This window comes from Mesorhizobium sp. M0601 (assembly GCF_040320845.1).
Taxonomy (GTDB): Bacteria; Pseudomonadota; Alphaproteobacteria; order Rhizobiales; family Rhizobiaceae; genus Mesorhizobium.
In genome coordinates, this window is record NZ_JAMYQK010000011.1 from 1 (window position 1) to 54752 (window position 54752).

At 63.0% G+C, this 54752-nt stretch carries 57 protein-coding genes, 1 tRNA gene, 1 other RNA gene and 1 pseudogene (1 of these 60 running past the window's edge); 41 read left to right on the forward strand and 19 right to left on the reverse strand.

Features of this window, described 5'->3' with window-relative positions:
- Positions 1-95: 95 nt before the first annotated feature.
- Positions 96-185 (reverse strand) — tRNA-Ser (locus tag NKI41_RS12735).
- Between the two features lie 337 nt (positions 186-522).
- On the opposite strand from NKI41_RS12735, the gene NKI41_RS12740 reads away from it, so the two are divergent.
- From NKI41_RS12740 to NKI41_RS12750, 3 genes are all read left to right on the forward strand, one after another.
- Positions 523-1230 (forward strand): 50S ribosomal protein L21, encoded by a 708-nt coding sequence (locus NKI41_RS12740; RefSeq protein ID WP_352471261.1) that lies wholly within the window; start codon positions 523-525, stop codon positions 1228-1230.
- Between the two features lie 98 nt (positions 1231-1328).
- Positions 1329-1598: a 50S ribosomal protein L27 gene (rpmA, locus tag NKI41_RS12745; protein WP_023678077.1), complete on the forward strand. Its 270-nt coding sequence runs from the start codon at positions 1329-1331 to the stop codon at positions 1596-1598.
- Between the two features lie 119 nt (positions 1599-1717).
- On the forward strand, positions 1718-2305 hold the full coding sequence (locus NKI41_RS12750; RefSeq protein WP_352471260.1) for a GNAT family N-acetyltransferase: 588 nt from the start codon (positions 1718-1720) through the stop codon (positions 2303-2305).
- Positions 2306-2315: 10 nt separating this feature from the next.
- Here the strand turns inward: NKI41_RS12750 and NKI41_RS12755 are convergent, their stop codons facing one another.
- The gene (locus NKI41_RS12755) at positions 2316-3185 is read right to left on the reverse strand and encodes an endonuclease/exonuclease/phosphatase family protein (protein WP_352683292.1); all 870 of its coding nucleotides are present in this window, start codon (positions 3183-3185) and stop codon (positions 2316-2318) included.
- A 172-nt stretch (positions 3186-3357) separates the two neighbouring features.
- Here NKI41_RS12755 and obgE point away from each other — a divergent pair, with 172 nt between their 5' ends.
- From obgE to NKI41_RS12780, 5 genes are all read left to right on the forward strand, one after another.
- Positions 3358-4389, forward strand: coding sequence for a GTPase ObgE (obgE, locus tag NKI41_RS12760; protein WP_352683294.1), 1032 nt, complete (start codon positions 3358-3360; stop codon positions 4387-4389).
- Between the two features lie 2 nt (positions 4390-4391).
- A complete protein-coding gene (gene proB, locus NKI41_RS12765; RefSeq protein WP_352683296.1) occupies positions 4392-5546 on the forward strand; it encodes a glutamate 5-kinase in 1155 nt (384 codons plus the stop codon).
- Positions 5547-5559: 13 nt separating this feature from the next.
- Positions 5560-6846 carry a glutamate-5-semialdehyde dehydrogenase gene (locus tag NKI41_RS12770; protein WP_352683299.1) on the forward strand — a complete coding sequence of 429 codons (1287 nt, stop codon included), beginning with the start codon at positions 5560-5562 and terminating at the stop codon, positions 6844-6846.
- 163 nt (positions 6847-7009) lie between these two features.
- Positions 7010-7597, forward strand: coding sequence for a nicotinate-nucleotide adenylyltransferase (locus NKI41_RS12775; protein WP_352683301.1), 588 nt, complete (start codon positions 7010-7012; stop codon positions 7595-7597).
- Between the two features lie 74 nt (positions 7598-7671).
- Entirely contained in the window at positions 7672-8961 is a 1290-nt protein-coding gene (locus NKI41_RS12780; RefSeq protein ID WP_352683303.1) for an MFS transporter, read from the forward strand.
- 26 nt (positions 8962-8987) lie between these two features.
- Here the strand turns inward: NKI41_RS12780 and NKI41_RS12785 are convergent, their stop codons facing one another.
- Entirely contained in the window at positions 8988-9845 is an 858-nt protein-coding gene (locus NKI41_RS12785) for a mechanosensitive ion channel family protein (RefSeq protein WP_352683305.1), read from the reverse strand.
- Between the two features lie 240 nt (positions 9846-10085).
- On the opposite strand from NKI41_RS12785, the gene rsfS reads away from it, so the two are divergent.
- From rsfS to NKI41_RS12825, 8 genes and pseudogenes are all read left to right on the forward strand, one after another.
- On the forward strand, positions 10086-10463 hold the full coding sequence (gene rsfS / locus NKI41_RS12790; RefSeq protein ID WP_352683307.1) for a ribosome silencing factor: 378 nt from the start codon (positions 10086-10088) through the stop codon (positions 10461-10463).
- A gap of 61 nt (positions 10464-10524) precedes the next feature.
- Positions 10525-11007 (forward strand): 23S rRNA (pseudouridine(1915)-N(3))-methyltransferase RlmH, encoded by a 483-nt coding sequence (rlmH, locus tag NKI41_RS12795; RefSeq protein ID WP_023678067.1) that lies wholly within the window; start codon positions 10525-10527, stop codon positions 11005-11007.
- 151 nt (positions 11008-11158) lie between these two features.
- Entirely contained in the window at positions 11159-12502 is a 1344-nt protein-coding gene (locus NKI41_RS12800) for a murein hydrolase activator EnvC family protein (RefSeq protein ID WP_352683309.1), read from the forward strand.
- A complete protein-coding gene (locus NKI41_RS12805; RefSeq protein ID WP_023678065.1) occupies positions 12503-13828 on the forward strand; it encodes a S41 family peptidase in 1326 nt (441 codons plus the stop codon).
- Between the two features lie 203 nt (positions 13829-14031).
- Positions 14032-15228: a divergent polysaccharide deacetylase family protein gene (locus NKI41_RS12810; protein WP_352683310.1), complete on the forward strand. Its 1197-nt coding sequence runs from the start codon at positions 14032-14034 to the stop codon at positions 15226-15228.
- Position 15229: 1 nt separating this feature from the next.
- A complete protein-coding gene (locus NKI41_RS12815) occupies positions 15230-15751 on the forward strand; it encodes an RNA pyrophosphohydrolase (protein ID WP_352683312.1) in 522 nt (173 codons plus the stop codon).
- A gap of 29 nt (positions 15752-15780) precedes the next feature.
- Entirely contained in the window at positions 15781-16932 is a 1152-nt protein-coding gene (gene alr, locus NKI41_RS12820; RefSeq protein ID WP_352683314.1) for an alanine racemase, read from the forward strand.
- Positions 16933-17049: 117 nt separating this feature from the next.
- Positions 17050-18327: pseudogene (locus NKI41_RS12825) on the forward strand (D-amino acid dehydrogenase); the annotation flags it as partial.
- Positions 18328-18364: 37 nt separating this feature from the next.
- On the opposite strand, the gene NKI41_RS12830 reads toward NKI41_RS12825, so the two are convergent.
- On the reverse strand, positions 18365-19246 hold the full coding sequence (locus NKI41_RS12830; RefSeq protein WP_352683316.1) for a LysR family transcriptional regulator: 882 nt from the start codon (positions 19244-19246) through the stop codon (positions 18365-18367).
- 378 nt (positions 19247-19624) lie between these two features.
- Here NKI41_RS12830 and NKI41_RS12835 point away from each other — a divergent pair, with 378 nt between their 5' ends.
- From NKI41_RS12835 to NKI41_RS12845, 3 genes are all read left to right on the forward strand, one after another.
- On the forward strand, positions 19625-21121 hold the full coding sequence (locus NKI41_RS12835; protein ID WP_352471248.1) for a CoA-acylating methylmalonate-semialdehyde dehydrogenase: 1497 nt from the start codon (positions 19625-19627) through the stop codon (positions 21119-21121).
- A gap of 307 nt (positions 21122-21428) precedes the next feature.
- Positions 21429-21725, forward strand: a complete 297-nt coding sequence (locus NKI41_RS12840) for a hypothetical protein (RefSeq protein WP_352471247.1) — start codon at positions 21429-21431, stop codon at positions 21723-21725.
- Between the two features lie 303 nt (positions 21726-22028).
- Positions 22029-22343 (forward strand): hypothetical protein, encoded by a 315-nt coding sequence (locus NKI41_RS12845; protein WP_352471246.1) that lies wholly within the window; start codon positions 22029-22031, stop codon positions 22341-22343.
- 13 nt (positions 22344-22356) lie between these two features.
- On the opposite strand, the gene NKI41_RS12850 is transcribed toward NKI41_RS12845, so the two are convergent.
- Positions 22357-22947, reverse strand: a complete 591-nt coding sequence (locus NKI41_RS12850; RefSeq protein ID WP_502893709.1) for a GntR family transcriptional regulator — start codon at positions 22945-22947, stop codon at positions 22357-22359.
- 166 nt (positions 22948-23113) lie between these two features.
- Between NKI41_RS12850 and NKI41_RS12855 the strand changes: the two genes are divergently transcribed.
- The 13 genes from NKI41_RS12855 (at position 23114) to NKI41_RS12915 (ending at position 37681) form a co-directional block, all read left to right on the forward strand.
- Entirely contained in the window at positions 23114-24007 is an 894-nt protein-coding gene (locus NKI41_RS12855) for a dihydrodipicolinate synthase family protein (RefSeq protein WP_352683318.1), read from the forward strand.
- 48 nt (positions 24008-24055) lie between these two features.
- Complete coding sequence (locus NKI41_RS12860) at positions 24056-25306, forward strand: NAD(P)/FAD-dependent oxidoreductase (protein WP_352683320.1); 1251 nt, start codon at positions 24056-24058, stop codon at positions 25304-25306.
- Between the two features lie 28 nt (positions 25307-25334).
- On the forward strand, positions 25335-26336 hold the full coding sequence (locus NKI41_RS12865; protein WP_352683322.1) for a 4-hydroxyproline epimerase: 1002 nt from the start codon (positions 25335-25337) through the stop codon (positions 26334-26336).
- Between the two features lie 335 nt (positions 26337-26671).
- On the forward strand, positions 26672-27574 hold the full coding sequence (locus NKI41_RS12870) for a branched-chain amino acid ABC transporter permease (protein ID WP_352683324.1): 903 nt from the start codon (positions 26672-26674) through the stop codon (positions 27572-27574).
- 4 nt (positions 27575-27578) lie between these two features.
- A complete protein-coding gene (livM, locus tag NKI41_RS12875; protein ID WP_352613328.1) occupies positions 27579-29207 on the forward strand; it encodes a high-affinity branched-chain amino acid ABC transporter permease LivM in 1629 nt (542 codons plus the stop codon).
- Positions 29207-30373: an ABC transporter ATP-binding protein gene (locus NKI41_RS12880; RefSeq protein WP_352471240.1), complete on the forward strand. Its 1167-nt coding sequence runs from the start codon at positions 29207-29209 to the stop codon at positions 30371-30373. The genes livM and NKI41_RS12880 overlap by 1 nt, the downstream gene beginning before the upstream one ends.
- Positions 30373-31101: an ABC transporter ATP-binding protein gene (locus tag NKI41_RS12885; protein WP_352471239.1), complete on the forward strand. Its 729-nt coding sequence runs from the start codon at positions 30373-30375 to the stop codon at positions 31099-31101. Before NKI41_RS12880 ends, NKI41_RS12885 begins: the two co-directional genes overlap by 1 nt.
- A gap of 19 nt (positions 31102-31120) precedes the next feature.
- Entirely contained in the window at positions 31121-31468 is a 348-nt protein-coding gene (locus NKI41_RS12890) for a DUF6867 family protein (RefSeq protein WP_352471238.1), read from the forward strand.
- A gap of 138 nt (positions 31469-31606) precedes the next feature.
- Entirely contained in the window at positions 31607-32725 is a 1119-nt protein-coding gene (locus tag NKI41_RS12895; RefSeq protein ID WP_352471237.1) for a branched-chain amino acid ABC transporter substrate-binding protein, read from the forward strand.
- A 190-nt stretch (positions 32726-32915) separates the two neighbouring features.
- Positions 32916-36374 (forward strand): pyruvate carboxylase, encoded by a 3459-nt coding sequence (gene pyc, locus NKI41_RS12900; protein WP_352683326.1) that lies wholly within the window; start codon positions 32916-32918, stop codon positions 36372-36374.
- 160 nt (positions 36375-36534) lie between these two features.
- Positions 36535-36795, forward strand: coding sequence for a DUF2312 domain-containing protein (locus NKI41_RS12905; RefSeq protein WP_023719653.1), 261 nt, complete (start codon positions 36535-36537; stop codon positions 36793-36795).
- Between the two features lie 61 nt (positions 36796-36856).
- Positions 36857-37297: a hypothetical protein gene (locus NKI41_RS12910; protein ID WP_352683328.1), complete on the forward strand. Its 441-nt coding sequence runs from the start codon at positions 36857-36859 to the stop codon at positions 37295-37297.
- Positions 37298-37375: 78 nt separating this feature from the next.
- On the forward strand, positions 37376-37681 hold the full coding sequence (locus tag NKI41_RS12915; RefSeq protein ID WP_352613554.1) for a hypothetical protein: 306 nt from the start codon (positions 37376-37378) through the stop codon (positions 37679-37681).
- 3 nt (positions 37682-37684) lie between these two features.
- On the opposite strand, the gene msrB is transcribed toward NKI41_RS12915, so the two are convergent.
- The 7 genes from msrB to NKI41_RS12950 all read right to left on the reverse strand — a co-directional run bounded on the left by msrB (position 37685) and on the right by NKI41_RS12950 (position 42294).
- Entirely contained in the window at positions 37685-38089 is a 405-nt protein-coding gene (gene msrB, locus NKI41_RS12920) for a peptide-methionine (R)-S-oxide reductase MsrB (protein WP_027152870.1), read from the reverse strand.
- Positions 38090-38198: 109 nt separating this feature from the next.
- Positions 38199-39020 (reverse strand): MBL fold metallo-hydrolase, encoded by an 822-nt coding sequence (locus tag NKI41_RS12925; protein WP_352683330.1) that lies wholly within the window; start codon positions 39018-39020, stop codon positions 38199-38201.
- A complete protein-coding gene (locus NKI41_RS12930; protein ID WP_352471231.1) occupies positions 39021-40211 on the reverse strand; it encodes a vWA domain-containing protein in 1191 nt (396 codons plus the stop codon).
- Positions 40212-40220: 9 nt separating this feature from the next.
- Positions 40221-40625 carry a type II toxin-antitoxin system HicB family antitoxin gene (locus NKI41_RS12935; RefSeq protein WP_254816428.1) on the reverse strand — a complete coding sequence of 135 codons (405 nt, stop codon included), beginning with the start codon at positions 40623-40625 and terminating at the stop codon, positions 40221-40223.
- A 9-nt stretch (positions 40626-40634) separates the two neighbouring features.
- Entirely contained in the window at positions 40635-40829 is a 195-nt protein-coding gene (locus tag NKI41_RS12940; protein WP_126104508.1) for a type II toxin-antitoxin system HicA family toxin, read from the reverse strand.
- 61 nt (positions 40830-40890) lie between these two features.
- Positions 40891-41337: a GNAT family N-acetyltransferase gene (locus tag NKI41_RS12945; protein WP_352450857.1), complete on the reverse strand. Its 447-nt coding sequence runs from the start codon at positions 41335-41337 to the stop codon at positions 40891-40893.
- A gap of 117 nt (positions 41338-41454) precedes the next feature.
- Positions 41455-42294 carry an AAA family ATPase gene (locus NKI41_RS12950; RefSeq protein WP_352540325.1) on the reverse strand — a complete coding sequence of 280 codons (840 nt, stop codon included), beginning with the start codon at positions 42292-42294 and terminating at the stop codon, positions 41455-41457.
- Positions 42295-42470: 176 nt separating this feature from the next.
- On the opposite strand from NKI41_RS12950, the gene ssrS reads away from it, so the two are divergent.
- The 4 genes from ssrS (at position 42471) to NKI41_RS12970 (ending at position 45095) form a co-directional block, all read left to right on the forward strand.
- Positions 42471-42626, forward strand: a non-coding RNA gene (ssrS, locus tag NKI41_RS12955) — 6S RNA.
- 140 nt (positions 42627-42766) lie between these two features.
- Positions 42767-43354: a 5-formyltetrahydrofolate cyclo-ligase gene (locus NKI41_RS12960; RefSeq protein ID WP_352450855.1), complete on the forward strand. Its 588-nt coding sequence runs from the start codon at positions 42767-42769 to the stop codon at positions 43352-43354.
- 81 nt (positions 43355-43435) lie between these two features.
- Positions 43436-44260, forward strand: a complete 825-nt coding sequence (locus NKI41_RS12965; protein ID WP_023678036.1) for a TIGR00282 family metallophosphoesterase — start codon at positions 43436-43438, stop codon at positions 44258-44260.
- Positions 44261-44330: 70 nt separating this feature from the next.
- Positions 44331-45095: a TerC family protein gene (locus NKI41_RS12970; protein ID WP_352471227.1), complete on the forward strand. Its 765-nt coding sequence runs from the start codon at positions 44331-44333 to the stop codon at positions 45093-45095.
- A gap of 21 nt (positions 45096-45116) precedes the next feature.
- Here NKI41_RS12970 and NKI41_RS12975 read toward each other — a convergent pair whose 3' ends face one another.
- From NKI41_RS12975 to NKI41_RS12985, 3 genes are read right to left on the reverse strand one after another with little or no spacing between them, the layout of a single operon-like run.
- Positions 45117-45584, reverse strand: a complete 468-nt coding sequence (locus NKI41_RS12975; protein WP_352683333.1) for an SRPBCC family protein — start codon at positions 45582-45584, stop codon at positions 45117-45119.
- 30 nt (positions 45585-45614) lie between these two features.
- Positions 45615-45977: a VOC family protein gene (locus tag NKI41_RS12980; protein ID WP_352683335.1), complete on the reverse strand. Its 363-nt coding sequence runs from the start codon at positions 45975-45977 to the stop codon at positions 45615-45617.
- Between the two features lie 17 nt (positions 45978-45994).
- On the reverse strand, positions 45995-46477 hold the full coding sequence (locus tag NKI41_RS12985) for an SRPBCC domain-containing protein (RefSeq protein WP_352613345.1): 483 nt from the start codon (positions 46475-46477) through the stop codon (positions 45995-45997).
- Between the two features lie 51 nt (positions 46478-46528).
- On the opposite strand from NKI41_RS12985, the gene NKI41_RS12990 reads away from it, so the two are divergent.
- The 3 genes from NKI41_RS12990 to NKI41_RS13000 all read left to right on the forward strand — a co-directional run bounded on the left by NKI41_RS12990 (position 46529) and on the right by NKI41_RS13000 (position 48147).
- A complete protein-coding gene (locus tag NKI41_RS12990) occupies positions 46529-46852 on the forward strand; it encodes an ArsR/SmtB family transcription factor (protein ID WP_023678030.1) in 324 nt (107 codons plus the stop codon).
- Positions 46853-47089: 237 nt separating this feature from the next.
- Positions 47090-47839: a YebC/PmpR family DNA-binding transcriptional regulator gene (locus NKI41_RS12995; RefSeq protein WP_352540320.1), complete on the forward strand. Its 750-nt coding sequence runs from the start codon at positions 47090-47092 to the stop codon at positions 47837-47839.
- Positions 47836-48147: an Rdx family protein gene (locus NKI41_RS13000; RefSeq protein ID WP_352683337.1), complete on the forward strand. Its 312-nt coding sequence runs from the start codon at positions 47836-47838 to the stop codon at positions 48145-48147. Before NKI41_RS12995 ends, NKI41_RS13000 begins: the two co-directional genes overlap by 4 nt.
- Positions 48148-48174: 27 nt before the next feature.
- Here NKI41_RS13000 and NKI41_RS13005 read toward each other — a convergent pair whose 3' ends face one another.
- Positions 48175-48654, reverse strand: a complete 480-nt coding sequence (locus NKI41_RS13005) for an anthrone oxygenase family protein (RefSeq protein WP_352683339.1) — start codon at positions 48652-48654, stop codon at positions 48175-48177.
- 131 nt (positions 48655-48785) lie between these two features.
- Here NKI41_RS13005 and NKI41_RS13010 point away from each other — a divergent pair, with 131 nt between their 5' ends.
- Positions 48786-49427, forward strand: a complete 642-nt coding sequence (locus NKI41_RS13010; RefSeq protein WP_352683341.1) for a TetR family transcriptional regulator — start codon at positions 48786-48788, stop codon at positions 49425-49427.
- 69 nt (positions 49428-49496) lie between these two features.
- Here NKI41_RS13010 and rpmE read toward each other — a convergent pair whose 3' ends face one another.
- Positions 49497-49718 carry a 50S ribosomal protein L31 gene (gene rpmE, locus NKI41_RS13015; RefSeq protein ID WP_006327661.1) on the reverse strand — a complete coding sequence of 74 codons (222 nt, stop codon included), beginning with the start codon at positions 49716-49718 and terminating at the stop codon, positions 49497-49499.
- Positions 49719-49922: 204 nt separating this feature from the next.
- On the opposite strand from rpmE, the gene NKI41_RS13020 reads away from it, so the two are divergent.
- A complete protein-coding gene (locus NKI41_RS13020) occupies positions 49923-51725 on the forward strand; it encodes an ABC transporter transmembrane domain-containing protein (protein ID WP_352471217.1) in 1803 nt (600 codons plus the stop codon).
- A gap of 118 nt (positions 51726-51843) precedes the next feature.
- Here the strand turns inward: NKI41_RS13020 and NKI41_RS13025 are convergent, their stop codons facing one another.
- The gene (locus NKI41_RS13025; RefSeq protein ID WP_352683342.1) at positions 51844-53871 is read right to left on the reverse strand and encodes a DUF3857 domain-containing protein; all 2028 of its coding nucleotides are present in this window, start codon (positions 53869-53871) and stop codon (positions 51844-51846) included.
- A gap of 206 nt (positions 53872-54077) precedes the next feature.
- On the reverse strand, positions 54078-54752 hold the end of the coding sequence (locus NKI41_RS13030; protein ID WP_352683344.1) for a carboxypeptidase M32. The gene runs 810 nt beyond the window's last position; 675 of the gene's 1485 nt are visible here — the last part of the coding sequence; its start codon lies off the right edge, out of view — the gene reads right to left on this strand; the stop codon is at positions 54078-54080.

Consider the following 54752-nt stretch of genomic DNA (forward strand, 5'->3'; position numbering starts at 1 on the left):
TTGCAGACCATCGACAACCCGTTCGGCACGAGGTTGTCACCCATGTCTTAAGTACAATCTGTTACCCATGTCTCCGGGTTGGACACATTGCGAAGTGGCGGAGAGGGAGGGATTCGAACCCCCGATGGGCTTGCACCCATGCCGCATTTCGAGTGCGGTGCATTCGACCACTCTGCCACCTCTCCGCGGTCATGGTCCGCCGTTGCCGGCGCGGCGCACTAGATAACGGCTGGACAGGCAGGTTACAAGGGCCAATCTGCCCCGGCGCCGCAGCTTCTGTCCATGCTTCTTCGAGGCTCCGGTGGCCGTTGCTCGATATTTGCAAGGTCTGGGCTTAACCCATTCGCAGCTTGCCCGCGGCGCTTGCCTTGACTCAAGCCGAACCTTCGGTTAGGGACAGCGCGCAATCGGCGTGGAGGGGTCTTCCGCGCCGCTTGTTTTTTGAACCCGCAGACTGACAAAAAGACGGCCGAACCGCCTGAAGCGGTTCATCAAGGCCGACCGAACAGCGAAAGGCAAAAAATGTTCGCAGTCATCAAAACGGGCGGCAAGCAGTATCGCGTTGCCGCCAACGATCTCCTGAAGATCGAAAAACTCGAAGCCAATGTCGGCGACATCGTCGAGATCGGTAGTGTGCTCGCGCATGGCGAGGGCGAAAACGTCACGTTCGGCGCACCGTTCGTGGATGGTGCGATGGTCACCGCCGAAGTCGTCGAGCAGGGCAAGAACCGCACCGTCATCGCCTTCAAGAAGCGCCGCCGGCAGAATTCGCGCCGCAAGATCGGCCATCGCCAGCTTTTGACCACCGTCAGGATTGCTGAAATCCTGCTGGGTGGCGCCAAGCCGGCGAAGAAGGCCGCCGCCAAGACCGAAGCGAAGGCTGAAGTTGCAGCCAAGACCGAGGCGAAGGCTGAAGCCGCGCCGAAGGCAGCAGCGAAGGCAGAGGCTGCGCCGAAGAAGGAAGCCAAGGCCGAGACGACCGAGGACAAGGCTGCCGAAGCCGCCGCACCGTTGTTCAAGGCGCCGAAGGGCGAGCCGGACGACCTGACTGTGATCAAGGGCATCGGCCCGGTCGCCGCCGGCCAGCTCAACGAACAGGGCATCACCACCTTTGCCCAGATCGCCAAGCTGTCCGACAAGGACGTCGCCAAGATCGACGAGCACATGCCGTTCAGCGCCGACCAGATCAAGGACTGGCGTGAGCAGGCCAAGGAATTGGCGAAGAAGTAGAACGAACCGACGCAATCGTCGCCGGATCGGACTTGAAACGGAACGCGAACGCGTTCATAAGATCGTTTAGGCGCCTCGCGGCGCATCGGAGTAGTTAGATGGCACACAAGAAAGCTGGCGGATCGTCGCGCAATGGTCGCGACTCCCATTCCAAGCGGCTCGGCGTGAAGAAGTTCGGCGGCGAAGCCGTGATTCCGGGCAACATCATCATTCGTCAGCGTGGCACGACGTGGCATCCCGGCACCAATGTCGGCATTGGCACGGACCACACGCTGTTTGCGCTCGAAGCTGGCGCAGTCACCTTCAACAAAAAAGCCAATGGCCGAACCTACGTATCGGTGAACCCGATGACGAAGGCAGCGGAGTAGCCGGTTCCGCACGAGAACACCGGCACCCATCTCGGGACCGGTGTCTGGCCAAGCCAGGAAATGGATCAGGGGAGATGGGTTTCCATCTCCCCTTTTTCTTGTGCCTGGAGGACTTTGATATGGTTGCCGAAGCGGAAGCGACAGACGACGAAAGTTACACGATAGATTGCCCGGTGCTCGCGACCGAGCGGCTGGTCATGCGTGCCCCGCGTGAAAGCGACATCGAGCAATTGGTGGCGCTCGCCGACAACCGCCATGTCGCGGAAATGCTGGCTCGCATGCCGCATCCCTATGGCGAGGCGGAGGCACGCGCTTTCCTGGCCATGACGGCATCGCGCCGGGCCGGAATCGCCTATGCGTTGACGCTGGCCGGCACCGAGACCTTCGTCGGCTGTGCCGGGCTCAACACCACGGATCGCGGGCTGGAGCTTGGCTACTGGATCGGCGAGCCGTACTGGAAGCGCGGCTACGCGACGGAAGCAGCGCACGCACTGGTCGACCTTGCCTTCCAGAGAACCACGATCCAGGTGCTGCACGCCTCGACGCGGGTTATCAATCCGGCCTCGCGCCGGGTCATCCACAAATGCGGCTTCCAGTATGCCGGCCAGGGCATGCTGAACTCGATCGTTGCCGGTCAGGTGCCGGTCGAGCGCTACCGTCTCGATCGCAAGACCTGGACCAGCCTGCGGAACTGGGTGCATTTTTGATGGATGCGGCTCACGTCATCTCGAGCCAGACCGGCAAGTGATCCGAACCGGCCGCTTGCCGGTCGACCCACAGGCGCCTCAGCGATTTGGCAAGCGAGGCGCTGGTGAAGACGTAGTCGATGCGCTTATAGCGGCTGGTATCGCCCGGCCGCTTGGGGTCGACCCAGGTGACGAGATCGGCGCCGGCGGCGCCGAGGCGCGTGGCAGCATCGATGGCGAGGTCGGCGGTCACCGGCATGCCGAATTCATGGTCAGGCTGGCCGGCGAGTTCGACATGTTCCGGCGATCCAGCCAGCATGTTGAAGTCGCCCATGACGACGAAGGCGTCGGGACAAGGCAGGTCCGGCAAGCCGATCTCGGCGACGCCGGAGAGCCCGCCGCCCTCGAGCGGGTATTTCAACAGACGCTGGCGCAGAAAGCGGATCTGGCTCAGGCGTTCAACCGGGCTGCGGTGGTCGAGATGGGTGGAATAGAAGCGGATCGGACCAAGCGGCGTTTCGATCAGCGCCTCCAGCGCGCCGCGCTGGAAGTTCATCGCCTCGACACTGCGGCTGCGCGGCAAAAGGAGATTGCGCGACAGATGGATCGGCGTCCTCGACAGCACCATGTTGCCGAGCTGGAAGGTGGTCGTGATGGCGCGGCCGTTCTCCAGGCGCGAGCCAGCGTCGGCTTCGAAATTGCTGCCGTAGACGGCAAAATAGTCGGGCAGCGCCTCGCCGAGGTCGGCCACCATGTCGCGGCCGCCATTCTTCGGGTTAGCGCGGGTGACCTCCTGCAGCGCGATCACGTCGGCGCCGCGCACGGCATCGGCGATACGGCCGATATCATAGCGGGCGTCGAGGCCGACGCCGTAGTGGATATTGTAAGTTACCAGCTTCATTCCGACATCTCGCGCTTGGAAAGCCGAGGATCGATTTTTCGGCAAGGGTCAACCAAATGGTACGCGTCCAGAGCTACGCGCGACGTTACAGTAGCAAAAACGGCCCTCGCCCTTCGTCCCGCCTTGCTTTAGAGCAATCCCGCAAAGCCAATAACAGAAACCATACAATCCGATGAAATTTCTCGATCAAGCCAAGGTCTACATCCGCTCCGGCGACGGCGGCGCCGGTTCGGTGTCGTTCCGGCGCGAAAAGTTCATCGAGTTCGGCGGCCCCGACGGCGGCGACGGTGGCCGCGGCGGCGATGTCTGGGTCGAGGCGGTCGATGGGCTGAATACGCTGATCGACTATCGCTATCAGCAGCATTTCAAGGCCAAGACCGGCACGCACGGCATGGGCCGCAACATGACTGGCGCCAAGGGTGCCGACGTGACGCTGAAAGTGCCGGCCGGAACGCAGGTCTTTGCCGAGGACAATGAGACGCTGATCTGCGATCTCACGGTCGTCGGCCAGCGCTTTCTTTTGGCCAAGGGCGGCAATGGCGGCTTCGGCAACCAGCACTTCAAGACCTCGACCAACCAGGCGCCGCGCCGCGCCAATCCCGGACTGCCGGGCGAAGAGCTCAACATCTGGCTCAGGCTGAAGCTGATCGCCGATGCCGGCCTCGTCGGGCTGCCCAACGCCGGCAAGTCGACCTTCCTGGCGGCGGTCACCGCGGCCAAGCCGAAGATCGCCGACTATCCCTTCACCACGCTGCATCCCGGCCTTGGCGTGGCCCGCATCGACGGTCGCGAATTCGTCATTGCCGATATCCCGGGCCTGATCGAAGGCGCGCATGAAGGTGTCGGCATCGGCGACCGCTTCCTTGGCCATGTCGAGCGCACGCGTGTCCTTCTGCATCTTGTCTCGGCGCAGGAAGAAAATCCTGCCAATGCCTACAAGACCGTGCGTGCCGAGCTCGAAGCCTACGGCAATGGGCTGACCGACAAGGTCGAAATCATCGCGCTTTCCCAGGTCGACATACTCGATGCCGACGCGCGCAAGAAGAAGGCCGCCTCGCTGAAACGCGCGGCCGGCCGCGCGCCGATGCTGCTTTCGGCAGTCACCGGCGAAGGCGTCGAAGCGGTGTTGCGCGCGCTGATGGCTGTGGTGGCGGAGGCGCGCGAAGCTGTCGCCGCGCCGGTCGAGACGCGCTGGAACACATAGCCATGGCCGCGCAATCGCTGAAAAATTATCGGCGCATTGCCGTCAAGATCGGCTCGGCGCTGCTTGTCGACCGCACGACGGGCCTGAAGCGCGACTGGCTGGCCTCGCTTGCCGGCGACATCGCCGTGCTGGCCAATGGCGGCGCCGAAATTCTTGTCGTGTCTTCGGGTGCGATTGCACTCGGCCGCACCATCCTCGGCCTCGGCAAGCGCGCGCTGAAGCTCGAGGAGAGCCAGGCGGCGGCTGCCGTCGGGCAGATCGCCTTGGCCGGCGCCTGGTCGGATGCGCTCGGCAAGAATGGCTTGAAATCGGGCCAGATCCTGCTGACGCTCGGCGACACCGAAGAGCGCCGCCGCTATCTCAACGCGCGGGCGACGATTTCGACGCTGCTCAAGATGAAGGCGGTGCCGGTCATCAACGAGAACGACACGGTGGCCACCTCCGAAATCCGCTATGGCGACAACGACCGCCTGGCGGCGCGCGTCGCCACCATGATGGGCGCCGATCTTTTGGTGCTGCTTTCCGACATTGACGGGCTCTACACGGCGCCGCCGGCGCGCGACCCGCAAGCCCGGTTCATTCCGGTCGTCGACCGCATCACCCCTGACATCGAGGCGATGGCGGGTGCCGCTGCTTCGGAATTGTCGCGCGGCGGCATGCGCACCAAGCTCGACGCCGGCAAGATCGCGACCGCCGCCGGCACCGCCATGATCATCACATCAGGCACGCGGCTGTCGCCGTTGCTGGCAATCGAGCGCGGCGAGCGCGCCACCTTCTTCCGGCCGAGCGCCAATCCGGTCAAGGGCTACAAGACCTGGATCGCCGGGCAGCTCGAACCGGCGGGGCGGCTGACCGTCGATGCCGGCGCCATCGGCGCGCTGCTCTCGGGCAAGTCGCTGCTGCCGGCCGGGGTCAAGCTGGTCAGCGGCAATTTTGCGCGTGGCGACACGGTGGCGATCCTGTCGCCCGAGGGCCGCGAGATAGCGCGCGGGCTGGTTGCCTATGATGCCGCCGATGCCGTAAGGATCGCTGGCCTGAAGACGACCGAGATCGAAACGGTGCTCGGCTACGAGGCGCGTTCGGCGATGATCCACCGCGATGACCTTGTGGTGAGCCATGCCAGTGGTGAGCAAGTAGTCGGTGACCAGGTTACATAGCGGAGGATGAGCCATGCTGACGCTGCATGAAAAATCCCGGGACGACACCATTGCGCTGATGGCCGATATCGGCCGCCGCGCGCGTGCCGCGGCCCGACCGCTGGCCATAGCTGCGGCCGAGCGCAAGCACGCGGCGCTGTTCGGCATGGCTCAGGCGATCCTTCGGCATGAGCAGGACATCCTCGACGCCAATGCCATCGACATCAGAAATGGCAGGGAGGCTGGCCTATCGGCAGCGTCGATGGATCGGCTGAAGCTCGATCCCGCCCGCATCCGCGCCATGGCAGACGGTATCAGCGAGATCGCCGGGTTACGCGATCCGGTCGGCGATGTCATTGCCGCATGGGACCGGCCGAACGGGTTGCATATCGAACGGGTGCGCACGCCGCTCGGCGTCGTCGGCGTCATCTATGAGAGCCGGCCTAACGTGACCGCCGATGCCGGCGCGCTCTGCCTCAAGGCGGGCAATCCGGTGATCCTGCGCGGCGGCTCGGATTCGGCGAATTCTTCCGCCGCTATCCATGCCTGCCTGGTCGAGGGGCTGAAGGCAGCCGGGCTGCCGGAGGATGCCATACAATTGGTGCCGACCACCGATCGCGCCGCCGTCGGCGAAATGCTGAAAGGACTTTCCGGCAATCTCGAGGTCATCATTCCGCGCGGCGGCCGCAGCCTGGTCGAGCGTGTGCAGAACGAGGCACGGGTGCCGGTCTTCGCGCATCTCGAGGGCATCTGCCATCTCTATATCGACCGATCGGCTGATCTCGACATGGCGGTCAAGATCGCGGTCAATGCCAAGATGCGGCGCACCGGGGTGTGCGGTGCTGCCGAGACGCTGCTGGTCGACCGTGCGGTCGCCGGCACGCACCTGGTGCCGATCCTCGAGGCCTTGCGGGCGGCAGGCTGCGAGATCCACGCCGATGCCGAGGCGCTGAGGCTTTATGCCGATGCCCAGCCCGCGACCGATGCCGACTGGGTGACCGAGTATCTGGACGCGATCATTGCGGTGAAGCTGGTCGACGGCGTCGCCGGCGCCATCGAGCATATCGAGACGTTCTCCTCGCATCACACCGAGGCGATCATCGCCGAGGACGCCACAGCGGTCGACCGGTTCTTCAACGAGGTCGATTCGGCGATCCTTCTGCACAACGCCTCGACCCAGTTTGCCGATGGCGGCGAGTTCGGCATGGGCGCCGAGATCGGCATCGCCACCGGCAAGATGCATGCACGCGGGCCGGTCGGCGTCGAGCAACTGACCTCGTTCAAATACCGCGTACGCGGGTCGGGACAGGTGAGGCCTTGAGCGCCGGTCTTACCCTCCCCCTTGTGGGGAGGGTGGCGAGCATCGCGAGCCGGGTGGGGGTGCGACGCTGAACTCTGCAACACCCCCACCCCGCTCCGCTTCGCGGATCGACCCTCCCCACAAGGGGGAGGGTAAGGAATCCGTATCCTCCCACTATCTGCACATGCCGCATGCCGGGAAAGGCGTGGCGGTCGGGCTGTTCGGCGGTTCATTCAACCCACCGCATGCCGGCCATGCGCTGGTCGCCGAGATCGCGCTCAGACGGCTTGCGCTCGATCAGTTGTGGTGGATGGTGACGCCGGGCAACCCGCTCAAGAATGCCGGTGACCTGGCGCCGCTGGCCGAGCGGCTGCAGCTATCCGAAAAGATCGCCAAGAACCCGAAGATCAAGGTCACCGCCTTCGAGGCGGCCCACCGCGTCCGCTTCACCGCCGACACGCTGGCGCTGGTCAAGGCGCGGAACCCGGGCGTCGATTTCGTCTGGATCATGGGCGCCGACTCGCTTCGCGACTTCCACCGCTGGCAGCGCTGGCGCCGCATCGTGATGACGTTTCCGATCGCGGTGGTCGACCGGCCGGGTGCGACGCTGTCGTTCCTGTCGTCGATGGTCGCCAAGACGTTCGACTATGCTCGTGTCGACGAAGGCGACGCACCGCGGCTCGCCCGCATGACGGCGCCGGCCTGGACCTTCATCCACGGCCCGCGTTCGTCGCTGTCGTCGAGCGCGATCCGCAAGGTGGCAAAGGGCTGAACCGGCGCGGAAGGCAAGTCCGGTGATGTCGCTTTTGCCGCTGCCTTGACCTGCTTGATGGGCGATCCTCGGTCATGACGATTCTCGAGCGCGACCAGGACAAGAACGGTCTAGGGCAGCCGGCGCCGTCGATCGCCATTGCCAGCATCCTTTTGTCGATGGCGCTGATCGCAGTCGGCAATGGGCTGATGTTCGCCTATATCCCAGTCCGGCTCGGCGCCGAGGGCTTCGATCCGACATGGGCGGGGCTGATCGTCACCGGCCTTTCGGCCGGCGGCCTTGCCGGCTGCATCCTGACCGGGCCGCTGGTGCGGCGTGTCGGCCATGCCCGCGTGTTCATGGTGCTGTCGGCACTGATCGTGCTGTCCAACGCCGCGGTCGGCGCCGGGCCGCACCCCTTGCCATGGATCGCTGCACGGGCACTCTACGGCTTTGCCATATGCGGCCTGTTCATCGTCGCGCAGAGCTGGCTGAACGATGTCGTCGCCAACGCCATCCGCGGCCGGGTCATGGCCATCTTCTATATTGCCTATGTCGCCGGGCTCGGCGTCGGTTATTCGACGCTGGCGTTGATCGATATCCGCACGGCCGACGCGCCGCTGATCGGCATTGCCTTCACCGCGCTGTCGATCCTTCCCGTCGGGCTGACGCGGCTTGCGCAGCCACCGGCGCCGCAAGCGGCGTCCGTGGCGCTCGGCCGCGCCTGGCGGATCTCCCCGGTCGGCGTTGCCGGCATGCTTGCCGTCGGCGGCCTGTCGATGACGATCTCGGGCTTTGCGCCGATCCATGCCACGGCCAAGGGCTACGGCCAGGCCGACGTCGCCTTGCTGCTTTCGGCAATGCCGATCGGCACGCTGATCCTGCAGATTCCGCTCGGCTGGATTTCCGACCGCACCGACCGGCGCTTTGTGCTGATCGCGGCGTCGGCGCTTGCCGCCGCGGCGGGCCTGTTTGCCCTCGGTTTCGACGGCGGCGCGCTGGCGGCGCTGCTTGTCATCTATGTGGTCTGGGACGGCGCCTCGGAATCGATCTACTCGCTGGCGAGCGCCCATGCCGGCGACCGCGCCGGCAAGGACGATATGGTGGCGCTGTCGAGCTCGCTTTTGTTTGCCTGGTCGCTGTCCGGCTTCGTCGTACCCGGCATTGTGACCGGGCTTTCCGCCGTCTACGGCACGCAGGCCTTCATCTATGTGGCAATCGTCATTGCCGCCGCCTACTGCCTGTTCGTTCTCTGGCGCGTCGTCATGGTGCGGCCGGTGCCCGCCACCGAGACCGGCAGTTTCGCGCCAATGACGGCGCAGGCGCCGTTGCCTGTCGATCTCGCCTTCGCGCCTGAAGATCAGCGCCGGCGCGAAGGACTTTGAACACCCTCCAGCTGGTTTCAAATGCTCTATTGCCGCGTGGCTGAGGCATCCGGCTGAGGCGCTTTCGGCGCCGGCGCCGGGACCGAAAGGCCCTCGGCATCGAACGCCTGCTTGACACTCTTGGTGAGGTCGATCTGGGTGGCGAAGAAGTCGGCAGCCGCCGTCCAGTAGCGCAAGCTGATGGCGACGGTGCTGTCGCCGACGGTCGCGACAAAGGCGATCGGCGCAGGCTGCCGCCTGACGCGCCGGTCGGCGGCGGCAACGCCAAGCATGGTCTTCTGCGCAAAATCGATGTCGTTCCAGGAGCCGATGCTGAGCGTGATGTCGCCGCGACGCACACCGTTGCGGGTGAAGTTGCGGACCGGCTGGTTCCACAGGGTCGAGTTGGGTGCAAGCACGTAGACGCCTTCGACCGTCCTCAGCGTTGTGGCAAACAGCCCGATCTCCTCGACGGTACCGGATATGGCGCCGACCTCGACATATTCGCCGATGCGGAACGGCCGCAGCGCCAGCAGCATGATGCCGGCGGCAATGTTCTGCAGCGTGCCTTGCAGCGCCAGGCCGATGGCCAGGCCGGCGGCACCGATAGCGGCAATGATCGAAGCCGTCTGCACGCCGAACTGGCCGAGAACCATGATCACGACCAGTCCCAGGATGGCGTAGCGGACGACCTGCGAGAAGAAATGGCGGAGCGTTTCGTCGAAGCCGCTGATATGGCCGAGGCCGGCATAGATCGAACGCTCGGCGAGGCCGGCGACGATGTAGCCGATGACCAGCAGGATGACGGCGCCGACCGCCGAAAGCGAGTAGGAGACGATCAGCGTGCTGAGTTGCGCAAGGCCGGATTGCACGGTGAGGAGGGCGTTCTGGGGATCGATCGGCATGTCGGGATTCCGGTTCGTGGATGAGCCGATAACCGCTGCGGGGCGAGGCGGTTCCGAATTTCTGGCCCGGAAAAGCCGCAAATTCGGCCGTTACCGGACGTCTGCTTGTGAGCGGTGTCTTGAAACTGCAACCTAACTCTGCCTATCTAAGCAGTGTCACCTGATTTCAGAGGTGATTTGGTTGTTCTTGCTGCGAAAGGAAATACACTGAGAACAGCACTGCGGAAGAAGGCCGACATCGTGCCTTCGCCGGCCGGGATCAGCGTAAACGACGCCGTGTCCCGCGCCATCAGGACAGTCCTTGCCAGTCTGGAAGACTCCAAGGCCGAAAATATCGTCTCAATCGACATTCAGGGGAAATCGAGCCTCGGCGACTACATGGTCGTCGCATCGGGCCGATCGCACCGTCATGTCTCGGCTGTTGCCGATCATCTCCTCAAGGCGCTGAAGGATGCCGGGCTCGGCACGGCGCGCGTCGAGGGGCTGGCTGGCGCCGACTGGGTCCTGATCGATTCGGGCGACATCATCGTCCATGTCTTCCGTCCCGAGGTCCGCGACTTCTACAATCTCGAAAAGATGTGGCAGGCGCCTGATCTCGAGGAGGAGACCCTCCACTGAGCCGTACTCGTCTTGATGCATGTCGTCGTCCGACATGCATCAGCGGCTCTTCGAGGCAGGGATGAAGATTACGGTTCATGCCGTGGGCCGAATGAAAGCCGGCCCCGAGAAGCAGTTGGCCGACCGCTATTTCGAGCGTTTTGCCAGGAGCGGTCCTGCCGTAGGCCTCGAATTCGCCGGGATCGTCGAGATTGCCGAAGGTCGCGCGCAGACGGCCAATGAGCGCCGGCGCGAGGAAGGCCAGAAGCTGCAGACGCACTTGCAACCGGGCACGGCGCTGATGCTGCTCGATGAGCGCGGCAAGAACCTTTCCTCCGAGGATTTCGCCGGCCGCATAGGTTCGCTGCGCGATGGCGGGCGCAAGGCGCTGGTGATCGCCATTGGCGGCGCCGACGGCCATGACCAGTCACTGCGCGACCTGGCTGATCTGACGGTGTCGCTCGGCGCGCTGACCTGGCCGCATCAGCTGGTCCGCGTGATGCTGGGCGAGCAGCTTTACCGGGCGGCCACGATCCTTTCCGGTCACCCCTACCATCGTTCATGAACTCGGCTCCGTCGGCGAATTGATGCCAGCCGCCCGGATTTTTGCCCCAATGCTCATCGACAGTTTGGGCTCATGGGGTTTGTCGATGACGGCCGGGGCTCGAACATGGTTGATGGTTCGTTAACGAAGCCGCGCATAGAGTTGGGCTTCAATGTCTGAAGACTGGAAATCACGAACGGGCTCCTGGCGCGTGCGCTGCGGCATCGCCGTGGCGACGATCGCGCTTTCGCTCGGCGTCGCGCGGGCCGAGAACACGCTCGACCTGGCGCCCGACCCGGACCAGAGCCGCGCCGAATACGAAAAAGTATCGAAAGAGATCACGCTGTCGTCCGAGCGGCTGGCCAAGCTCGCCGCCGACATAGCGGCTGTCAAGAAGGACCACGCCTCGATCACCGCGGCGCTGATCCAGTCGGCGATGACCGAGCAGAAGCTCGGCCAGGACATCGAGGACATTGGCGGCAAGCTGGAAGGGCTGAAGGCGCAGGGGCAGAAGATCCGCGCCTCACTGGCCGCCAGACGCGACGTTCTGGCCGAAGTGCTCGGCGCGCTGCAGCGCATGGGGCTCAATCCGCCGCCGGCGATCCTGGTCAAGCCGGAGGACGCATTGTCGTCGGTGCGCAGCGCCATCCTGCTCGGTGCCGTGGTGCCGGAACTGCGCCAGCAGACCGACATGTTGCTGGCCGACCTCAAGGAACAGTCGCGGGTGACGGCCTCGATCGAGGCCGAGCGGGCGCGGCTGACGGCAGCTGTCGGCGAGCAGGCGGCGGAAAAAAAGCGGCTCGGCATGCTGCTCGAAGCCAAGCAGAAGCTCGCCGCCGATACGCAAACCGCGCTGGCCGTCGAAAAGCAGCGGTCCGCGACGCTGGCGGCCAAGGCCGGCAGCCTGAAAGAACTGATCGCCTCGCTCGAGGCCGACAGAGCCCGCAAGGCGGCGGATGCGGCCAAGGCAGCCGAGCAAAAGACGGCCGACGCCGACAAGGGCCCGGTATCGGCTGCGGCGCCGACGGAATTGGCCTCGCTGCCGGTGCCGGAGAGCAACAGGCTCACCGCTGCCGCGCCGTTTTCCGCGCTTCAAGGGCAGATCGCGCTGCCGGTCACCGGCAGGATCAAGCGGCGCTTCGGGGCCGACGACGGTAACGGCGCGGTGATGCTCGGTGACATGGTTGCGACACAATCGGGAGCCATCGTCACAGCGCCGGCGGATGGAAATGTGCTTTATGCGGGGCCTTTCCGCTCTTACGGTCAACTATTGATCCTGAATGCGGGTGACGGCTATCATGTCGTCCTGGCGGGGATGAGCAGAATCAGCGTCGCGTCTGGCCAGTCGGTGCTCGCAGGTGAGCCGGTCGGCGCGATGGGAGAGGCCCGGGTGGCGAGCACCTCGGCATCGAAGAATGGAAATGCCACGCCGGAGCTCTATGTCGAGTTCCGCAAGGATGGAAAACCCGTCGATCCGGCCCCATGGTGGGCGGACCGTTTTTCTGGAAGGACGTGAATGATGCGGAAACTGTCGCTTCTGTTTGCCGGTGCGCTGATGGGTGCATCGGCGATGAGCCTGGTCTATGGCGCGCCCGGCTCGACAGCGAAAGCTGCGGGCTCCGAGACCTATAAACAACTGGCGATCTTCGGCGATATCTTCGAACGGGTGCGGGCGAATTATGTGACGCCGCCCGACGACAAGTCGCTGGTTGAAAATGCCATCAACGGCATGCTGTCGTCGCTCGACCCACACTCCTCCTACATGAATGCCGAAGAAGCGCAGGACATGCGCGTGCAGACCAAGGGCGAATTCGGCGGCCTCGGCATCGAGGTCACCATGGAGAACGACCTGGTCAAGGTGATCACGCCGATCGACGATACGCCGGCCGCCAAGGCAGGCGTGCTCGCCGGCGACTATATCGCCAAGATCGACGGCGAGGAGGTCCGCGGCCTGACGCTCAATGACGCCGTCGAGAAGATGCGCGGGCTGGTCAACACGCCGATCAAGCTCACCATCCTGCGCCAGGGCGCCGACAAGCCGATCGAACTGACCGTCGTGCGCGATATCATCAAGGTCAAGGCGGTCAAGTTCCGGGTCGAAAACGACATCGGCTACATGAAGATCACCTCCTTTACCGAAAAAACCTATGACGACCTCGAGAATGCCATCGACACCATCAAGAAGCAGGTGCCGAACGACAAGCTCAAGGGCTACGTGCTCGACCTGCGCCTCAATCCGGGCGGTTTGCTCGACCAGGCGGTGAGCGTGTCGGATGCCTTCCTCGACCGTGGCGAGATCGTCTCGACGCGCGGCCGCGACCCGAAGGACGTCACCCGCTTCGACGCGCGGGCCGGCGACGACATCGGCGGCAAGCCGCTGATCGTGCTCGTCAATGGCGGCTCGGCCAGTGCCTCGGAAATCGTCGCCGGCGCGCTGCAGGATCTGCGCCGCGCCACGGTGGTCGGCACGCAGTCCTTCGGCAAGGGTTCGGTGCAGACCATCATTCCGCTTGGCGAGAACGGGGCGCTGCGGCTGACGACGGCGCTCTATTACACGCCGTCCGGCAAGTCGATCCAGGGCAAGGGCATCACGCCCGACATCAAGGTCGACCAGCCGCTGCCGGCGGAACTGCAGGGCAGGGACCTGACGCGCGGCGAATCGGACCTCAAGGGCCATATCAAGGGCGCCGACGAAAGCACGACCGGTTCGGGTTCGGCAGCCTATGTGCCGCCGGAACCCAAGGACGATTTGCAGCTCATCTATGCCGAGCAGCTGCTGCGCGGCCAGAAGACCGATCCGGCGTTCCCGCCGAATCCGCAAAAGGCCGTGTTGAACCAGTAAGGGCAGGCAAGCCGGGCCAAACAGGTCTGGCTGCCTGAGCGAAGCGATGCGATGCTGCCGGGGCCGCGAGGCTCCGGCAGTTTGATTCGGGGGCCGCGGCCGGCATGCTGCGCGTCCAGTGAAGCAAGGGGACGCGCCGACATTTTGGATTTTGCGCCTCCGGAGAAGGTTTCACTTCGGGGATGCGCGCCGGGGATGCGGGCTTGGCTGATATCGGCAAGGACATAGAACGACCTCTCGGACAGGCGATCCGGCTGCCGCGCTCAGGCAGCGGGATCAGCGCCGGTACGGTCGCGGCCGCGCTTGTCGTGCTGTCCATGGTCGGCGTCTCCAGCGCCATCGCCTTGCGAGACAAGCCGTTCCGGAAGCTGCAAGAAGCAGCCGTTTCGACGCCGAAGACGCCGGCGGCGGATACCGTCGCCGCGCCCGCCAAGGCGACGCCCGAAATGGCTGCGCCAAGCAACGCAAGTGGGGCCAACATAGGCGGGCCGAAGACGGGCGGTCCGCAGATCATCCATGTCCAGACCGAGGGGGGCGACGCTCCACCCGAGGCGGCCATAGTCATTCGCGACCCTTCGACGATCGGCCAGAACCTCAGGGTCGCGCATATTCCCGACAAGGCGCTGGTCGAGGCCAGCGAAACCGGTCCGTTGCCGATCCGCGCCGCCGACGGCAGGCGCCCGTTCGATGTCTATGCGCGGCCGTGGTCCGGGGCTCGCGGTGCACGCGTCGCGCTCGTCATCGGCGGGCTTGCCGTGTCGCAGACCGGCACGCAGGCAGCCATAGCCAAGCTGCCGGCGGAAGTGACGCTGGCCTTCGCGCCGCAAGGCAACAGCATCGGCCGCTGGATGCAGGTGGCGCGGCAGAGCGGCCATGAGGTCATCATGCAGGTACCGCTTGAGCCGTTCGACTATCCGAACGTCAATCCCGGCCGTAACACGCTGACCGTGGCTGCAACGCCGGACGAGAATTTGAAGAATTTACGCTGGGCGCTGTCGCGAACGACCAACTACACCGGCGTCATGAACTATATGGGCGCCCGCTTTTCGGCCGACGCGACGGCGATGGGGCCGTTGATGGCCGAGCTTGGCAAGCGTGGTCTGGCCTATGTCGACGACGGTTCGTCGGCGCGCAGCCTGGCACCCGAACTGGCGCTGAAGGACGGCGTGCCGTTCGTCGGCGGCGATACGGCGATCGATGCGGTGCAGGACCGCGGCGCCATATTGAAGAAACTGGATGGGCTGGAAGCGACGGCACGGGCGAAAGGGTTTGCCGTCGGCATCGGCTCGGCTTTCGACCTGACGGTGGATACCGTGTCTTCCTGGGTGACCGAGGCCAAGAAGCGCGGCATCGAGATCGTGCCGGTTTCGGCGGTGGCCATAGATCCGGAAAAAGGCTGAGATGACAAAGAACAAGCTCGTTGAGCCCGAGACGCTGCCCTACCGGCCCTGCGTAGGGGTGATGGTCCTCAATGAGGCCGGCCTGGTCTGGGTCGGCCGTCGCATTGCCGAGCCGGACAGCGAATTCGCTGGAGCGACGCAGCTCTGGCAGATGCCGCAGGGCGGCATCGATGATGGCGAGGAGCCGCTGCCCGCGGCGGCGCGTGAACTTTACGAAGAGACCGGCATGCGCTCGGTGTCGCTGCTGGCCGAGGCGCCGCACTGGATCAAATACGACCTGCCGGCGCATCTGGTCGGCGTCGCCTTCAAGGGACGATATCGCGGCCAGACGCAGAAATGGTTTGCCTTCCGTTTCCACGGCGACGAAAGCGAGATCGCGATCAATCCGCCGCCGGGTGGCCACAAGGCCGAGTTCGACCGGTGGGCGTGGCGGCCGATGCTGGAATTGCCGGGCCTGATCGTGCCGTTCAAGCGCAAGGTCTACGAAGATGTGGTGGCGGCGTTCCGGCACCTGGTGGCGTAGCCGCCGGCCTTCCGTTAAAACAGGTCGGCATGAGCGACATCTCCAGCAAATCTCTTCCGCCGACCGTCACCCTGGGCGAACCGATCAGCGAAGCCGCGGCAGGGGCGATCCTGACCATCGATCTCGGCGCCGTCCGTGAGAACTACCGGCGGCTGAAGGCGCGGCTGGGCGGCGTCGGCTGTGCTGGAGTGGTCAAGGCCGACGGTTACGGGATTGGCGCGGCGCCGGTGGCGGCGGCGCTGATGGGTGAGGGCTGTAATACTTTCTTTGTTGCGCATTTGGCCGGCGGCATCTTGCTGCGCAAGGCGCTCGGCTCAGACCCGGCCATTTATGTGCTGAACGGCATTCCGCCGGGTGCGGAAACGGAAGCGGTTGTGGCAGGGCTTTGCACCGTACTCAACAGCGCCAGCCAACTCGCGGCATGGCGCGAGATGGCCGGGCGGGTGGGCCGTAAGTTGCCGGCCGCCCTCCAGGTCGACAGCGGCATGTCGCGGCTCGGCATGACGCCATCCGAGGTGAAGGCAGTCGCGCAGGATCCGCAGGCTTTCGACGGTGTCGAACTGACCTTCGTGATGAGCCATCTCGCCTGCGCCGATGAACCCGAGCAGCCGGCCAACGAGCGGCAGCGGCTGGAATTCGAACGGCTGCGCCGGATGCTGCCGGAAGCGCCGGCTTCGTTTGCCAACTCATCAGGCATTTTTCTCGGACAGCGCTATCACTACGACCTCGTTCGTCCGGGTGCCGCTCTCTATGGTGTCAATCCGACGCCGGCGAAGGACAATCCGATGCTGCCGGTGGTGCGATTGCAGGCCAAGGTCATCCAGACGCGGATATTGGAGGCCGGCGCCGGTGTCGGCTACGGTCACACTTTCCACGCCAAGGCCCCGCTTGCCGCGGCGACGATTTCGCTCGGCTACGGCGATGGCTGGCATCGACGCGCCGCTTCCGCCGCCTGGCTCGAAAATGTGCGGCTGCCCTTCGTCGGCCGGGTTTCGATGGATTCGATCATCCTCGACATTTCCGCATTGCCGCCCGGCAGGCTGAAGGCCGGCGACCTCGTCGAACTCATCGGACCGTCGTCGCAGACGGTGGACCAGGTAGCCGGCCAGGCCGGCACCATCGGCTATGAGGTCTTGACCAGCCTCGGCCACCGTTTCCACCGGCGCTATGTGAATGGCTAGGACGCAAGGTTGTTGTCCTCACGCATGTCTTTTCCCTAAGCATCGGCACTTGGCTGACGCCACAGAATCCGGCAGACATGAGGCGGCGATGATCCCGGTCTCGAATCCCGACGAGATGCCGCCGCGGAGAACCAAACGATGAAGATCTTCGTGGTGGGCGGCGGCGTGATCGGGGTCACCACCGCCTATTTTCTTGCCGAGGCCGGTCATCAGGTGACGGTGATCGATCGCCAGAAAGGCCCGGCGCTGGAAACCAGCTTTGCCAATGCCGGCGAGATCTCGCCCGGCTATGCCTCGCCCTGGGCCGGGCCCGGCGTTCCGCTGAAGGCCATCAAATGGCTTTTGATGAAGCACGGTCCACTGGTGGTGCGACCGGCCCTCGATCCGCATATGTGGATATGGCTGGTCAAGATGCTGCGCAATTGCACGGCTGAACGCTACGCGCTGAACAAGGCGCGCATGGTGCCGCTGGCCGAGTACAGCCGCGACACGCTGATGGCGCTGCGCGAGGCGACCGGCATCGCCTATGACGAGCGCGCCAAGGGCACGCTGCAGCTCTTCCGAACGCAAAAGCAGCTCGACGGCGTCGGCGGCGATGTCGAGGTGCTGAAGGCCTATGGCGTCCCCTACGAGGTCCTCGACCCCGACGGCTGCATTGCGGCCGAGCCTGGGCTGGCCGGCGTGCGCGAAAAATTCGTCGGTGGCCTGCGGTTGCCCGGCGACGAAACCGGCGACTGCAAGATGTTCACCGACAGGCTTGCCGAGCTTTGCGCAGCACGCGGCGTCACCTTCGAATACGACACGGAGATACGGCGCGTCGTCAAGAAGCGCGATCGCATCACCAACATCAGCACCAGCAAGGGCTGGATGGTCGCCGATGCCTATGTGATGGCGATGGGCAGCTATTCGGCACGGTTCATGCGCATGCTGAAGCGGCCCATCCCGGTCTACCCGGTCAAGGGCTATTCGATCACCCTGCCGATCAAGGACGCCGCCGCTGCACCGGTCTCGACCGTGATGGACGAGAGCTACAAAGTAGCGATCACCCGGCTCGGCGACCGTATCCGGGTCGGCGGCACGGCGGAGATTTCCGGCTTCGACCTGCGGCTGCATGAATCGCGGCGCCGCACGCTCGAACATTCGGTCGGCGACCTGTTTCCGGGCAGCGGCGACATGCGATCGGCGACCTTCTGGTGCGGGCTGCGGCCGATGACACCGGACGGGCCGCCGCTGATCGGCCGCACCGATTTCTCCAATCTCTATCTCAACACTGGCCATGGCACACTCGGCTGGACCATGGCCTGCGGCTCGGCCAAAGTTCTGGCCGACATCATCTCCAGCCGGGTGCCCGACATCGACGTCGGCGACCTCGGGCCCGGACGATACGCCAAGTAAGACGCCCACCAGCTAAGACAGCCAGCGGCCGGCAGGCTCACGCGAACAAACCCCTGTCCCGTTCGACGGCCTTGGTAATGAAGCTCGCGACGACCTGGACGCGGCGCAGCGGCCTGACCGATTCATGATAGACCAGCCAGTAGGCGCGGCGGATGGGTGCGACGATATCGAGAGGCACCAGCTCCGGCATCGAGCGGGCAACGAAGGTGTGCAGGATGCCGATGCCGGCGCCGGAACGCACCGCTTCGGCCTGGCCGAGCGCGGAGGAAATGGCGAAGCTGGTCTGCCAGTCGGGGCTGAATTCGGCCGCGTAGTCGAGCGAGGGACTGACGATCAGGTCCGGCACGTAGCCGATCAGCGTATGCTGGCCTAGCTCGGCGGCGGTTCCGGGCAGGCCATGGGTGTCGGCGTAGGCACGCGACGCGAACAGGCCGAGCGTGTAGTCGACCAGCTTTCCCGCCACCAGGCGGCCTTCCGTCGGCCGTTCGACGGTGATGGCAATGTCGGCCTCGCGCCGGGACAAAGAGAAGGAGCGTGGCACCGGCACCAGCTGGATGGTGAGCTCACGGTGCAGAGCGGTCAGCGCGCCGAGGCGCCTGGCCAGGAAGGCGACGCCAAAGCCGTCCGGCGCGCCGATGCGCACGGTGCCCGAGATGTCGTCGCCTTCGCCTGAAACGGTCGAGCGCGCGGCGATCATGTCGCCCTCCATGCGTTCGGCAATCTCGAGGAAACGCTCGCCCGCCGGCGTCAGCTCGCTGCCGGTGGTAAGCCGGCGAAACAGTTTTGTCCTGAGCGCTGCCTCGAGGGCGGCAATGCGGCGCGAGACGGTCGCGTGATTAAGCTCCAGCCGCCTGGCGGCGCCGAGGATCTGGCCGGCCCGCGCTACGGCAAGGAAGATACGGGCATCATCCCAGTTCATGAGGGTGGTCCTGGCGATAACGATCAAAACCGCGTTCCTTCGCGCCCCCCTCTGTCCTGCCGGACATCTCTCCCTCAAGGGGGGAGATTGGCAGTTTCGCCGCAGGCGTCTTTCTTGCCGCGGTGAAGATTTCCGAAGGCGGGCGTGACAGCCAATCTCCCCCCTTGAGGGAGAGATGTCCGGCAGGACAGAGGGGGGCGGTGAAGGAACCCAATCTCAATCCTTGCTGCTGGGGACCTGCATTCTTCCTATTTGCGAGAATTGATGCTCTGCCGTCAACCGCTATCTATTCTCCGCACAACGGTTGCGTTTTCGCTCGCGTTGCCATCGCTCCCGCAAAGGCGGACAATGCCTCATCACGAACCAGGGAGAGAGACCATGATCGAATACGGTCATTTCATCGGCGGCAAGCGCGTCGCCGGAACCAGCGGCCGCAAGCAGGACGTCATGCAGCCGATGGACGGCACGGTGCGCGGCACGGTGGCGCTGGCTTCGCAGGCGGAATTGCGTGCGGCGGTCGAAAACGCCAAGGCCGCACAGCCCGGCTGGGCGGCGACCAATCCGCAGCGGCGCGTACGCGTCCTGATGCGGTTCCTCGAGTTGGTCGCCAAGGAGTATGACGCGCTGGCCGAGATATTGGCGCGCGAACACGGCAAGACCATCGCCGACGCCAAGGGTGACATCCAGCGCGGCCTCGAAGTGGTCGAGGTCTGTATCGGTGCGCCGCATATGATGAAGGGCGAGTTCACCGATGGCGCCGGCCCCGGCATAGACGTCTATTCGATGCGCCAGCCGCTCGGCGTCGTCGCCGGCATCACGCCGTTCAATTTTCCGGCGATGATCCCGCTGTGGAAGATCGCGCCGGCCATCGCCTGCGGCAATGCATTCATTCTCAAGCCGTCCGAACGCGACCCGGGCGTGCCGATGCGCATTGCCGAACTGTTTATCGAGGCCGGTCTGCCGGCGGGCATCCTTAATGTCGTCAACGGCGACAAGGAAGTGGTCGACGCCATCCTCGACGATCCCGACATCAAGGCCATCGGTTTCGTCGGCTCGACACCGATCGCCCAGTACATCTATTCGCGCGGCTGCGCGGCCGGCAAGCGCGTGCAGTGCTTCGGCGGCGCCAAGAACCACATGATCATCATGCCGGATGCCGACATGGACCAGACCGTCGACGCGCTGATCGGCGCCGGCTACGGCTCGGCCGGCGAGCGCTGCATGGCAATCTCGGTGGCCGTCCCGGTCGGCAACGACACCGCCAACCGGCTGATGGAAAGACTGGTACCGCGCGTCGAGAGCCTGAAGGTCGGTCCGTCGACGGATTCTTCCGCCGATTTCGGCCCGCTGGTGACGGCGCAGGCGCTGGAACGGGTCAAGTCCTATGTCGACACCGGCGTCAAGGAAGGCGCCAAGCTGGTCGTCGACGGCCGCGGCTTTTCCATGCAGGGCTACGAGAACGGCTACTATATGGGTGGCTGCCTGTTCGACAACGTGACCGCCGACATGCGTATCTACAAGGAAGAGATCTTCGGGCCGGTGCTGTCGGTGGTGCGCGCACCGACCTACGAGAACGCCATCAAGCTCGCCAACGAGCACGAGATGGGCAATGGCGTCGCCATCTTCACCCGCGACGGCGACGCGGCGCGCGACTTCGCCTCGCGGGTTCAGGTCGGCATGGTCGGGATCAACGTGCCGATCCCGGTGCCGATCGCCTACTACACCTTTGGCGGCTGGAAGGCGTCCTCCTTCGGCGACCTCAACCAGCACGGGCCGGACGCGTTCCGCTTCTACACCAAGACCAAGACGGTAACGTCGCGCTGGCCGTCCGGCGTGAAGGACGGTGCCGAGTTCGTCATCCCGACGATGAACTGACCGAACGGTTTGCTGTCAGCGCGTCCTCGCCTTCGGCTTGGGGCGCGCGGGCCGGCGTGAAGGATGGCGCCGAATTCGTCACCCCGACGATGAACTGATCCAAATCGCAGAAAGCAAGAAAAGGCCCGGGCACCAAGCTCGGGCCTTTTTGCCGCGGTCTTCATCGGCATGAACACTAATGTGATGGAACCAAGAAGGCAGCAATCTTCTTAGGTTGCAGTCCTGCCGCGAAGGAGATGCTGGCAGATCAACCAACGGCGCTGGTGACGGCTCCGGGGGATATCGTCCGGCGCAAAGGAGGTGTCAGATGGCACGTCTCATGGCGACTATAGCTTGCGCTGCGATGGCCCTTTCCGCCGTCCCGGCAATGGCTGCCGAGCAATGTGCGGCACGCGCCGATATGGTCAAGGCGCTCGGCGAGAAGTTTCATGAAAACCCGAGCGCGGTCGGCGTCGTCAATCCGAATGTGGTGCTTGAAGTCTTCGTTTCCGACAAGGGCACATGGACCATCCTCGCCAGCGACACAAAAGGTCAAAGCTGCGTGATTTCAGTCGGCGAAGGCTGGGAGAGCGCGATGACGAAAGCGGCGCTGCCAGGCACCTGAACGATTTATCACGGGTCTGCGCGCCTCGGCATGGCCGCGCGGCCTGTGGCTCATTCTTTCGGCGACAGCCGTAAAACGGATCTGCAGGCGCCCGCTTGGGCGCCTGCTTGCGCTTTTCCATTGCCGATACCATATATCGAGAACATAATGGGAACATCTGAAATCGTTCCCACCAATGGCAGACCGGAACACAGAAAGGAACGACGCGATGATGATGACGTCGGAACCGGCCTGGATCGCTCCGGCAAAATGAGGCCGTCAAACCCCTCCTTTGCCGGAACGTGATGGCAAAGGAGGTGCCCTATGGCACGCAAATCGCTGTTGAGATGGGTGAAAACCCTGGTTCTTGCTGGCGCATTGGCGGTGGGTACGAACACCGCAGGCGCGCAATATCAACACTGCGTTGAACATGGCGAGCTCGTCGCCCATTTGAGCGAGAAGTTCCAGGAAAGGCAGTTTGCTTTGGGCCTGATCGGTCATGAGGCGGTCATGGAAGTCTTTGTCGCCGAGACCGGAACCTGGACCATCGTCGTCACCGATATCGCCGGCAGAAGCTGCATCGTCGCGGCCGGCGACAATTGGGAAAACGTGATGGCCCTGCCCGGCCAGGGCGCATGACGAAATGGCAGGCTCAGCGTGTGGCAGCTGCCTCGGCATGGCCGCGCAAAAGCGCCATCAGGCGCTTGGCGTCCTTGGCCGCGGCATCTTCGTCGCCTGCGAGGATCGAACGGATCAGTGCGACATGATGCTCGGCGGATTCGGCCAAGCCGGTATCGGCCTTGTAGCGGAACCAGAAGCGACGGCTATGGGTTTGCAAGGGTGCCGCCAGGCGCGCGGCGAACGGGTTGTCGGCAGCCAGCGCCAGCGCCTCGTCGAGCGCCTTGTCGGCCTGGATAAAGTAGAACACATTTTCCGAAATCACCGCCTTTTGCATGGCAAGGGCAGCGTCATGGAACAGGTCGGCGGCCTCGCGGGTAACGAAGCGGGCGGCCGAGCGGGCAAGCACCACCTCGACGCCACGGCGGGCGTCGAGGACACGCAGCCAGTCGCCGGGGTGAAGCGGCGCGATGGCGATGCCGGCGCGCGGCCGGACCTCGAGCAGCCCCTCCCAGGCCAGCCGCTGGATTGCTTCGCGAACCGGGGTGCGGCCGAGGCCGAGCCTGTCAATCAGCGCCCCCTCGGTGATGAAGCTCGCCGGCGCCAGTTCGAGAGTTACGATCATGTGCTCGAGCCTGCGGTAGGCCTTCGCAGTTGCCGGCTCGGAGCCCGGGCTGTCATATACCAATGCGGCATCTCCTGATATATTGTTGATATATCATATCAGATTCAACGTTGACAGCCGGCTTCTTAAGAAATATACGACTGATATATCAGATGGAGCGATCGACATGTGGGCCGGAGTCTTCCCCGCCGTTACGACCAAATTCACCGAGGACGACGGCCTCGACCATGCCGAGATGGAGCGCTGCTTTGCGCTGCAGATGGAGGCCGGCTGTGACGGCATCATCGTCTGCGGGTCGCTCGGCGAAGGCCCGATGCTGTCGCACGACGAGAAGATCGCGGTGCTGAAGACCGCGCAGAAGATCGCCGGCAAGAAACCGGTGCTGTTGACGGTCAACGAGGCCGGTACACGCGAGGCGGCGGCGATCGCGCGCCGCGCCGCCAAGGAAGGCGCCAACGGTTTGATGGTGGTGCCGAGCCCGATCTACCATACCAATGCCGAGGAGACGGTCGCGGCACTCAGCGCCGTCGCCGCGGCCGGCGACCTGCCGGTGATGATCTACTCCAACCGGCTTGCCTACCGCGTCGACGTTACCGTCGACCAGATGGAGGAGTTGGCGAAGGACCAACGCTTCGTCGCCATAAAAGAGTCCTCCGACGACATCCGCCGCTCGACCGAGATCATCAACCGCCTCGGCGACCGCTACGACCTGTTCACCGGCGTAGACAATCTCGCCTTCGAGGCGCTGTCGGTCGGCGCCATCGGCTGGGTGGCGGGCCTGGTCACCGCGTTCCCGCGCGAGACCGTCGCCATCTACCAGCTGATGCGACAGGGCCGCCGCGAGGAGGCGTTGAAGATCTACCGCTGGTTCCGGCCGCTGCTCGACCTCGACGTTTCGACCTATCTGGTGCAGAACATCAAGCTTGCCGAAGTGCTGGCGATCAACACCAACGACCGCGTGCGCATGCCGCGCCAGCCATTGTCGGGCGAGCGGCGCAAGGCAGTCGAAAAGATCGTCAGGGATGCGCTGGCGGCGCGGCCAGAGCTGCCGACATTCTGATCCAGTCGCTTTGAAGGCATTTGCAGATGTGTAGCGCGGCGCATGGCAATGAATGATAATGCTACGCTCGATGTCGCCATCATTGGTGGCGGCATCATCGGCATCTGCGCCGCCGCCTTTCTGGCAGAGGCGGGGCGAAACGTCACGATCTTCGATCGGACGGGGATCTGTGAGGAAACCAGCTCCGGCAATGCCGCTGCCTTTGCCTTCTCCGATGTGCTGCCGCTCGCCCACAAGGGCATGATCAAGCAGTTGCCGAAATGGCTCGCCGACCCGCTCGGCCCGCTCAGCATCCCACCCGCGTATCTGCCGAAGCTGCTGCCCTGGCTGGTCCGCTTCTGGCGCGCCGGCCGAAGCGACCGCTATGAAGGCGGCCTTGCCGCGCAGGCCGGGATGATGAAGCTCGCCGAGGCGGAATGGATGGGCTTGCTCGACCGTTCCGGCACACGGCCGATGCTGCATGAGGACGGCTCGCTCGAACTCTACGACAGCGAGGCCGAGTTCAAGGCTTCACTGCCCGGCTGGGCGGCAAGGCAGCGCTTCGGCATCGGCTTCAGCCATGTCGAGGGGAGCGCTCTCACAGCCCTGCAGCCCGGTCTGTCGCCGCGCTTTGTCAAGGGAACGTTCGTGCCGGGGTGGAAAACCGTTGCCGATCCCAAGCTGCTTGGAAAGGCCTTGTGGGTCTATGCCGAGAGGTTGGGCGCCGGGTTCGAAAGGGCCCGGATCGAGCGTGTCGAGGCGGGACAGGACGGCGCGATCCTGACCACGGCCGACGGCACGCGGCGACGGGCGAAGCACGTCGTCATCGCTGCCGGGGCCTGGTCGCATCTGCTGGCGAGACATCTCGGCGACGGAATCCCGCTGGAGACCGAGCGTGGCTACAACACGACGTTGCCGAAGACTGCCTTCGACGTAAAGCGGCAATTGATCTTCTCCGGGCATGGCTTCGTCATCACGCCGCTCGAGACGGGCCTGCGCGTCGGCGGCGCGGTCGAACTCGGCGGCCTTGAGAGGCCGCCCAATTATGCGCGCTCGAAAGCGCTGCTCGAAAAGGCGCAGAAATTCCTGCCGGGACTGGATCCGGCCAATGGACGCGAATGGATGGGGTTCCGGCCGTCGCTGCCGGATTCGCTGCCGGTGATCGGGCGGTCGCAACAAACGCCGTCGGTGGTGTATGGTTTCGGCCACGGTCACCTCGGCCTGACCCAGGCCGCGGTGACCGGGCGCTTGATCCGCGAGCTCGTTCTCGGGCAGAATCCATCGCTCGATCTCGGCCCGTTCAGCCCGCAACGGTTTTGAGTTCGAAGACAGTCAGTTGGGAGCCGGCATGGCCAAGAATTCCTTCTTCTGCATAGACGGCCACACCTGCGGCAATCCGGTGCGGCTGGTCGCCGGCGGCGGGCCTTTGCTCAAGGGCTCGACGATGATGGAGCGGCGAGCGCATTTCCTGGCCGAATATGACTGGATCCGCACCGGGCTGATGTTCGAGCCGCGCGGCCATGACGTGATGTCCGGCTCGATCCTCTATCCGCCGACGCGTGAAGATTGCGACATCGCCATCCTGTTCATCGAAACCTCGGGCTGCTTGCCGATGTGCGGCCACGGCACCATCGGCACGGTAACTTTTGCCGTCGAGCATGGGCTGATCAAGCCGAAGACACCGGGCGTGCTCAGGCTGGATACGCCGGCGGGCTTGGTCGTAGCGGAGTACAGCCAAGTCGGCGACTATGTCGAGGAGGTGCGCATCACCAATGTGCCTTCCTTCCTCTATGCCGAGGCTCTGACGGTCGAATGCCCCGGGCTCGGCGAGATCAGCGTCGATGTCGCCTATGGCGGCAATTTCTACGCCATCGTCGAACCGCAAAAAACCTATCGCGACATGGCCGACCATTCGGCCGGCGAACTGATCGCCTGGAGCCCGGTGATGCGGCAGCGGCTCAACGAGAAATATTCCTTCGTCCACCCGGAGAATCCCGGCATCGATAAGCTGTCGCACATATTGTGGACCGGGGCGCCGACCAACCCGCAAGCCGATGCCCGCAACGCCGTCTTCTACGGCGACAAGGCAATCGACCGCTCGCCCTGCGGCACCGGCACCTCGGCGCGGATGGCGCAGCTTCACGCCAAGGGCAAGCTTGGGGTCGGCAACGACTTCGTCCACGAATCGATCATCGGGTCGCTGTTCAAGGGCAGGGTGGAGAAAGAGGTCACCGTCGCCGGCAAGCCGGCAATCATTCCGTCGATCGGCGGGTGGGCGCGGATGACCGGATTGAACACGATCTTCATCGACGACCGCGACCCATTCGCGCACGGCTTCGTCGTCAAATAGAGAAAACGCTGACGCAAGCGAAAGAAAGAGAGCGCAAACGGATTGCCTTCGACGACGCAACGATCCCGCTCATCAACTTATTTTGACGGCGATTTCTTCGAAATGGAGCGCATGCTGCGATTGAATCGTCAAAGACATTGCGTTAGGCCAATGGTAGGGTCCGCGATGGTCCAGGGGGCGCACCGGAACAAAACGGGCAATCGGACGACGTGCGGCGAAAACACGCGTAATGATCGAAAAATCACGTTGCAATCCGGGCTCGAAACTTTACGACTAGGGAAAATACGAAAAGGAATGCGTCTGCATGGGCGACATTCCAGGGGAGCCACGACAGCATGCAGTATTTTGTCCAGCAGCTTATCAACGGGCTGACGCTGGGATCGATCTATGGGCTGATAGCGATCGGCTATACGATGGTCTACGGCATCATCGGCATGATCAATTTCGCCCATGGCGACATTTTCATGATCGGCGCTTTCACCGCGCTCATCGTTTTCCTTATCCTCGGTGCGTTGTTCTATTCGCTGCCGATCGTCGTTGCGCTGCTGATCATGATGATCGTCGCGATGCTGCTGACCAGCCTGTATAACTGGACGATCGAGAAGGTGGCCTACCGGCCTTTGCGTGGTTCATTCCGGCTGGCGCCGCTGATCACCGCGATTGGCATGTCGATTGCGCTGTCCAATTTCGTCCAGGTGACGCAAGGGCCGCGCAACAAGCCGGTCCCGCCAATGGTGTCCAAGGTCTACAACGTCGAAGGCATCAGCGTCTCGCTGAAGCAGATCATCATTGTCCTGGTCACCATAGTCCTGCTCGCGCTGTTCTGGTACCTGGTCAACAAGACCTCGCTCGGCCGGGCGCAGCGCGCCTGCGAGCAGGACCGCAAGATGGCCGCGCTGCTCGGCGTCGACGTCGATCGCACCATCTCGATCACCTTCATTATGGGCGCCGCCCTTGCCGCTGTCGCCGGCACGTTGTTCCTGATGTATTACGGCGTTGTTGTGTTTTCCGACGGCTTTACGCCCGGTGTGAAGGCGTTTACTGCCGCGGTGCTCGGCGGCATCGGCTCACTGCCCGGCGCCGTGCTCGGCGGGCTGATGATTGGCTTCATCGAAAGCATGTGGTCGGCTTATTTCTCGATCGACTACAAGGACGTCGCCGCCTTCTCCATCCTGGCGATCGTGCTGATCTTCCTGCCTTCCGGCATTCTCGGCCGGCCAGAAGTCGAAAAGGTCTGAGATCATGGCGGTTACCGTGTCTCCGGAAAGCACCGTCGTCGCCACCCCGGTCCAGCGCGCTTTTCGCGAAGCGCTCTATGCCGGCGCCATCTCGCTTGGCCTGTTCGTGCTGTTCATCGGCCTGAAAACCGACCAGAATATCTCCAACGAACTGATCCTGGTGCAACGCTGGGGCTTGCTCGCCGGCGTCGTGATCGCCACCATGGCAGGACGCTTCCTCTATGTCGCCTATGGCCAGCCCTTCCTGGCGAACCAGAAGATCGTCGACGTCGCCACCGGCCTGCTGCCGGTCAGCCTGGCTTCGCGATTCTTCCGCCTTCCCGCGTTCATCGTGGCGCTCGCCGTCGCCGTTATTCTGGTCGCGCTCAGCGGCTTTCTGACCGAGGCCTTAGGGCCGGAACTTTCCGATTTTGTGCGGTTCCTGCGGGCGCTCGCAATCATCTATGCGCTGGCTTGGCTGATATATCGGTTCCGGGCCTTCATTCACGCTCATTTCTCGGCATTGGGCATAACCGCACTGGCGCTCTACCCGATTATCGTGGTGTTGGTGCTGGCTCTATATGCCGGGTCGATGGCCGCCGGTTTCCAGGGCTCGCTGAAATATGTCGACAATTACGGCATCCAGATCCTGATCTACGTGATGCTGGCTTGGGGGCTGAATATCGTTATCGGCTTGGCCGGCTTGCTCGATCTCGGCTATGTCGCCTTCTACGCCGTCGGTGCCTACGCCTATGCGCTGCTCGGCACGCATTTCGGCCTCTCCTTCTGGATCCTGCTGCCCGCCGCTGGCCTGATGGCTGCGTTCTGGGGCGTGATGCTCGGCTTCCCGGTGCTGCGCCTGCGCGGTGACTATCTGGCGATCGTGACGCTCGCCTTCGGCGAAATCATAAGGCTGGTGATCATCAACTGGCGCGAGGTGACCAACGGCTCGGCCGGCATTTCCGGCATCCCGAAGGTGTCTTTCTTCGGCCTGATGTCGTTCAACGTCTCCGATCCGAACTACATCTCGAAGGTGCTCGGCATCGCCCAATCGGGTGCCTACTACAAGATATTCCTCTACTATTTGATCCTTGGGCTCTGTCTGCTGACGGCCTTCGTCACCGTGAGGCTCAGGCGTCTGCCGGTCGGCCGCGCCTGGGAAGCGCTGCGCGAGGACGAGATCGCCTGCCGCTCGCTCGGTATCAACACCACCACCACCAAGCTCACGGCCTTTGCCACGGGCGCGATGTTTGGCGGCTTCGCCGGCTCGTTCTTTGCCGCGCGGCAAGGCTTCGTCAGCCCGGAATCCTTCGTCTTCCTGGAATCCGCGATCATCCTTGCCATCGTCGTGCTTGGCGGCATGGGCTCGCTGGTCGGCATTGCCGTCGCCGCGATGGTGATGATCGGCGGCACCGAAATCCTGCGCGAACTGGATTTCCTCAAGACCGGCCTGAGTTGGGGCAACATCAAGGTTATACCCGGGTTCGGCCCCGACTTCACGCCGGAGCTTTATCGCATGCTGTTGTTCGGCATGGCCATGGTCATCGTCATGCTGTGGAAGCCGCGCGGCTTCGTCGGCAGCCGCGAGCCGACAGCCTTCCTCAAGGTGCGCAGGGCGGTGTCGGGGTCCTTCACCAAGGAGGGACACGGCTGATGAACGCGAGCCCCTCCGTGAACGATGCCATCCTGCAGGTCGATCATTTGTCGATGAAGTTCGGCGGTCTCGTCGCCATCGGCGACCTGTCGTTCCAGGCCAAACGCGGCGAGATCACCGCGCTGATCGGTCCCAACGGCGCCGGCAAGACCACCGTGTTCAATTGCATCACCGGTTTCTACAAACCGTCGGAAGGCATGATCACGCTCAATCGGCGCGACGGCTCGACCTTCCTGCTCGAACGTTTGCCGAACCATGAAATCCCGGCGCGGGCCAAGGTGGCGCGCACCTTCCAGAACATCCGCCTGTTCTCGGGCATGACGCTGCTGGAGAACCTGCTGGTGGCCCAGCACAACAAGCTGATGAAGGCGTCCGGCTATACCATTCTCGGCCTGTTCGGTTATAGCGGATACAGACAGGCTTCGGCGGAATCGGTTGAACTGGCCGAGCACTGGCTGGAAAAGGCCGATCTCGTCGACCGCGCCGACGATCCTGCCGGCGATCTGCCCTATGGCGCGCAGCGACGGCTCGAAATTGCTCGCGCCATGTGCACCGGCCCTGAGCTTCTGTGCCTCGACGAGCCGGCCGCCGGCCTTAATCCGAAGGAATCGGCGGCGCTCAATGCACTGCTGATGGACATCAAGGACAACACCGGCACGTCGATCCTTTTGATCGAGCATGATATGGCGGTGGTTATGCAGATTTCGGACCATGTCGTCGTGCTCGAATACGGGCGCAAGATCTCCGACGGCAACCCGCAATCGGTGCGGACCGACCCGCGCGTCATCGCTGCCTACCTCGGCGTCGAAGACGAGGACGTCGAGACGGTGCTGACCGAAGTCGGCGACGAAGATGTCATCGAGCAATTGGATACGGGTCCGGATGCGGCCCATGGCCCAGGCACATCGTCTTCGTATCTCGCCGGACCGGTTGTCGACACGGTCGGCCATAGCGAGGGCGAACGCGTCACCGTGTCAAAGGGCGCTTCGAAAGCCGGGCAGATCGATGCAAGGTCGAGTGCCGCGGCAAAGTCCGGATCGCCGGCCAAAGCCAAATCGGCCGCGAAATCTTCTGCCGCAAAATCTTCCACTGCAAAGCCGGCCTCCAAGGCTCCGGTGAAGTCAAAAACTCCCGGCACCTCTAATCGGCGTGGAGGGCGGAAATAATGGCCGGCACAACGCTGCTCGATATCAAGGGCGTCCAGACCTACTACGGCAACATCAGGGCGCTGAACGGCGTCGATGTCACGGTCAAGCAAGGTGAGATCGTAGCGCTGATCGGTGCCAACGGCGCCGGCAAATCGACGCTGATGATGACCATCTTCGGTGCTCCCCGCGCCCGCGCGGGTACCATCACATTCGCCGGTACCGACATCACCCAGATGCCGACCCACGAGATCGCGCGCATGCGCATCGCCCAGTCGCCGGAAGGGCGCCGCATTTTCCCGCGCATGACGGTGATGGAAAACCTGCAAATGGGCGCCAGCCTCGACAACCTCGAGCATTATGACGAGGACGTCGAGAAGGTGTTCACGCTGTTTCCACGCCTGAAGGAACGCATTGCCCAGCGTGGTGGCACGCTGTCCGGCGGCGAGCAGCAGATGCTGTCGATCGGGCGCGCGCTGATGGCGCGGCCGAAGCTGCTTTTGCTCGACGAGCCGTCGCTTGGCCTGGCGCCGCTGATCGTCAAGCAGATATTCGACGCTATCCGGGAGCTGAACCGCACGCAGGGACTGACCGTGTTCCTGGTCGAGCAAAACGCCTTCGGCGCTCTGAAGCTCGCCACGCGCGGCTATGTCATGGTCAACGGCAACGTGACGATGAGCGGCACCGGCAAGGAGTTGCTCGCCAATCCGGAGGTGCGCGCCGCCTATCTCGAAGGCGGCCATCACTGAGTTTCAGGAGACATCAATCATGCAGGGCATTGTCTATGAGGAACCCTCGATCTGGCAGTTCTTCTTCGTCACCTGCCTGCTCGGCGGCTGGGCGGCGTGGATGACGGGCAAGGCATGTGCGCAGACGTGGCGCAGCTTCGCCCAGTTGTTCGCCTACATGCTGGGGCTCGGCATCGGCGTAAGATTCATCCATCATGCGCTGTTCGGCGGAACGATGTTTTCGCTGCATTACTACGTGGTCGATACCATCGTGCTGATGATATTGGGCTTCATTGGCTACCAATACACGCGCACCAACCAGATGGTAACGCAGTATAATTGGCTTTACGAAAGAGCCTCTCTTTTGAGCTGGAAACCAAAAGGTTGACATTTATCATTAACGGCGCTTCAGGGATGAATCGGCGTGACAAGTGCCTGAAAATCGGCAAAGTACTCTTTCTGCGAGCAAGAGTGGGCATCGCATGAAAGCAACATCCACGCCCACTCGGTAAATGGGAGCGTTTCAATGAAAAAGTCACTTTTGTCCGCCGTCGCCCTGACCGCGCTTGTCGCGTTCAGCGGCAGCGCGTGGGCTGACATCCTGATCGGCGTTGCCGGTCCGATCACTGGCCCGAACGCAGCATTCGGCGCGCAGTTGCAGAAGGGCGCCGAACAGGCTGCCGCCGATATCAACGCGGCTGGCGGCATTAACGGCGAGCAGATCAAGATCGAGGTCGGCGACGACGTGTCGGATCCGAAGCAGGGCATCTCGGTCGCCAACAAGTTTGTCGCCGATGGCGTCAAATATGTCGTCGGCCACTTCAATTCGGGCGTCACCATTCCGGCGTCAGAGGTCTATGCCGAGAACGGCATTCTCGTCATCACGCCTTCCGCGACCAACCCGAAGCTGACCGAGCGGGGCCTGTGGAACACGTTTCGTACCTGCGGACGCGACGATCAGCAGGGCAAGGTTGCCGGCGACTACCTCGCCGCGCACTTTAAGGACGGCAAGATCGCCGTCGTCCACGACAAGACGCCTTACGGCCAGGGTCTCGCCGACGAAACCAAGAAGGCACTCAATGCTGATGGCGTGACCGAAGCCATGTATGAGGGCATCAATGTCGGCGACAAGGACTTCTCGGCGTTGATCGCCAAGATGAAGGATGCCGGCGTCAACGTCGTCTACTATGGCGGCCTGCACACCGAGGCCGGCCTGATTATGCGCCAGCTCGCCGATCAGGGTCTCAAGGCCCAGTTCATGTCCGGCGACGGCATCGTGTCGAACGAATTGGCCTCCATCGCCGGCGATGCCGTCGACGGCACGCTGATGACGTTCGCCCCCGATCCGCGCAAGAACCCGAACGCCAAGGAACTCGTGGAGAAGTTCCGCGCCGCCGGTTTCGAGCCTGAAGCCTATACGCTCTACTCCTACGCCGCGCTGCAGATCGTCGCCGCCGCCGCCAACAAGGTCGGCTCTTCCGACGACGCGCAGAAGGTTGCGGAAGAGATCAAGAAGAGTGGCCCGTGGAAGACCGCCATCGGCGACATCGGCTATGACGCAAAGGGCGACATCACCCGTCCCGACTACGTCATCTACACTTGGAAGAAGGGTGACGACGGCAAGTACACCTACTTCGAACAATAAGCCGGCAAACGCCTGCAGCCCAAAAATGCCCGGCGCCTCGCGCCGGGCATTTTTCATTTGTCTTTTGCTTCATCGCATAGGCGCAAGGATTTAAATCGGTTTAGCCGACGTCTCCATTTTTGTTTGCACTGCAGCATTTTCGCGCTAATCATGTCCGGCAGTTCCCTTTCCCGCGTCCGGAGCCCTGTCCTTGGCAATCTCGAAGATCCTTGTCGCCAACCGCTCCGAAATAGCCATCCGCGTCTTCCGCGCGGCCAATGAGCTCGGCCTCAAAACCGTGGCGATCTGGGCAGAGGAGGACAAATACTCCCTGCATCGCTTCAAGGCCGACGAAAGCTACCAGGTCGGGCGCGGGCCGCATTTGGCCAGGGACATGGGGCCGATCGAAAGCTATCTGTCGATCGAGGAGGTTATCCGCGTCGCCAGGCTATCGGGCGCCGATGCCATCCATCCAGGCTACGGCCTGCTGTCGGAAAGCCCGGAATTCGCCGAGGCCTGCGCCACGGCCGGCATCATCTTCATCGGGCCAAAGCCGGATACGATGCGCAGGCTAGGCAACAAGGTCGCCGCTCGCAACCTCGCGATCGAAGTCGGCGTGCCGGTAATTCCCGCCACCGATCCCTTGCCGGACGACATGGAGGTGGTAAAGGAACTCGCCAAGACGATCGGCTACCCGGTGATGCTCAAGGCATCCTGGGGCGGCGGCGGCCGCGGCATGCGCGCCATCCGCTCCGAGGCCGATCTCGCGCGCGAGGTCATGGAAGGCAAGCGTGAGGCGAAGGCGGCTTTCGGCAAGGACGAGGTCTATCTCGAAAAGCTGATCGAGCGCGCACGCCATGTCGAGGTGCAGGTGCTGGGCGACACTCATGGCAACGCCGTGCACCTGTTCGAGCGCGATTGTTCGATCCAGCGCCGCAACCAGAAAGTGGTCGAGCGGGCGCCGGCGCCCTACCTCGAAATGTCACAGCGCGAGGAGCTTTGCGGCTACGCGCTGAGGATCGCGCGCGAAACCAGCTATATCGGCGCCGGCACGGTCGAGTTCCTGCAGGATGCTGATACCGGAAAATTCTACTTCATCGAGGTCAATCCGCGTATCCAGGTCGAGCACACGGTCACCGAACAGGTGACCGGCATCGACATCGTCAAGGCGCAGATCCATATCCTCGACGGCTTTGCCATCGGCACGGCGGAATCGGGCGTTCCGGCGCAGAAGGACATCAGGCTCAACGGCCACGCGCTGCAGTGCCGCATCACCACGGAAGATCCCGAGCATAATTTCATCCCCGACTATGGCCGCATCACCGCCTATCGCGGTGCCACCGGCTTCGGTATCCGCCTTGATGGCGGCACCGCCTATTCGGGCGCGGTCATCACCCGCTTCTACGATCCGCTGCTGGAAAAGGTAACGGCGTGGGCGCCGACGCCGGCCGAGACCATCGCCCGCATGAACCGGGCGCTGCGCGAATTCCGCATCCGCGGCGTGGCGACCAACCTCACGTTCCTCGAGGCGATCATCAATCACCCGAGCTTCGCCGACAATTCCTACACCACCAAGTTCATCGACACGACGCCGGAACTGTTCGCCAGTGTGAAGCGGCAGGACCGCGCGACCAAGCTGCTCAACTACCTTGCCGACGTTTCGGTCAATGGTCATCCCGAGACGCGCGGCCGGCCGCAGCCAAAGGCCGATGCGGCGCCACCGGTAGTGCCATATCTCAACGGCAATGTGCCTCAAGGCAGCAAGCAGAAGCTCGACGTGCTCGGGCCGGAGAACTTCGCCGCGTGGATGCGCGAGCAAAAAGAGGTGCTGGTCACCGACACGACAATGCGCGACGGGCATCAATCCTTGCTCGCGACGCGTGTGCGCACCTATGACATTGCCGGAATTGCCGGCACCTATGCGCGTGCTCTGCCGCAGCTTTTGTCGCTCGAATGCTGGGGCGGCGCCACATTCGACGTCGCCATGCGCTTTCTCACCGAAGACCCATGGGAGCGGCTGTCGCTGGTGCGCGAGGCAGCACCCAACCTTCTGCTGCAGATGCTCCTGCGCGGTGCCAACGGCGTCGGCTATACCAACTATCCCGACAATGTCGTCCAGCATTTCGTCCGCCAGGCCGCTGCCGGCGGCATCGACCTGTTCCGGGTCTTCGACTGCCTGAACTGGGTCGAGAACATGCGCGTGGCCATGGATGCGGTCGGCGCCGAGGGCAGACTGATCGAAGCGGCGATCTGTTATACCGGCGACATACTCGATCCGGCGCGGGCGAAATACGATCTGAAATACTATGTCGGCTTGGCCAGGGAATTGCAGGCGGCAGGCGCCCACATCATCGCCGTCAAGGACATGGCTGGGCTTCTAAAGCCGAGCGCTGCCCGCGCGCTGTTCAAGGCACTGCGCGAGGCGACGGACCTGCCGATCCACTTCCACACCCACGACACATCCGGCCTGTCGGCGGCAACGGTGCTGGCGGCGGTGGAGAGCGGCGTCGACGCCATCGACGCGGCGATGGATTCGCTATCGGGCAACACCTCGCAGCCTTGCCTGGGTTCGATCGTGGAGGCGCTGAAGGGCACCGAGCGCGATCCGGGCCTCGACCCGCAGTGGATCAGGAACATCTCGTTCTACTGGGAGGCGGTGCGCAACCAGTATTCAGCCTTCGAAAGCGACCTGAAGGGGCCGGCATCGGAGGTCTATCTGCACGAAATGCCGGGCGGTCAGTTCACCAACCTCAAGGAACAGGCGCGCTCGCTCGGGCTGGAGACACGCTGGCACGAGGTGGCGCAGACCTATCACGACGTCAATCTGATGTTCGGCGACATCGTCAAGGTGACGCCGTCGTCCAAGGTCGTCGGCGACATGGCGCTGATGATGGTGAGCCAGGACCTGACCGTCGCCGACGTCGAGAATCCGGCGAGGGACATCGCCTTCCCGGATTCGGTGGTGTCGATGTTGCGCGGCGATCTCGGCCAGTCGCCGGGCGGCTGGCCAAAGCCATTGCAGAAGAAGGTGCTGAAGGGCGAAAAGCCGATCACGGTGCGGCCAGGTTCGCTGCTCAAACCGGCGGACCTCAAGGCCAGTCGCGCGGAGGTCGAGGAAAAGCTCGAGCGCAAGCTCAGCGAGTTCGAGTTCGCGTCGTGGCTGATGTATCCGAAGGTGTTTTCCGATTTTGCCGCCGCGCAGGAGACCTACGGGCCGGTCAGCGTTCTGCCGACGCCGACCTATTTCTACGGCATGAAGCCGGAAGACGAGATTTTCGTCGACATCGAAAAAGGCAAGACGCTGGTGGTGCGCTGCCTTGCCATCGGCGATGTCGACGAAAAGGGCATGGTCACCGTGTTCTTCGAGCTCAACGGGCAGCCGCGCCGGGTGAAGGTGCCGGACCGGGCGCATGGCGCGTCCGCTGCCAAGGCACGGCGCAAGGCGGAGCCGGGCAATGAGGCGCATGTCGGCGCGCCGATGCCTGGCGTCGTCTCGGCGCTTGCGGTCGCTGCCGGCCAGGCGGTGAAGGCCGGCGACGTGCTGCTGTCGATCGAAGCGATGAAGATGGAAACGGCGTTGCATGCCGAACGCGACGGCACCATAGCCGAGGTGCTGGTCAAGGCCGGCGACCAGATCGATGCCAAGGATCTGCTGATCGCGTTCGGGTGAAACAGGCCGGCATCAGAGAGACTTGTCGGCGCCTGGCAGCAGCCCTTCATGCCGCATCGATAGTACCTTGACCCGCCGCGCCCGGTCGGGCATCGAACCGCTGCAATTCGCCGCTCGGGTCACCCCGAGTCGCGGCGAGAAACGACGCGGAGAGAAGAATATGGCCGACGACATCACCGAGACCAGCCAGACTGTTGCCGCCGGCCAGCTGCGCGCCTTCATCGAACGAATCGAGCGGCTCGAGGAAGAGAAGAAGACGATTGCCGACGACATCAAGGAAGTGTTCGCCGAGGCCAAGGGCACTGGCTTCGACACCAAGGCGATGCGGTCGATCATCCGGCTGCGCAAGAAGGACCAGGCCGAGCGGCAGGAAGAGGAATCCATCCTCGATCTGTACAAGGCTGCGCTCGGCATGGTGTAAAGGCCGGCCTCGGCGCCGGAGACGATCGCGGGAGAAGCGGTTCTGACCATGGATTCCAGCCATGAGCGAATTCGATTTTGGCGCCCGCCGCGCCTCTGAATTCCGCCAACGCAGCTTCTGGACGCTGTTCGCGGAACGGCATCCGGATGAAAGGGCTCTGTTGGCGAGGCGCGGACCGTGGTTCTGGCAGCGTGGGCTGCCCGATTTCGCATTGGTCCTTTCCATGTATGTCGCGCCTGCGCACAATCATGTCGGCGTCTTCTTCGGCCGCAACGAGAAGTTCGGTGCCACGCAAGCCTGGTCGCGGTTGAAGCCGTTCCAGCCGGCCATCGAAGACAGGCTGAAGCTCAGGCCAGAACAAAGTTGCGACGGCCTCGGCATCAATTCGATGTGGCGGGTGAATTGTTTTGCCGAGGACAATTGGCCGGCGATGACCGACTGGCTGGTGACGGAAGCCTCACGTTTCGAGCGCGCGATTGCCGACGTTCTGGGTCAGGAATAAAGCAGGGTTTCCAGACGCAATCCTTGTGGAAGGGTTGCTCTGGTGAGCAGCCAGGGAGCCGATCGATCGATGACGATCATGTCGCGCGTTGCCGCCTTCTTCCGCTCACGCTGGTTCGGCGGCGTGCCGCTCGATCGGCTGTTCTGGCGCGACCTGGTCGTTGTCGGCACAGCGATCAACGTCGCGTCGTCGGTGGGGGCGCTCATTCTGCTAGGATTGAAGCTGCCGCTTGCGCTCGTCCTGGCGGTGCATTTCGCGCCGGTGCCCTACAATATCTTCCTGACCTTTGCCGTTTGGCGAACTGCCGGAAAATCGAGTGGCGTCATGGCCTCGCTGATGACTCTCGGCGCCACGTTGTGGCTGATCCTGGTGGTTGTGGCCTGACGATCAGGCGGCCGGCTCGAATTTGAGCGCCACGCCGTTGATGCAATAGCGCAGACCGGTCGGTGGCGGGCCGTCCTCGAAGACATGGCCGAGATGGCTGCCGCAGCGGGCGCAATGGCATTCGGTGCGGACCATGCCGTAGCTGCGGTCGACGGTGGTCTCGACCGAACCCGGCACTGGGTCGTTGAAGCTCGGCCAGCCGGTGCCGCTCTCGAATTTCAGCTTGGATTCAAACAAGGGCTGGTCGCAGCCGACGCAGGAGAAGGTGCCGGCGCGCTTCTCGTGCAGCAGGGCGCAGCTTCCCGGCCGCTCGGTGCCGTGGTTGCGCATCACCGCATATTGCTCGGGCGTCAGCCGGGCGCGCCATTCGGCATCGGTGCGGGTAACGGGGTAGGTGTGGCTGTCCATTTTTTCCTCTTAGCTTATGTCGCTATTTGGGTTGCCTTCGCAACTTCGCCTGAAATAGGCATTTGTTACGGCGTTTGCTCGTATTTCCTATCCTGCTGCGAAGAATCCCTCAGGCGATGGCCGCGAGATAGCGCGCAACCGATGCTGAAAATGCCGCCTTTGCATCTCCGATGACGTTCTGGTTCCACCATGCGCCGTAGATATGGTCGAACGTGAAAGGCTCCAGCGCGGCCTTGATGCCGCGCACTTTCGTCGCGTTGAGCGGGATATAGTTCGGATAGCTGTACATAAAGCTGACACGACGGCGGGTCGGCGTCACCTGCAGGATGTCGCCGGCCAGGATGGCATTGCCGCGGTCGCGCTTCCAGTGCAGTACCTGGCCACCGGCAAAGTGGCCGCCGCAGCGGATGAGCGTCAGCGACGGGTTTATGGCGTGCATCTCGCCTTCCCAGCTGATGATTGCCGGATGCGGCCGCATGATCCACTGACGATCATCGGCGTGCAGATAAATCGGCACGCCGCCAAACGCCGCGCTCCACTCGACCATCACCGAATAGTAATGGCAGTGCGAAATGGCGATGGCGGCCAGGCCGCCCCGGCGGTGGATCTCGGCCACCGCCTCGTCGCTGACCATCGAGATGCAGTCCCACAGCACATTGCCGTGGGGCGTTTGCGCCAGCAATGCGCGCTGGCCGATAGCGAAGCGTGGCTCGATGCCGAAGGCGAGCACGCCGGCATCATCCTTGATCACGACCCGATGGCCGGCGGCGAGCTCTTCCGGCGTGGTCCAGGCCTGACCTTCCCAGCGCACATATTGCCGCTCGTCCTCGCAGATCGGGCAATGTCGCGGCGGCGTCGCTGTCGCCGCGAACTGGACACCGCATTGCAGGCAAAGGAAACAGGTCGACCGTCCTGTTTTGCGTGGATCCATTCAGTGCTTCCTTGAAAGTTGCTTCGTCGCGGCTTCGAGGCCGGCGAGCGTCAGCGGAAACATGCGGCCGCCAAAAATATCGCGGATCATGGCAATCGAATGGGTAAAACCCCAGTTCTTCGCGTCTTCCGGATTGAGCCAAATGGCGTTCGGCCATTGCTGCAGCAGCCTGCCGAGCCAGACGGCGCCGGCCTCCTTGTTCCAATGCTCGACCGAGCCGCCGGGTTGAGCGATCTCATAGGGGCTCATCGAGGCGTCGCCGACGACGATCACCTTGTAGTCGGGGCCATATTTATGGAGGAGATCGAAGGTCGGAATCACCTCGGCATGGCGGCGGCGATTGTCCTTCCACACGCCCTCGTAGAGGCAGTTGTGGAAATAGAAATATTCGAGCTGGCGGAACTCGGCGCGGGCGGCCGAAAACAGCTCCTCGACACTCCTGACATGGTCGTCCATCGAGCCGCCGACATCGAAGAACATCAGCAGCTTCACGGCATTGCGACGTTCGGGTTGTGTCTTAACGTCAAGATAACCGTGCTCGGCGGTGGCGTGGATGGTGCCGGGCAGGTCGAATTCCTGTTCGGCGCCTTCGCGCACCCAGCGGCGCAAGCGCTTCAGCGCGACCTTGATGTTGCGGGTGCCGAGTTCGACGGCGTCATCGAAATTCCTGAACTCGCGTTTGTCCCAGACTTTTACCGCGCGGCGGTTGCGGCTTTCGTGCTGGCCGATGCGCACGCCTTCGGGATTGTAGCCATAGGCGCCGAAGGGCGAGGTGCCGCCGGTGCCGATCCATTTCGAACCGCCCTGATGCCGGCCGTTTTGCTCCTCCAACCGCTTCTTCAGCGTCTCCATCAGCTTTCCGAAGCCGCCCAGCGCCTCGATCAGCTTCTTCTCCTCGTCGGTCAGGTGCTTTTCGGCGAGCCTCCGCAGCCATTCCTCCGGGATGTTTGCGACATCGACCGCGTTTTCGCCAGCTTGCGCCTCGACACCTTTGAAGATGTGCGAAAAGACCTGGTCGAAGCGGTCGATGTGGCGCTCGTCCTTCACCAGAGCGGCGCGGGCGAGATAGTAAAAGCCCTCGACATCATAGTCGACCAGCCCGGCCTCCAGCCCCTCCAGCAGCGACAGATATTCGCGGAGCGAGACCGGAACCCGCGCTGCCTTCAGTTCGAGGAAGAAGGGGATGAACATGGTCCGACTTTATCTGTGTCCCTCGATCTTCTCCCGTGCGGCGCTGGCGATAAAGGCGGAACGCGTCAGACCACGCCGACCCGCTTCTTCGTCGATTGCCGCCAAAAGACCTGCGTCGAGCGACAGATTGGCCCGGACAGGCCGTCCGGAATCGATCAGCACAGGGATCATCACGGCGGATTCACCGGCAGCGCTATCGACTTCGCCCAGTCGGAGCAGATCTGCCACAGTGCGCGCCGCGGGCAAGGGCAAGTTCTTCGCCATTCGTGTCTCTGCCCATTCGCGAACGGCAGAAGTCGCATCGGCTATCGCCTCTTCGGGACTTGCGCCACCGCCGTGACATCCGGGAAGATCAGGCACCCGCACTCCCCAGACTTCATCTGCGCCGTCAAGAATTCCGACATAGTGCGTCATGATTCGTCCTTAAATCCATCCAGCAAGCCGGGCGATCGACCGCGCAACACCCAGAGATTGTTCGCGATGCCGCGGCACGATAATCATGATCTCCGGCCTTTCCGGATGCTCGTACTTCTCGTGTTTGCCGCCGCCTACGTTCACCCAGCCGTCACGTAAAAGCCTCGTGACAATCTTGCGCGTGTTGGTCTCGATCAGCGGCACTGTCGCCCCTGATCATGCGCAATATATTGCGCACAGGTGATTATTTCAATCGTTGGCCTCATCATAGCAGATCGTATTCGATGAAGCCGGTCCTGCGCGCCACGTGGTCGTAGAGCTTGCGTGCCGTGGTGTTGGTTTCGTGGGTCATCCAGTAGACGTTCTTGACGCCGATCTTGCCGGCTTCCTGCTTGACCGCTTCGATCAGGGCGGCGCCGACACCCTTGCCGCGTACATCGGGGTCGGCGAACAGGTCCTGCAGATAGCAGTTGTTTATCTGCGACCAGCAGGAGCGATGGTAGAGATAGTGCGTCAGGCCGACGGCCTTGCCGTCGAGGGTGGCGATGAAGCCTTTCGGCTCGAACTCGCCCGCCGTGAACAGCCGCTTCCAGGTGACGGCGTAAACCTCTTCCGGCAGCTTGGTTTCGTAGAAGGTGAGATAGGCGGTCCAAAGACGCCGCCAATCGGCGTGGTCAGATTGCGCCAATGGGCGGATGGTGATCTCGGTCATTTCGTTTCCCTCTGAAGTCGGCAACCTGAAGCTGCCTCCGTGCCCGGCTAGAGGCAACGGTCCAGCACCGGGAAAGCGCTGTCCGGTGACTTCGTGGGCTTCCGGCCGACCGGCCCCTCATCCCTGCCGTCTCGCCATGAAGGCCAGGCGCTCGAACAGATGCACGTCCTGTTCGTTCTTCAGCAAGGCGCCGTGCAGCTTGGGCAGCACGTTCTTCGGGTCGGCGCGCAGGTCCTCGGGCGCGATCTCGTCGGCGACCAGCAGGCGGATCCAGTCGAGTGCCTCGGAGGTCGACGGCTTCTTCTTGAGGCCCGGCACGTCACGGATTTCATAGAATTGCGTGAGTGCGGCGCGCACCAGGTTCTGCTTGATGCCGGGATAGTGCACGTCGACGATTTTGTGCAGCGTCTCGACGTCGGGAAAGCGGATGTAGTGGAAGAAGCAGCGGCGCAGGAAGGCGTCCGGCAGCTCTTTTTCGTTGTTGGAGGTGATGATGACGATCGGCCGGACTGTGGCACGGATGGTCTCGCCGGTCTCGTAGACGAAGAACTCCATCCGATCCAGTTCCTGCAACAGATCGTTGGGGAACTCGATATCGGCCTTGTCGATCTCGTCGATCAGAAGCACGACTTTCTTGCCGGCAGCAAAGGCGTCCCACAGCTTGCCGCGCTTGATGTAATTGCGGATGTCGTTGAAGCGCTCGTCGCCGAGCTGGCTGTCGCGCAGCCGCGAGACGGCATCATATTCATAGAGGCCCTGCTGCGCCCGCGTGGTCGATTTGACATGCCATTCGATCAGATCGATGCCGAGCGCCGCCGCCACCTGGCGGGCAAGTTCGGTCTTGCCGGTACCGGGCTCGCCCTTGACCAGCAACGGCCGCTCGAGCGCGATCGCCGCGTTGACCGCCACCATCAGATCCTTGTCGGCGACATAGGCTGCCGTGCCTTCAAAACGCATTTTTGCTCCCGGGTTCATCGCGCGACCCTAAGGAGGCGGCCTTCGCTGTGCAAGGCGCTGCTGGCAAAGCGGGGATCTTGCCGGCGCGACCCTCGTCGAGCGGTTCTGCGTCGATTTAAGACTCGAAACATGTCGTCTCTCTGGCGCTTGGTCTGCCGTCTGCCTATATTGGCGGAGACGGTCTGCGCTTCCCGGCAGGAGAACATTTTCCCCGGGGCCTTAATGATCCCTAGGGAGCTGTCCCTGGGAAGACCCGTGGGTTTTCTCATACGGCGCCCACCTACTTTGTAGGTTCCCGGGATCGCTCTCTCCACCGGTTGTGTGGATCGTCACCTGTCGAAAAGGCAATGTCTGGCGGATCTTGTCGTCGCGCCGCTTTGTGCGGTGCTCTCACGAACGAAAGCTCGCCCCGCTCCTCCAAAACGTCGCTCGTAAAACTCCATCCAAATCTGACCTTTTCTAACGTCGGCGCATGACATCCCCAAAAGACCTGAAAAAAACTCTCCGCAACCAAGCCCTCGGGCGCCGCGACGCGCTCGATCCTTTCTGGCGGGTGGAGGCAGCACTCGAAATGGCCGAGACGGCGCGCGACCGGATCACGGTCGAGCCGGCCCAGATCGTCTCAGGCTTCTGGCCGATGCGCTCGGAAGTCGACGTCCGGCCGCTGATGTTTGCCTTGCGCGAAAAGGGGGCAAGGCTCTGCCTGCCGGCCATCCTCAACAAGACCACCATCGTTTTTCGCGAACTGGTGCGCGGCGCGCCGATGATCGACATGGGCTTCGGCACCGTCGGGCCGCATGAGGAAGCCGAGGTGCTCGATCCCCAAATGATGCTGGTGCCGCTTGCCGCCTTCGATGCGCGCGGCCACCGCATCGGTTACGGCGCCGGCTATTATGACCGGGCGATCGCGCGGCTGGCCGACAAGGGGCAGCAGCCGCGGCTGATCGGCATTGCCTTCGACTGCCAGGAGGTGGCCCTGGTGCCGGACGAGCCGCATGACGTGATCATTCCGGAAATACTCACCGAGAGCGGGTTGCGCCGGTTCGCGCCGAAATTGTAGATAAGTTCCTGGACGCATGGTCTTTTCCGAAAGTCATGCAGCTTTTTGCTTCGCTGACCTTCGGTTCGGGATCACGCTTATATGAGACTTCTCTTCCTCGGCGACATGGTCGGCAAGACAGGACGTACGGCGGTGTGGGAACAACTGCCCGGCCTGATCTCGGATTTCAAACTCGACTTCGTCATCGTCAATGGCGAGAACGCCGCCGGCGGCTTCGGCATCACCGAGGAAATTTTTCGCGAGACGATCTCGGCCGGCGCCGATGTCGTCACCACCGGCAACCATGTCTGGGACCAGCGCGATGCGCTGATTTTCGCGCCGCGCGAAGAGCGCTTCCTGCGTCCGTCCAATTTCCCCAAGGGTACGCCGGGGCGCGGCTCAGGCGTCTACATCGCCAGGAACGGCGCGCGCGTGCTGGTCGCCAACATCATGGGCCGGGTGTTCATGCATCCCGAGCTCGACGATCCGTTCCAGGCCGGCGAGCGCGAACTTGCCGCTTGTCCGCTTGGCGAGCAGGCCGATGCGATCGTCATCGATTTCCATGCCGAGGCGACCTCGGAAAAAATGTGCTTCGCTCATTTCGTCGACGGCCGTGCCAGCCTTGTTGTCGGCACCCATACGCATCAGCCGACCGGCGATCACCAGATCCTCAATGGCGGCACCGGTTATATTTCCGATGCCGGCATGTGCGGCGATTACGATTCCTCGCTCGGCATGGACAAGGAGGAGCCGCTCAACCGGTTCTTGTCCAAGGTGCCGAAAGGCCGCTTCGAGGCGTCGACCGGACCGGCGACATTGTGCGGCGTCGGCGTCGACATTTCCGACCGTAGCGGCCTGACCGAACGGATCGCGCCGTTTCGCCGCGGCCCGCGGCTGGAGGAAACGGCGCCATCCTTCTGGTCGTGACTTTGATATGGACGCTTGCAATACCCAATTGCCGGCGAAACTGCTCTAGATCGTAGAGGGGACGACCTCCATGCAGCTAGTCGAATTCCTGGCGCCGCATTTCGCCTTTGTCTCCGACCCGACGGCATGGGTCGCGCTGCTGACTCTGGTCGTGCTGGAGGTCGTGCTCGGCATCGACAATCTGATCTTCATCTCGATTTTGACCAACAAATTGCCGGTAGCGCAGCGGGCCCGCGCCCGGCGGCTCGGCATATCCGCCGCGCTGGTGATGCGGCTGATCCTGCTGGCCACCATCTCGATCATCGTCCAACTGACGACGCCGATATTCACCGCCTTCGGCCACGGGTTTTCATGGCGCGACCTGATCCTGATCGCAGGCGGCCTGTTTCTTGTCTGGAAGGCGACCAAGGAGATCCACCACACGGTTGATCTCGATGATCACCAGGACACCATGATGGGCGAGACGCTGCAGCTTTCGCTGGCCGGCGCGATTTTCCAGATATTGCTGCTCGACCTCGTCTTCTCGATCGACTCGATCATCACCGCCGTCGGCATGACCGACGAAATCGCGATCATGTACATCGCGGTGATCGTGGCGGTGAGCGTGATGATGCTGGCGGCCGGGCCGCTGGCCGACTTTATCGCCAGGAACCCCAGCATCGTCATGCTGGCCCTCGGCTTCCTGCTGATGATCGGCACGACGCTGATCGCCGACGGCATGGGTTACCACGTGCCGAAAGGCTACATCTACGCCGCCATGGGTTTTTCGGCACTGGTCGAAGGGCTCAACATGCTGGCGCGGCGGCGGAAGAAGGCAAAAGGCGGCGGGCACTGAGGATGGCCCACCGCGGCTGACCTAATTCCCCGGCACACCCTTCGGATGGCGGTCGCCGATCAGGCCAAGCGTCAGGCCTTGCTCCAGCCACGCCTTGGCGCCGGCGAGCACCAGCGCAAAGCCATCGGTCGAGCCGATCGCCTGCTTGACCTGCTCGTCAGGGCTGCCGGCAAAGCCGAAATTGCGGACCTCGACAAAGGTCGTGTTGCCCGGCATCTCCTCGAAAGTCCAGACCACCGTAGTCGGCGGATCGCTCCATTGCATGACGATCTTCTTGTTATCGACGATCTCACTGACATTGACCGTCGTCGAGACGCCATACATGCGCCATTCCCAGCGAACTTTGTTGCCGCTGTCCAGCCTGTTGCTGCCATGGGTGAACCAGAACTTCGTCGTGATCGCCGGATCGACGAAGGCTTCGAATACGTCGGCGACCGGCCGCCTTATCAGCATGCCGGCTTCGGCGGTCGGTGTTTCGCGGATTTCCATTTCATCCTCCTTTCCACGGCGCCGCCCTGTTCACCAGGCATCGGGTTCGCGCACCAGGTGAATGATGTTGGTCGGGTTGGTGATCCAGCCGCCGCGAAAGCCTTCACCCAGTGCCTCGATGGCATCGCAGCGCACGACACCGGCCTCGGCGAGATGCTCCGCAGCGGCCGGAAAGTCATCGGTGAACAGTTCCAGCCAGATCTCGGCCTGGCTCATCATCGGCGCCTCGTCGATCCACAACCGATTGGGACCGAGTTCGAAGCCGACGGCCGGCGGCTTGGCGGTGAATGGCTTCAGGCCGATGACGTCGCGATAGAAGGCGACCGTTGCCTGGTATTGATGCGGCGGGACCTTCATCGCGATGTTGATGCCGCCGGTGATCTTCGCGGACATTCTTACTCCATTTGCTCTCAGATGTTGTTCTGGTTGGCCGGCTCGCCCTTCATCTCGCTGCGGTAATAGCCGTCGCGCAGATTGATGCCGTATTCGACATAGGCCTTCATGCAGGCCAGCATCTGCGACCAGCCCTCGCAATTGAGGTAGGATTTCTTCAGGCCGACCGCGTCCTCGTGCCAGCCGGTTTCGGCGATGGTGACGAAGGTGCCGCCATCGTCGAGCGGCTCGAAATTCATCTCGATGCGAGTCTTGTAGGCTGGCTTGCCGTCGGCGTCGGTGGCATCCCAGCGCAGCACGATGCGGCTGTCTTTCTTCACCTCGTCGACCTCGACGGGAACCTTGCCCCACCAGATGACGGTGGCGCCCGCCACCAGCAGTGCGCTGGCGCCGCCGATCGTGGTGAAGTAGCCGCTAAGTTTCTTCGGATTGACGACCGCATCGAAGACTTCGGCGACGGGTTTGCCGATGCGGCCAGAAACCCTGAATCCAAGAGACATATCCACAGCTCCTTCCTTGAATGGCTCAATGATATGTTATAGAAATATAACATGTCAAGCCAATCGCGGGACGACAATGTTTTCAAGGCGCTGGCGCATCCGCGCCGGCGTGCGTTGCTCGACCGGCTGAAGGATGCGCCGCAGACCACCGGCATGTTGTGCGATGCCTTCCCCGACATGGACCGCTGCACGGTCATGCTGCACCTGAAGGTGCTGGAGGAGGCCGACCTGGTCGTGGCGCGGCGCGAGGGGCGCGAACGCTGGAACCATCTCAACGCGCTGCCGATCAAGCACATCCACGACCGCTGGATCAGTCAATATGCCACGCACGCGATCAGCATCCTCGACCGGCTGAAATCCGATCTTGAGGGATGAAAGGTTTGCCGAAGCCTGCCGATTTTCGGATCTTGAAACCCTTGCGTGCCGGCAGCAATGGCGCGGCTGGACGAATTGAGCCGATTTATCTATAAGCCGGCCATTCCGACAGCGAGCGCCGTCCGTCCGTCAGGGACGCAGCAGGACGTTCTGAAATTTTGAATTCGAGCATTTTGCAAGATGCCGGGTGGTTCACCAGGCGGCAGATGCTCTAGCCGAGAAGATGACAGGGGTGCCATGGCTGGCCATTCACAGTTCAAGAACATCATGCACCGCAAGGGCCGCCAGGATGCGGTGCGGTCGAAAATGTTTTCCAAGCTGGCGCGCGAAATCACCGTCGCCGCCAAGAGCGGCACGCCCGATCCATCGATGAACCCGCGCCTGCGCCTTGCGGTGCAGAACGCTAAGGCGGTGTCGATGCCGAAGGACAATATCCAGCGCGCCATCAACAAGGCGTCGATGGGCGATGCCGAGACCTACGAAGCCGTGCGCTACGAGGGTTACGGGCCAGGCGGCGTCGCGCTGATCGTCGAGGCGCTGACCGACAACCGCAACCGCTCGGCGTCGAATGTGCGCGCTGCCTTCACCAAGGCGGGCGGGGCGATGGGCGAGACCGGCTCGGTATCGTTCATGTGGGACCGCGTCGGCGAGATCTACTATCCGGCATCGGCCGGCAGCGCCGAGAAGGTGATGGACGCGGCGATCGAGGCCGGCGCCGACGACGTCCAGTCGGACGAGGACGGCCACACGATCTACTGCGCTTTCGAGAATCTCGGCGAAGTGTCGAAGGCGCTGGAGGGCGCGCTCGGAGAGGCTGAATCGGTGAAGCCGATCTGGAAGCCGCAGACCAATATCGCGGTCGACGAGGAGCGGGCACAATCGCTGATGAAGCTGGTTGCGACGCTCGAGGACGACGACGACGTGCAGAGCGTCTACGCCAATTTCGAGGTCGACGAGGAGACCTTGGCAAAGCTCAGCGCGGCATGATCCAACACGCGCTGCCCACAGTCCGCATCACCTATTGCACGCAGTGCCTGTGGCTGCTCAGGGCCGGCTGGATGGCGCAGGAGCTGCTGTCGACCTTCGGCACCGATCTGGGCGAAGTGACGCTGGTGCCCGGCACCGGCGGCATCTTCACCATTTCCTGCAATGATACGCTGGTCTGGGACCGCAAGCGTGACGGCGGTTTTCCCGACGCCGCAAAGCTCAAGCAACTGGTTCGCGACGTCATCGATCCGGATCGCGATCTGGGCCATGCCGACCGCAAGGGCCATAAGTCAAAAGACCCTGCCTGACGGCCTTTTAGGACTTCCGTCCTGCATTCACCGCCATGCGAAGATGAAGCAGCCCAGCGCCACGATGGCGGTGATGGTGCGGACATGGTTCCACATCACCCAGTCCCTGAGATAGGCGGCCCATACCGCGGCGCCGTTGGCGCTTGCCGGATCGACCGCGGCCAGGGCGTTGTTAAGCGGCACGTTGAACATCATCGTCACGATTGGGTTGCCGACGAGGTAGATCAGGGCGCCGGCGAGGAGCCAGAACGAACCCGGTTGGCTCCAGCCGATAAGAGCGCCGGCGGCAAGGACAAGACAGACCAGCCCGGTGCCGAAAAGCGCGGTCATGAATGCCGGCGTAATCACGGTGATGTTGATCGAATTCATGGCGGCGATGCCGCCTCCGGCAGGCAAGCGGGCGAGCGCCGGCATGATAAAGTTGGAGAAGGCGAAGAAAACGCCGCCGACAACGCCTGAGCCAATGGCAGCGACGAAGGTGAGGGTGGGAAGCAGTTTCATGATCATGTCAGTTCCTCCGGCTTCAGATTCGAGCAGTTCGATTGGTGTGTCGTCTAAAAATATGAATGATCCTCACATTTGCGAAACGTGATAAACCCTCGTATTTTCTCAGTCAAGCCATTTTTCTGGAGACAGTCATGGAAGGCACCGCTGCACCGGGTTCCCGCAACGAGCAGATCGCATCGCCGCGCCGGGCGCCGAGCCAGCAGCGCAGCCGCGAGCGGGTCGAGCGCATGCTGGCCGCCGCCTCGGCGTTGATCGCCGAGCAAGGCAGCGACGCCATGCGCATGGGCGAGGTGGCCGAGAGGGCCGGCGTGTCGATTGGCTCGCTCTACCAGTTCTTCCCCGACAAGAGGGCGATCATCTGGGCGCTGGCCGAACGCTACACCGCCGAAAGCCAGGCCTGCATTGCGGCAGCGCTAGCCGAGGTCAATGACGCCGAAGGCCTGCGCCGGGCATTTTCGGAACTGGTGGATATCTACTACGGAATGTTCCTGGCGGAGCCGGTGATGCGCGACATCTGGTCGGGCACGCAGGCCGACAAGGCGCTGAGCGAACTCGAGCTTGCCGACAGCCGGGCCAACGCCGAATTCCTTACAGCCGTGCTGAAACGGCTGCGGCCATCCGCCGATCCGGAAGCGCTCGAAACGACGGCGTTTCTCATCTGGCAGATGGGCGAGGCCGCAATGCGGCTGGCGATCTCGGTCGGGCGGCAAGAAGGCGACAGGCTGGTCGCGGCCTACAAGCGGATGGCCCTGCGCGAGTTGCTCGGCGAGTAGGGCCGTATTTTCCCAACAAAAAACCCGCCACGAAGGCGGGTTTCTCGATCTGCGAAATGCCAATGCGGCTTAGAGGCCGAAGCCTTCGAAACGCTTCTTGAACTTCGACAGGCGGCCACCGCGGTCGAGCAGGGTCTGCTGGCCGCCGGTCCAGGCCGGATGGGTGGTGGGGTCGATATCGAGGTTCATCGTATCGCCTTCCTTGCCCCAGGTCGAACGGGTCATGTATTCGGTGCCGTCGGTCATGACGACCTTGATGGTGTGGTAGTCGGGATGGATATCGGTCTTCATGGGTCTGTTCCTGGCTTGCCGGGTGCTGCCGACGGGCTGAAGCCTGCGTCGATGCGCCCCTTTTTAAAACTCGAAGCCGCAGCTATTGAGGAGCCACGGCTTCTAAAACGGTCGGCGAGCCTATACATCAGCCGGAATTGAATCACAAGGCCGCGGCAAGCGCATATTGATGGCGCAAGCCTCAAAGGGCCAAAGGAAACGGTCATGGCGAACATCAGCGGCGATGCAGACGAGCGCAGGCGCTCGCTGAGGCCGCTGCAGCGCCTGTTTCCCTACATTACGCATTACCGCAAAATGGTCATCGGCGCGATCGTCTCGCTGGCCGTCGCTGCGGCGACGACGCTGGCGCTGCCGCTGGCCGTGCGGCGGATGATCGACCACGGTTTTTCCGCTTCCGATTCCAGCTTCATTGCCGAATATTTCGCCATGCTGGTGGTGATGGCCGCCGTTCTGGCGGCGGCGTCGGCCAGCCGCTACTATTTCGTCATCACGCTCGGCGAGCGCGTCGTTGCCGATATCCGCCGCGATGTCTTTGCCCACGTCACAACACTGTCGCCATCCTTTTTCGACACGGCCCAGTCGGGCGAGATCGTCTCGCGGCTCGCCGCCGACACGACACAGGTCAAATCGGCCGTCGGTGCTACCGCCTCGGTGGCTTTGCGCAACGTCATCCTCGGCCTTGGCGCCGTGGCGATGATGGTCTTCACCAGCCCAAAACTGTCCGGCCTGGTCATCGCGGCCATTCCGCTGATCGTGCTGCCGCTGGTCGCCTTCGGCCGCTCGGTGCGGCGCAAGTCACGGCTGGCGCAGGATACGCTTGCCAATGCCACCGCCTATGCCAGCGAGCAGATCGGCGCGGTGCGCACCCTGCAGGCCTTCACCAACGAGAAGCTTGTAACCAGATATTTTTCGTCCGCCGTGGAAGCAGCGTTCGAAGCGGCGCGGGCCTCGATCTTTGCCCGCTCCTTTCTCACCTTCTTCGCCATCTTCATGATCTTTTCGTCAGTCGTGGCGGTGCTGTGGTTCGGTTCGCGCGACGTGCTCGACGGCACGCTGTCGCCGGGCACGCTCGGTCAATTCCTGCTCTATTCGGTGTTCGCCGCCGGCGCGCTCGGCGCCCTGTCGGAGGTCTGGGGCGAACTTTCCCAGGCAGCGGGCGCTGCCGAACGGCTGACCGAGATCCTGGCCGAGAAACCCGCGATCCAGGCGCCCGCCGATCCGAAGCCGCTGCCGGCAAAGGCGAGAGGTGCGATCAGCTTCGACGATGTCTCCTTCTCCTATCCGGCCCGGCCCGACCGCGCCGCCGTCCATGGCCTGAGCTTTCAGGTCAAACCCGGCGAGACGGTGGCGATCGTCGGACCCTCGGGCGCCGGCAAGAGCACCGTGTTTTCGCTGCTTCTGCGCTTCTACGATCCGGAGTCCGGCGGGATCATCATCGACGGGGTCGATCTGCGCGAGGCCGATCCGGCGGCGATCCGCGCGCGCATCGCCATCGTGCCGCAGGACGTCACCATCTTTGCCGCAAGCGCGCGCGACAATATCGGCTTTGGCCGGCCTGGCGCCAGCCAGGCCGAGATCGAGGCGGCGGCGAAGGACGCGCTTGCCGACGAGTTCATCCTGAAACTCGAAAAGGGCTATGACAGCCAGGTCGGCGAGCGCGGCGTGACGCTGTCGGGCGGCCAGCGCCAGCGCGTGGCGATCGCCCGCGCCATTTTGCGCGATGCGCCCATCCTGCTGCTCGACGAGGCGACCTCGGCGCTAGATGCCGAAAGCGAGACGCTGGTGCAGACGGCGCTGGACCGGCTGATGAAGGGCCGCACCACGATCGTCATCGCCCATCGGCTGGCAACCGTGCTGAAGGCCGATCGCATCCTGGTCATGGATGGCGGCCGCATCGTCGAGGAAGGCACGCATCAGAGCCTGGTCGCCAAGGGCGGCATCTATGCGCGGCTGGCCAAGCTGCAGTTCGACACCGGGGCGAGTGCTTTCAGGGGCGCGGCCGAGTAGCATCGCTCCATCCCGATGAAATCGGGATAAGGCTCCATCTTCTTGTTTGACCATGATCTTTTCCGAAAACCGGCATCCACTTTTCGGGATCATGGAGCCCCGCGGCGGCCGAGATTCTTCAGCTACCGAAAGCTCGGCGTTTGCCGCGTCGATAGGCGATGAACAGGGGAACGCCGACAAGCAACGACAACAAAAGCATGCTGGCGACGGTCTGTCGCTGCTCCTTTGCCGGATCGCTGAGCTGCACATCGGCAGGCGGCTCTTCATAGGTAAAATCGTACTGCCAGCGAACCTGGTCTGCGAGGTCATCGACGGTTTTCAGATAATCGGCAATCGCCTTGGCCGGTACTTCAGTCGCCAGCGTCTGAAAGTTCCATTCAACTTGAAATTCGGTGGGCGTGTTGGACCAGGATGCCTTGAGAGACAGATAGGGCGTCACGACGTTTTTCATCGACTCGCCGGAAAACCTCGCCTTGAGGTTGCGCACGGTCACCTTGTGGCGGCGGTAGAACTGAGGGCCGAGGGAGACGGGCCCGGTTCGGTCGACGATTGTCGGGGTTGGAAGAGAGTTGTTGCCGAGATCGGCCGCGCGGATCGGGAAATTCTTTGCCAGATCGTTGGCCGTCAGCGCTTCCGCCGGCAAGCGATAACTTTCCTTCACGCTCACTATGTTGCCGTCGCGGCGATCCACGATTTCCGGCTTGGCGATGGTTTGGATGCCCGGATATTGCTTGTTGTAGTATTTCAGGTAGGCGTCCGACACCTCGCTCAGCGACCGGCTGGCGAAATTGCCGCGCATCCAATCGGCATCGGCGTCCTCATATGTCGAGAAGACCGTCAGCACGAGGGGATCGCCCGGTTTCCGCGGAAAGTCGAATTCCTCGGCGATCTGGATTGATGGGCTGGTAAGCACAGGGCTCGGCATCTTCTCCAACCCGCCGGTGCTGGAAAGCGGCAGCGCGAAGCCGTAGTCGGGCTGTGCGAGATTGTGCGCCCCGCCGCCCTGAAGATAGTTCGTGGCGTCCAGCCAATATGTCTTTGCTCCGATCCTTGCCTTGACGATGGCATGGTCGAAATCGCGGAGCGCCGGCAGATGCTGGTCCAGGGCCCGTCCCTCGTCGAGATCGGCCAAGGCGACCTCGGCAGCAATGCCAAGCCGCACAAGCGACGAAACCAGCAGCAGGGCCTTGTCCTTGCAGTCACCGAACCCGCTCAGGATGACCGTCGCGGGATCACGCGGAACGTAGGAACCGGCACCCATCGACAGGCTTACATAGCGGATCTGGTCCTGCACCAGCCGCATTGCCTCGACCATCCGGTCTTCGGGCACCGGATGCCGCAGAGCGATGTCGTCGAGCTTTGCGGCAAAGGCCGGGGGAAAAACGGTCGCTGGCTTGTAATAGGGCGCAACGGCATCGACCACACTTTGCCAATTCGCGGTAGACGCGACATCGATGGAGCCCCAGCCTGGATAGGTCACGGGCAGGTTGTCCTCGACATTGACCGGTTTCGGGTTTGGAATCTCCCACAGATAGGTGGTGTCCGGCCCAGTCGGGGAGATTGAGGGCTTGAGTCGGGTTCCCCTTGTCTTGATCTGGAGCGGCTGGTCCGAAGGCCAAATGATGCTTGTGCGGATAAGCGCTACCGGCTCTTCCCATTCGGTGGAGAAATTCTTGAAGAAAAGGTCCTTGCCGACCAGCGGCGTTATCTCATAGGTCGACCCGTAGTCGACGGTGTCGCCGGTGCGCACATCATCGATGTTGACATGTGCTGTCAGCCAGCCGTCGAAGACACCCTTCTCGGCGTCTCTTTCCCTGCGGAAGATGTCGAATTCGACGCCTTCCAGCCGGTCCAGAACGGCACCATCGCGGATGATGTGAAGATGGTTGAGCGTGACCTTGTGCCGGGACGGATCGAACTGCAGATCGATACTCGCGCCACGATCCAGGCCGGGACGGTCGACGATCTTATAGACGGTGCGCGAGTACTCGACATAGCCGCCGGCGCGATGCTTGATCTGGTCGTCCGAGAGCAGCCATGAAACGCCATTCTTGATTTGATCCGATCGGGTGGGATCGGCAGCCGGAATATCAAGCTGCTTTACCCAGCTTTCTGCCGGACCCTTGAGAACCATGTCGTCGGCCATGGCCGGAGAACTCAGGCCGATCAATAAGATGAAAAATACCAAGCGGGGCCAGAAAGACTTCATCCTATGAAAACTGTAACGGACAGACATCTACGCTCGCCCAACTTGGAAGAACTCCTTTTTCAGAGGCTTTCCCACCAAAGTAAAGGCCAGTTTCGCGGATTTCTGCAGTCACCGCGGCAAGAACCTGGAATAGACGAAGCGGCTCAGTTCCCGTACCGCTTCTTCAGGTGATCGGTGAAATGCACGGCATTGAGCTTTTCGCCGGTAGCGCGTTCGAGCAGTTCCGGTGTCGACCAGCGCGAGCCTTGCGACCAGATCCTTTTGCGGCGCCAGTCGTTGATCGCGGCAAAATCTCCGTTGGCGAGGTCTTCGTCGGCTGAAGGATGATCCCTGGTCAGCGCCGCCCATTGCTGCGCCGCCATCATGGCGCCCAGCGTGTAGGAGGGGAAATAGCCGAAGGCGGCACCCGGCCAGTGGACGTCCTGCATCGGACCGTCAGCCGGATTGTCTGATGTCGACAGGCCGAGATAATCGCACATCTTGGCATCCCAGGCTTCGGGCAGGTCGGCTGCTTCCAGCCGTCCCGAGACAAGCTCCTGCTCCAGCTCGTAGCGCAGGATGACGTGCAGCGGATAGGTGACCTCGTCGGCATCGACGCGGATCAGGCCGCGCTCGACCCGGTGCACATGCGGCAGGATGTCGTCGATCGTCCAGCGCTCGCCGAGGTGTCTTTCGACCACCGGCAGCGCCCAGCGCCAGAATTCTGGATTGCGGCCGATCTGCTTTTCGACGAACAGGCTCTGGCTTTCATGCACCGCCATGCCGCGCGCTCTGCCGAGCGGCCAGTGCGCCCACGCCTTCGGCAGATTCTGCTCGTA

Excerpts from the sequence above, each read along its gene's own strand:
- obgE (WP_352683294.1), top strand. The coding sequence starts at position 3,358 with ATGAAATTTCTCGATCAAGCCAAGGTCTACATCCGCTCCGGCGACGGC.
- NKI41_RS12950 (WP_352540325.1), bottom strand. The coding sequence starts at position 42,294 with ATGCGTTTTGAAGGCACGGCAGCCTATGTCGCCGACAAGGATCTGATG.
- alr (WP_352683314.1), top strand. The coding sequence starts at position 15,781 with ATGAGCGACATCTCCAGCAAATCTCTTCCGCCGACCGTCACCCTGGGC.
- NKI41_RS12970 (WP_352471227.1), top strand. The coding sequence starts at position 44,331 with ATGCAGCTAGTCGAATTCCTGGCGCCGCATTTCGCCTTTGTCTCCGAC.
- NKI41_RS12845 (WP_352471246.1), top strand. The coding sequence starts at position 22,029 with ATGGCACGCAAATCGCTGTTGAGATGGGTGAAAACCCTGGTTCTTGCT.
- NKI41_RS12985 (WP_352613345.1), bottom strand. The coding sequence starts at position 46,477 with ATGTCTCTTGGATTCAGGGTTTCTGGCCGCATCGGCAAACCCGTCGCC.
- NKI41_RS12995 (WP_352540320.1), top strand. The coding sequence starts at position 47,090 with ATGGCTGGCCATTCACAGTTCAAGAACATCATGCACCGCAAGGGCCGC.
- NKI41_RS12780 (WP_352683303.1), top strand. The coding sequence starts at position 7,672 with ATGACGATTCTCGAGCGCGACCAGGACAAGAACGGTCTAGGGCAGCCG.
- NKI41_RS12895 (WP_352471237.1), top strand. The coding sequence starts at position 31,607 with ATGAAAAAGTCACTTTTGTCCGCCGTCGCCCTGACCGCGCTTGTCGCG.
- NKI41_RS12945 (WP_352450857.1), bottom strand. The coding sequence starts at position 41,337 with ATGACCGAGATCACCATCCGCCCATTGGCGCAATCTGACCACGCCGAT.
- NKI41_RS12815 (WP_352683312.1), top strand. The coding sequence starts at position 15,230 with ATGACAAAGAACAAGCTCGTTGAGCCCGAGACGCTGCCCTACCGGCCC.
- NKI41_RS13020 (WP_352471217.1), top strand. The coding sequence starts at position 49,923 with ATGGCGAACATCAGCGGCGATGCAGACGAGCGCAGGCGCTCGCTGAGG.
- NKI41_RS12975 (WP_352683333.1), bottom strand. The coding sequence starts at position 45,584 with ATGGAAATCCGCGAAACACCGACCGCCGAAGCCGGCATGCTGATAAGG.
- NKI41_RS12865 (WP_352683322.1), top strand. The coding sequence starts at position 25,335 with ATGGCCAAGAATTCCTTCTTCTGCATAGACGGCCACACCTGCGGCAAT.
- NKI41_RS12905 (WP_023719653.1), top strand. The coding sequence starts at position 36,535 with ATGGCCGACGACATCACCGAGACCAGCCAGACTGTTGCCGCCGGCCAG.
- rpmA (WP_023678077.1), top strand. The coding sequence starts at position 1,329 with ATGGCACACAAGAAAGCTGGCGGATCGTCGCGCAATGGTCGCGACTCC.
- NKI41_RS12890 (WP_352471238.1), top strand. The coding sequence starts at position 31,121 with ATGCAGGGCATTGTCTATGAGGAACCCTCGATCTGGCAGTTCTTCTTC.
- NKI41_RS12855 (WP_352683318.1), top strand. The coding sequence starts at position 23,114 with ATGTGGGCCGGAGTCTTCCCCGCCGTTACGACCAAATTCACCGAGGAC.
- NKI41_RS12960 (WP_352450855.1), top strand. The coding sequence starts at position 42,767 with ATGACATCCCCAAAAGACCTGAAAAAAACTCTCCGCAACCAAGCCCTC.
- NKI41_RS12880 (WP_352471240.1), top strand. The coding sequence starts at position 29,207 with ATGAACGCGAGCCCCTCCGTGAACGATGCCATCCTGCAGGTCGATCAT.
- NKI41_RS13000 (WP_352683337.1), top strand. The coding sequence starts at position 47,836 with ATGATCCAACACGCGCTGCCCACAGTCCGCATCACCTATTGCACGCAG.
- NKI41_RS12740 (WP_352471261.1), top strand. The coding sequence starts at position 523 with ATGTTCGCAGTCATCAAAACGGGCGGCAAGCAGTATCGCGTTGCCGCC.
- NKI41_RS12980 (WP_352683335.1), bottom strand. The coding sequence starts at position 45,977 with ATGTCCGCGAAGATCACCGGCGGCATCAACATCGCGATGAAGGTCCCG.
- NKI41_RS12755 (WP_352683292.1), bottom strand. The coding sequence starts at position 3,185 with ATGAAGCTGGTAACTTACAATATCCACTACGGCGTCGGCCTCGACGCC.
- NKI41_RS12840 (WP_352471247.1), top strand. The coding sequence starts at position 21,429 with ATGGCACGTCTCATGGCGACTATAGCTTGCGCTGCGATGGCCCTTTCC.
- NKI41_RS12935 (WP_254816428.1), bottom strand. The coding sequence starts at position 40,625 with ATGACGCACTATGTCGGAATTCTTGACGGCGCAGATGAAGTCTGGGGA.
- proB (WP_352683296.1), top strand. The coding sequence starts at position 4,392 with ATGGCCGCGCAATCGCTGAAAAATTATCGGCGCATTGCCGTCAAGATC.
- NKI41_RS12800 (WP_352683309.1), top strand. The coding sequence starts at position 11,159 with ATGTCTGAAGACTGGAAATCACGAACGGGCTCCTGGCGCGTGCGCTGC.
- msrB (WP_027152870.1), bottom strand. The coding sequence starts at position 38,089 with ATGGACAGCCACACCTACCCCGTTACCCGCACCGATGCCGAATGGCGC.
- NKI41_RS13005 (WP_352683339.1), bottom strand. The coding sequence starts at position 48,654 with ATGATCATGAAACTGCTTCCCACCCTCACCTTCGTCGCTGCCATTGGC.
- NKI41_RS12885 (WP_352471239.1), top strand. The coding sequence starts at position 30,373 with ATGGCCGGCACAACGCTGCTCGATATCAAGGGCGTCCAGACCTACTAC.
- NKI41_RS13025 (WP_352683342.1), bottom strand. The coding sequence starts at position 53,871 with ATGGCCGACGACATGGTTCTCAAGGGTCCGGCAGAAAGCTGGGTAAAG.
- NKI41_RS12775 (WP_352683301.1), top strand. The coding sequence starts at position 7,010 with ATGCCGCATGCCGGGAAAGGCGTGGCGGTCGGGCTGTTCGGCGGTTCA.
- NKI41_RS12860 (WP_352683320.1), top strand. The coding sequence starts at position 24,056 with ATGAATGATAATGCTACGCTCGATGTCGCCATCATTGGTGGCGGCATC.
- NKI41_RS12990 (WP_023678030.1), top strand. The coding sequence starts at position 46,529 with ATGTCAAGCCAATCGCGGGACGACAATGTTTTCAAGGCGCTGGCGCAT.
- NKI41_RS12915 (WP_352613554.1), top strand. The coding sequence starts at position 37,376 with ATGTCGCGCGTTGCCGCCTTCTTCCGCTCACGCTGGTTCGGCGGCGTG.
- livM (WP_352613328.1), top strand. The coding sequence starts at position 27,579 with ATGGCGGTTACCGTGTCTCCGGAAAGCACCGTCGTCGCCACCCCGGTC.
- NKI41_RS12910 (WP_352683328.1), top strand. The coding sequence starts at position 36,857 with ATGAGCGAATTCGATTTTGGCGCCCGCCGCGCCTCTGAATTCCGCCAA.
- NKI41_RS12835 (WP_352471248.1), top strand. The coding sequence starts at position 19,625 with ATGATCGAATACGGTCATTTCATCGGCGGCAAGCGCGTCGCCGGAACC.
- NKI41_RS12930 (WP_352471231.1), bottom strand. The coding sequence starts at position 40,211 with ATGTTCATCCCCTTCTTCCTCGAACTGAAGGCAGCGCGGGTTCCGGTC.
- NKI41_RS12785 (WP_352683305.1), bottom strand. The coding sequence starts at position 9,845 with ATGCCGATCGATCCCCAGAACGCCCTCCTCACCGTGCAATCCGGCCTT.
- NKI41_RS12805 (WP_023678065.1), top strand. The coding sequence starts at position 12,503 with ATGATGCGGAAACTGTCGCTTCTGTTTGCCGGTGCGCTGATGGGTGCA.
- NKI41_RS12965 (WP_023678036.1), top strand. The coding sequence starts at position 43,436 with ATGAGACTTCTCTTCCTCGGCGACATGGTCGGCAAGACAGGACGTACG.
- NKI41_RS12750 (WP_352471260.1), top strand. The coding sequence starts at position 1,718 with ATGGTTGCCGAAGCGGAAGCGACAGACGACGAAAGTTACACGATAGAT.
- NKI41_RS12770 (WP_352683299.1), top strand. The coding sequence starts at position 5,560 with ATGCTGACGCTGCATGAAAAATCCCGGGACGACACCATTGCGCTGATG.
- NKI41_RS12870 (WP_352683324.1), top strand. The coding sequence starts at position 26,672 with ATGCAGTATTTTGTCCAGCAGCTTATCAACGGGCTGACGCTGGGATCG.
- NKI41_RS12830 (WP_352683316.1), bottom strand. The coding sequence starts at position 19,246 with ATGAACTGGGATGATGCCCGTATCTTCCTTGCCGTAGCGCGGGCCGGC.
- rpmE (WP_006327661.1), bottom strand. The coding sequence starts at position 49,718 with ATGAAGACCGATATCCATCCCGACTACCACACCATCAAGGTCGTCATG.
- NKI41_RS12850 (WP_502893709.1), bottom strand. The coding sequence starts at position 22,947 with ATGATCGTAACTCTCGAACTGGCGCCGGCGAGCTTCATCACCGAGGGG.
- rlmH (WP_023678067.1), top strand. The coding sequence starts at position 10,525 with ATGAAGATTACGGTTCATGCCGTGGGCCGAATGAAAGCCGGCCCCGAG.
- NKI41_RS12925 (WP_352683330.1), bottom strand. The coding sequence starts at position 39,020 with ATGGATCCACGCAAAACAGGACGGTCGACCTGTTTCCTTTGCCTGCAA.
- NKI41_RS13010 (WP_352683341.1), top strand. The coding sequence starts at position 48,786 with ATGGAAGGCACCGCTGCACCGGGTTCCCGCAACGAGCAGATCGCATCG.